We start from the raw sequence: 57,671 nt of genomic DNA on the forward strand, positions 1-57,671 counted from the left end.
TTTTAAGGCGGTATGGCCAGAAACATTGGCCTAGTTGAAGAAATGAGAAGATATTCGCGCATGTTACTGATATGTTTTATTTAGCGCTCTCTAATCCATATGCACTAACTTGGTTCTTATACGATACTTGTTACGAAATTAGTGCAGTACATAAGCCTTTAAACAAGCTTAATTCGAAAGTTTTCTGGATCAATATTTGCATAAAAACAGTCAGTACATTTCTATTTTCTAGCTATTTGGAGACATAATGCTAAAAAAGCTCCCACCACTTCAAACACTACAGACCTTCTCAGTAGTTGCTAGTTTAGGAAGCTTTACCTCTGCTTCTAAAGAGCTGAACCTTAGCCAGAGTGCAGTGAGTCGCCAAATCCAGCAGCTAGAACAATACTTTGGAAAACCTCTTTTTCAGCGAAATAGCCGTACTCTCGTATTAACGGACCAAGGAACAGCCCTATTACCTGTAGTTGAACAGACAATCTCATCATTCATGGGGTCTCTTGAAGCTTCCATGACGAAAGTCATGAATATTAATATCCGTATGGCCCCAACGATAGCCAGAAGATGGTTTTTTCCTCTGTTAAAGGGCTTAAATGAATACCTACCAGACGTAAATGTAAATGTAGACACTGCGTGGCATTTAGAGCCACAGTTCGCGCTGGGCAACTTGGATATCATGATTGTTTACGGTAATGGTCATTGGCCTGGGATGGAAGTTATACCGATTCTAGAAGAGGTAATTACTCCAGTTTGTGCCCCTGATTTTGACTTATTACAAAACAATAAGTTAACTTTTGAGTCATTGGCTAATGCTGTCTTGCTGCACTCCAACCCGCGTCACTCAGATTGGCAGCTATGGCTTCAATCTCAAAACTTATACGATTTTACACCCTATAAACATCAAACTTTTGATACTCAAGATCTTTCTCTAACTCTTGCAGCCCACGGTCAAGGCGTGGCGATTGGAGACCTGAACTTAATTAAACAAGACCTAAAGAAAAAAACTCTTATTAGACCTTTCGAGCAGTCTATTAAAACAGGGTACGGATACTACGCAATCTACCCTTCAAGGCCTGCAAATATCCTCAAAGTAACTCCATTTATAGAGTGGCTAAAAGAAGCACGAGCTCAACTTCAAGGCACACAAGCCGCCAAATTGAGCTATGCGTAAATAGTCCATAACTGTAATTTTAGTATCTAGTACTGATTACAACCTTGAGTAACACCTGCCCCATCATATTCAGTCATAAAGAACATTCAGATTTGCACTGAGTTCCAACATAAGAGGTATAGCTGCTATCGGCATGCGGGGATGTCGTAGGAATGAAAAGAGGAAAGGATAGTAATATTATGTCGGGGACTGAAACAGGCTCAGTCCCCGACATAAATTTAGAGTAGATTTTTAACCTTTTTCACGGCTTTCATAACCTGTTCAGGCGCGGTACCGTTTGTGTGATTTCTGCTGTTCACAGACCCTTCTAATGTTAAAACCTGATAAACATCTTGCTCGATTAATAAACTAAATGTTTTTAGCTTATCCAGTGGCAACTCTGAGAGGTGCTGCACTTTATTTTCATTTGCATAACGTACCATTGCAGCGACGGCATGATGTGCATCCCTGAAAGGCAGACCCTTTCTCACTAAATAATCCGCAAGATCGGTCGCTGTTGCATACCCAAGAGAAGCCGCTTCATACATACGCTCTTTATTCGCTTTAATCGTCGGTATCATCTGACTTGTGACAGTCACAGCCGCACGAACGTTTTCTAGAGTGTCTGTTAACGGCGGTTTACTTTCTTGTTGGTCTTTGTTGAATGCCATTGGCTGGCTTTTCATTAGGCCAACAGCAAAGGTAAGATTGCCTTGAACTCGAGCCGCTTTACCTCGTAATAATTCCGCTAGATCAGGGTTCTTCTTCTGCGGCATGATAGATGACCCTGTACAAAATTGGTCACCCAGCTCAACAAAGCCCACTAGTGGAGTACACCAGAAAATAATCTCTTCTGATAACCTTGATAGGTGTGCCATGATTAATGCGCCAGCATGGCAGACATCAGCGACATAGTCTCGATCAGAAACTGCGTCCAACGAGTTACGACAAACACCATCAAAACCTAATAGTTCTGCTGTAAGTTCAGGTTGAATCGGAAAGCCCGTTCCGGCTAATGCCGCCGCACCTAACGGAGAATAATTGAGTCGACTACGAGCTTGGCCTACCCTCTCCAAATCACGTAAGAACATCTCAGCGTAGGCAAGCATGTGATGCCCAAAAGTGATAGGTTGAGCAATTTGTAAGTGAGTGAAGCCTGGCATAATGGTATCAGCATGATCCGATGCCAAATCGGCAATAACACCAATTAACACTTTCAGCTCTGCTTGCAAGGCATCAAGTTCATTTCTGGTATATAACCGAATATCTGTGGCAACTTGGTCATTACGAGAACGTGCCGTATGCAGCTTTTTACCCGCATCACCAATAAGTTGAACTAATCGTTGCTCAACGTTCATATGAACGTCTTCAAATTCCTCTTTCCATTCAAAAGTGCCATTTTGCATTTCTTGTGCGATGGCGTTTAAACCTTCCTGAATCAAAGTGTTTTCTTCAATACTTAAAACACCTGATGCTGTCAGCATTTTAGCGTGAGCTTGTGACCCCGCTACATCATAAAGAGCAATGCGTTTATCTTGATCAATGCAAGAATGAAATGCTTGAAAGTCTTGTGCAGTAGCTTGCGTGAAAAGTGGAGACCAAGTTTCTTTTTTCTGAGTTGTCATATTTATCTCTCTAGATTTTTCAGTGACTCATTGCCATGTCATTTGTTGAGGCCAATAAATTGGCTAAGTGCCTAACATCTGCCTGCAACTCAAGTGATAGAACGGTTTGGGTTAGGGCGTTGGTTTGTTCTTCAGAAATACAAACGGCAGACATTTTTTCATATTTATCCATGATGTCTTTTTGACTAAGGGGGTGTTGCGGGCTTCCTAACGGGTAATGGACCGTTTTCACCATAATCGCTCCATTTATGGTGGTTACACTGACTTCTGGCTCTGCATCATCAGCCATATCACCGTCGACGCTAAAAGATATTTTTGAAAACCAATCACCAAACCAGTCGCCACTCCATCTCTCTTCGTCTAACTCATCCAACCCCACTGAATGAAATTCAAGCCAAGCAGATAATGCATAGGCAATACTCATTTGAGCTTCAGCTCTCGATGAAATCTGCTTTTTCCCGCACATACCAAATTGAAATTGGCTAATTTTAACGGTGATATTTTTTACATCTGACGAAGTTAAAGCCTGCTCATCAAGAATACCTCGCAAAGCGTCTATCGATGAATGCGTGCCACGGCAGGTAGCATAAGGTTTGATAGAGCAACGGTTAATTCGCCACGCTTTACCAAACTCATTAGTAAGAAGAGCCGAATCGGAATCATCGGGATTAAAGCAGCTCAAGAAGCTTCCCCAAGTGTTTGTTTCAAAAACCGCACTAGGCCCAGAAAAGCCATTTGCAGCAAGTTTTGCAGCAATAACACCGCCTTCTGCAGCACGGCCAGCATGAAGCTTTTTAGTTTGACTGCCGTCATGAATAAAAGCCCATGTTCCTCCAGCAAATGAAGAAGCAATAGAAAGTGCAGAACTGAACTCATCAATATCAAGGTTCATCAAAACCGCAGCGGTTGTTGCAGCTCCAAACACGCCACATGTGCCAGTTGAGTGCCAACCTTGATTATTATGGGACTCATAACTACCCGTTGCCTCTAAAACACGACGACCTACTTCATATCCAAGTATGATAGCGGTCAGTAATTGCTGGCCGGTCACAGGGGAAGGCAGGTCAGCTAACACAGCCAGTGCCGTGGGTATGACAACAGCCCCCGAATGATCACATCCTCCCGAATCATCAAGCTCTAAAGCATGTGCAGAGATCGCATTCACTAAAGCGGCCGTTTTGGCATCCGTTAAATACTTGCTTCCCCAGATACTCGACCCACCACTGTTCATTGGATACATGCTTTTTAAAACAGCACTAGTCTCGCTCGAAACGGAACCTGCCAAAGCAACGCCCAGCGTATCCAAGATATGAGACTTGGTTTTTTGCAATGTATCTAAGTCGAACGAATGGAAGTCAACCTGCGCAATTTTCTCAGCAAGTGTTTTTACAACAAATTGGGTATCAGACATCCTTCCCTTCCGACAAATACTGTTCAAATACGTTAATCGGATGATCTTGGGCTGCAACACCATTATTCTGCTGATGCCATGAAGCAATATCAGACCCCGTTGCAAACCATACATCGTCGAATTGCGACATGTATGACAGCATTTCACGTACTAGGAAAATTCGTCCTGCCGTTCCTGTGATCTCCGGCCTTAACTGCAAGACAAAACAAAGTCCGTATTGTCGATACGCATCAAACTCCCTCTTCCAGTTATCTAATACCGCTTCATAGCCAGCAATTCGGCTATGACCTGTGGGGAAAGCAGGAGTGAAGTTAAATTGAAAATATGGTCTATCTTCCAATTCAATATGTACTGGGATTTGCACTAAACCAGACAAGTGGGTGTATGGGCAATCATCCCCATTTAAAGATGAAGTCCAACTAAATCCAAATTCGGTTAATGTGTGATCAAACCCATATGGCCATAAGCCAGAAGGCAAACGAAAACCTTTTAACTGAGTATCTAAGGTGTCTTCAAAAATCTCTTGGGTCTGTTTCAGTTTGGATATCTGTTCAGCTAATGAGAGGTCAAAATAGTTCTCAAAGTTGACTCCCCGAGCGGCAACTTCAGTGTTAGCCTGAGCAATTTCCTTGATCAAGCTTTGTTGAGTAGAAAGCACCATCCCAGGAACGAACCATGTTGATGGCACCTTATATTCTTCTATCGTGCTTAACAGCCGTTCTAGGCCTCGTTGACTACCATATTCCCATACAGAACGACTTTTACTACGGTAAGCAAGGTCCGGAGCTTTTGCCATCGCATCTAAGCCATCATCGTATAAAACGGATAGCATGACCGCACAACGTTTACCTTCAGGCCATTTATATAAATCATCCATTTTGTGTTGCTCTCCACCATTGCTCTATATCTTTACAACGAGCAACCCAAACATTGTCGTGCGAACGTATAGCTTGAAAAAGCGATTCTAAAATACTTAACCTACCCGGTTTACAGCAGACCTTCGGATGTAAAATGGTTGTCCAACACAACCCTTCCCGATGGTAACCTTCAAATTCATGAATCCAGTTGGACTCAACCTGTTGATAGGGCGATATACGGTCAAGTCCAACAGGGAAGTCAGGCTCTTCAAATAACGCAAGAGAAGTATAATCGTCCAGATCCCAACGCCCCGGAATTTCAACCAAGCCAACCTCACCTTGCTCATTGCGATGGAAATAGGGTCTGTCATCGCCACGCATTGAACTGGAGTATCGAACGCCAAATTCATTAAGAAGTGTTGCTGTATCTTGATTCCAATCACCTGACGGAGTTCTAAAACCCACAGGCGTGATACCTAAAACCCTTTGAAAAACCTCTCTTGAGGTCGCCATAATTTCTAGTTGTTTATCCCTATCACAATCGATAAAGACTTCATGTAAATGGCCGTGGTAAGCAACTTCATGCCCATGCTTTAGGACCTCAGCACATTGTTCAGGCCAATGCTCTACAACCCAAGTTGGAATGAAGAACGTGGCAACTAAATCATATTTTTTCAGTAACGCTAGAAGTCTAGGTAACCCTCGCCACGGCCCATAAGCCCCTTCAGAAAAGTAACGCTGGTTATATTTTAAGGAGCCATCTAACATGGCGTCGCCCGTAGGGCCATCAAGGTCAAATGCTAAAGCAACGGCACTTTTCTGGTTTTCAGGCCAAAGCAACCCCTTCCCACTCGTTGAGTCGGAATCCCTGTTTGAATTCAACATATATTTACCTTAGAAAGCCCTCTTCAATTAGAAGAGGGCAAAGAGAATTTATTTCACGCCATTAATCTGAACAGTTTTAACGGCGTTATGCACAAGCCCCCATTTCTTGAGCAATTCAGCATATGTACCGTTCTCAATCAACTCACTTAAAGAGTCTGCAATGGCATCACGCAAAGCTGGATTATCTTTTTTCACACCAATGCCGAACACATCCGTATCCAAGATAGGTTTATCTACAATGTGATATACCCCAGGCTCTGATTGAATTTGGTACGCGATAGTCTCTATACCCTGCACAACCACATCATAACGACCTTGCTTCAAGCCCAAACGAGCAGCGTTGGAATCTTGAACGCCATTAAAGGTAATCGCACCTAAACCTTTAGCTTCACAGTATTCAGAGCTCCATTTAACAACATCGGCTCCAAAACTTGATGAACGGCTTCCTGCGACTTTTTTACCACAAACATCCGCATTAGATTTGAAGGATGAGGATTGCCCCTCAGCAACAATAAATACTGGGCCACTTTTCACATAATCTACAAAGTCCATACTTTCCTGACGTTTTGGGTTATCACTCATGCCAGAAATAATGACGTCACCACGCCCAGTCGCTAAACTACTTTGTAGCTGTGCAAACGATGTAGTAACCCACAAAGCTTCTTTACCCATTTTTTCTGCAATCGCAGTTCCTAGATCAACATCAAACCCTGTAATCACACCAGTTTTTGGGTCAATAAATTCCATTGGTGGATAGATAGGGTTAGTCAAAAAACGCACTTCACCGTCATTAATTAGTTTCATCTCGTCAGCTGCGGTAGCCATCAATGGCGTCATTAACGATAGGGCTGTTGTTAGAGCAATAGTTACTTTTTTCATTACACACCTCGGTTATTTACAGGAAACGCTTACTAAAATATTTACAGGACTGCAGAAACAAATTCTTTAAGTCGTGCATGTGTTGGGTTGGTCAACATATTCTCAGGGGACTCTACGGCGACAATTTCACCAGACTCCATAAAGACGACTTTGTCAGCGACTTCACGACAAAATCCAATTTCATGGGTGACTACAATCATGGTCATTCCTGAATTAGCCAGCTCTTTCATAACAGCGAGCACTTCACCTACTAATTCTGGGTCGAGCGCAGAAGTCGGCTCATCAAATAGAATGGCATCTGGTTTCATGGCAAGAGTTCTAGCAATTGCAACTCGCTGTTGCTGCCCTCCAGAAAGTGAGTTGGGGTAGCTGTTAGCCTTATTAGACAGCCCCACTTTTTTGAGTATTTCTAAAGCTTCCTTCTTAACTTGTTCTTTATTTCGCTTCTGAACAAATACAGGACCCTCAAGAATATTTTCAAGGACAGTTTTATGAGGAAATAAATTGAATCGTTGAAACACCATGCCTACACGTGAACGTTGGGCTGCTATTTTTCGGTCACTTAATCTGTGTAGTTTGTCACCGTCTTCGCGGTATCCAACAATCTCACCCATTACTCGGATGATGCCGTCAGTCGTTACCTCTAGCTGATTGATACAGCGTAGAAAAGTACTCTTTCCAGAACCGGAAGGGCCAATAATACAAATCACTTCACCTTCGTGAACATCCAAGGAAACATCTTTAAGAACATGTAAATCATCGAAATGTTTGTTTATTTGCTCCGCAGAAATAATAACTGACATAATTATTCTCCTTCAGCTACAGCATTGGTCAATTTACTTTGCTTTTGAGGTGCTGTATCAGCCCCCCAGCCACGTGAGAAGTATTTTTCAACGTAATATTGGCCAATACTTAGAATTGTCACTACAACCATGTACCAAGCTGCAGCAACGAGGAGCAGTTCAATAACTCGAGAATTAACGTAATAGACATCTTCTACGCTTCTCAAAAGTTCTGAATATTGAATAACACTTGCTAGAGAGGTGAGCTTAACCATACCAATGGTTTCATTCCCAATTGGTGGAATAATGACGCGCATGGCTTGTGGCAAAATAATACGTACCATCGCTTCAAACTTCGTCATACCAATAGACTGCGCTGCTTCAAGTTGCCCTTTATCTATGGATAAAATACCAGCACGAACAACCTCAGATGTATAAGCACCTTGTTGAACACCCAAGCCTAATAACGCCGCCACAAATGGTGTCATAACATCAACGGTTCTGACTTCCACAAGGCCAAAAAGACTTAAATGAGGGAAAATTAACGCGAGATTAAACCAAAGAAGAAGCTGTAATAATGCCGGTGTTCCACGGAACAGCCACACATAAAAAATTGAAACAGACTGTAGAACTCTATTATCTGACATTCGAGCCACTGCAGCCATTACACCTAAGATAATACCAAGTGCCATCGCTAGGAAAGTCATAATAATCATACTCCAGACACCACTTAATACTGTCGGAGTAAACAAGTTTTCACTTACATATTGCCATTCGATTTGCCCTTTCCAAAAAGACATACAAATGTATATCAGCACCATGATCAGCAAGACTGCTGTAATTTTCTGACCATAATTAGAAGGTTCAACGCGGGTGTACTGTATCTTTGGTTTTATCATGAGATTCATATTCCTTAATAAATATATGGAAGATTCTAGCCTGCTGATCAATTCATCTTAAGTAATGGTTTTTTTATAAACAAACGATTTATGGACATGGAATCTATGCAAAAAATGAATAGATAGAGAAGTGTGAAGCACACATTTATGCATACTTCGAAGAACAATTTTGGGAGTATTATCGAGATAAGGGCGCTCTCTCCACCCTTAAAAAAACAATAAAACAGCACTATTAGACTGCCTCATTGCGCTTTTCTAGAATCACCATAAGGTGTGATATTTGAAGGAGATTTTATCGATACTTTTAGTTAACTGTCTCATCAAAAACAGCAACTAAGATAATTCAAGATGTCAGTTTGCTCAGCAGTATTTTCATCCCTGCGAAAGCAAAGAAAACAGTAAAGAAAGCCTCAAATGTACGCCGCATTTTAAAATAGCCTTGTCGCAAGGTGTCATTAGAGAACAAGATAGCATAGCCAAGGTTCACACAAGCACTTTGAATAAACAACACCGCCACCACAGACAATAAACCTTGTGTTGTTACATCACTTGGCAGACCCAAAGCAAATAAAGAACCAAGAAATAAAATGGCCTTAGGGTTGGTCAAATGTATGGCTAAACCTTTGAGGTAAGAAGAGCGTATTAATGGTTCCATGCTTGCTCTTTGTTGAGCCCTATCTTGTTGGCTATCACCTTGATGATCTGCTGTTTTTTTAAGCGCTTCACGACCTGATTTATAAGCTAAAAAGAGTAAATACACTGCCCCTACATAACCTATCGCTTCGAACAACCAAACATTCGCATACAACAAAGCCCCCAAACCAAAGGCCGCTGACAAAGACCAAAACAAGGAGCCCGTTAATATGCCAGAAGCTAGGGCAAGCCCTTGTTTCCTTCCACGATTCATTGAAGTGCTGGCTATCGCTAAAGTGGCTGGCCCCGGACTTGCCATTGCGATAAAGGCTCCCATTAAAATCAAACCGTATTGAATATCCTGCATAATCGTCCCTTACTAAATGAACCTAAACCGTATCTGCTCCAAGCTTATTTCGAAACAATCGAGGTAATTGCATTTGCCCGATAAGCAAACCTGCCAGTATCAAAATCGCTGCTGTGATTTCGATTAGCCCTACCGCTTCATCATAAAACCAGAATCCACCTAAAATACCAAACACAGGTACTAATAGCGTCATGGGAGCAACGCTGGAAACTGAGTATTTCATGATCATCTTATTCCAGAACCAATAACCCAATAGTGTCGTCGGGTAAGCCTGAAAGAGCACAGAGAACACCACAAAACCATTTAACTGACTTGGTATATTGGTCACTACTTCGCTCCCATGGACCACAACTGCCAGTAACAAAAGAGGGATGGGAGCAAACAACATTCCCCAAACATTAAAGGCAAAGATAGACTTGGTATTAGCGCGTTTCACAATTAAGCCATTCACACTCCAAAAAACAGAAGCAGCCAAGACCAAAATCAGCCCCTTGGTAGTAATCGCACCACCATCGTCATACATAATGAGCACCAAGCCTAATAACGCCAAGGCGCAACCTAATAGCTTGTTACGGGTGATCTCTTCATTTAGGAAGTACCAACCCACGAGCAAGCCACTCACTACACTCATATCTAATAAAAGTGACGCCATACCTATAGATAGACCTGCATCTATCGATAACGTCGTCATGCCCCAAACACCCACGCCAAAAGACACCCCGTAGGCAATGAGATAACGCCACTCAACATCAGGCTTGCGAATAAAAAATATCAAAGGAAATACAGCACAAGTAAAACGCATGGCTGTTAACACCAAAGGGTCGATGCGGTTCACCCCCAACTTAATCACACTAAAGTTCAGCCCCCAAAGCGCCATTAAGGCAAACAATAATCCAAAGTCTCGTAATTTCATGTTTTCTCACTCTTTTGCATTTATCTTCAACTGGCCTATTTCCCACATCACCAGTATCAAACAAAAACAACAAAGAGTGCAGATTCAATTTTTTATAAAAATTAGAGTACAATTTAACAATCGGTTGCCATTCATACCCAAACGAGACAGTTATGACCCTATATGAACGCCTTGCCCAACAGTTTATTGATGACATCAAAACGCAAAAGCTGCCCATTGGGAGCCGCTTGCCAGCTCTGCGGGTTATGTCTAAGCAACACAAGGTGAGTATGACGACGGCGACAAAAACCTACGACTACCTCCAGCAAACAGGGTGGATTTACGCCCAACCTCAATCTGGGTACTTTGTCTCAAACCAAGCCAGTGCCTACCAAGCCAATAATGCGACCTTCCCCACCATTGCGGTTAACAAGGTTGAGCAAAGGGACCCTAAGGATTTTGCACCGCAAAATGGCTACAACCCTACGTCAGCCTTATTCACTCCCCTTGGCACCTCTATGATTGCCCCCGAGCTGCAACCGATTGATGAGCTACAACGCTGTATTAAACGTGTAACTCGACGCTCGTCTAGCCAGCTTTTTGAGTACCCAGAACCACAGGGGGACAAGGCATTACAAATCGCCCTCGCTAACCATTTTCATTATGATCACTTCTCTTTCCACCCTGATAGTCTCGTCATCACCAATGGCTGTATTGATTCAGTGCGCATCGCCATTGAAACCTTAACCAACGAAGGAGATACCATTGCCATTGGCTCCCCTTGCTTTAGCGGGCTACTGGATTTGTTGGTGGGCTTATCTCGTAAAGTGATAGAGATCCCTGTGCAAGAAAGTGGTATAGACCTCGCTTATTTTGAATCCATACTACAACAGGGTGTGGTCGGCGCCTCCTTGTTCAGCACCTCCAACATCAATCCGACAGGGCTAACCCTACCCATAGAACAAAAGCAGGCCTTGGCTCAACTTGCGGCTAAGTACCAAACTCCCATGATAGAAGACGACATCTATTTTGAACTTTGCCATGAAAAGCAAAATACCTTACCCAGCAAACATTGGGATAAAGAGGGCTATGTAATTTGGTGTGGTTCCGTGTCGAAGAGCTTAGCCGCAGGGTTAAGGCTAGGCTGGTGCTTACCCGGCAAATACCTAGCGCCTTATATCAAAAAACAAATTGCCACAGGATTCGGGGTGAATGGTCTGATGCAATCGGCCATGGCAGAGTTTATTAATACAGGCGAGTACCGCCGCCACGTCAATAAAATGCGTACTCAGCTAAACCAGCAAATCCACGACTACCGGCATTTTCTAATCAAACACTTACCAAGTAACGCTAAAGTTAGCCTGCCCTACGGCGGTATTGTCCTTTGGATACAAATACCAAACCTAGACTCAACCCAACTTGCTAACGAGGCACTTCTTCATAATATTGATTTTCGCAGTGGTGCTTGTTTTAGTACTCACGATTACTACCACGACTGCTTCCGTATCAACTGTGGCTGGCCATTAGTTGAATCCCAAGATAAAAACAGCGTTTATCAACAGCTCAAGAAATTGTGCCAATTAGTCCAGTCTACTAACTCATTATCTTAAGCTAGTTTCTTTCTGAGAGTTTATTTTGGCTAACTTCACACGCCTTAAATGTGTTATGTTATAACGTATCTATATTTATTAAATTCAGCTATCCAGCTCAGTTACGAATTAAGAGAGAAAATCATGTCGAGCAAGATCCCAGTTACTGTCCTTACCGGTTTCCTTGGTAGCGGTAAAACTACCTTACTAAACCGTATTTTGTCTGAAGAGCATGGCTTGCGTATTGCCGTTATTGAAAATGAATTTGGTGAAATTGGCATAGACCAAGACTTGGTAATTAACGCGGATGAAGAAATCTTCGAGATGAACAACGGCTGTATTTGCTGCACGGTTCGTGGAGATTTAATTCGAATATTAAATGAATTAGCAGAACGAAAAGACAAATTCGATCGCGTTATTTTAGAAACCACAGGCATGGCAGACCCAGGCCCTGTTGCGCAAACTTTCTTTGTAGACCCTTCTATCCAAAAGCAATATGAATTAGACGGCATCATCACCTTAGTCGATTCTAAGCATGTCCACGCTCACCTTGATGACAAGACAGACGAAGTCATGGCGCAGGCCGCCTTTGCTGATCGCATTATTCTGAACAAAGCAGACTTGGTCTCCAACGAAGAGATGCGTAGCCTCAAAACACGCTTACAAGGCATAAACCAACTTGCTGGCTTCTATTCTGCCACCATGGCAGATGCCCCCATAAAAGAGTTGCTAGATATTGGCGGCTTTAACCTAGAACGTGCGGTGGACATTAAGCCAAACTTTTTGGAACCAGAATACCCTTTCGAATGGGCAGGTATTTGGCAATTGGAAGCAGGGCAATATCGATTCAAACTAGCCAACGGCCCAGATCCTGACATGACCTTCTTGATATCTAAAGCCGATACCTCTTCCGAAGCTGAAATCAAACGTTTGGCAGAAGAAGTCTTTATTGCCTTCTCGAAAGACGGTGAGCCAGTATCTCATCAAGAAGAGTTAACTGACTTGAATAAAGCCTACCAATTACAACTGGCTGGTCTCGATCACTATGAGTTTACTTTCAATGTGTCAGACGATGATGCGAATACCAAGATCGCCGTTTACTCTCAACACACGCCAGAAGAGTTTGACATGGTACTGGTCAATCAAGACGACCAAGCCCAAGCTCCAAGCGATCAATATTATTTTGATGCGGGTCATGAACATAATGATGAGGTAGGCTCAGTGTCTATTGAGTTACCCGGCGTATTTAATGTTTCCTTCATCAACGCTTGGCTCGAAATGTTCCTGCAAGAGAAAGGACCTGACATTTACCGTATGAAAGGTATTCTAGGTGCCCATGGGGAAGAGAATAGATTGATTTTCCAAGGTGTTCATATGCTATTTGGTTGTCAGTTAGGTAAACCTTGGGGCGATGAAAAACCAGTTAACCGTATGATTTTTATTGGCAAGAACCTAGATGAAGACTATATTCGCGGTTCATTAGAACGCTGTTTATACAAAGCGTCCTAAACTAAAGATTAATACCCTAAGTATCAAAACCTTAAGTATTTAAAGAAAGTGGCCTCAGTAAATGAAAGACATAAAAAATGTTTTCCGCAATCTCGAAAAGAAGCTGGAACAAGCAAGCTGGTTTGATGACGGCTGGGAAATATATAACCGTGGCCCTTATCTGCAACTCTATAAGGACACTTGGTATAACCACAATCAAGGTGGTGTGCATTTTGAAACCTTCATTGAAGCCCCCCAGATGAAGCAAAAGGCCTTCCCTATTTGCCTACATGCTGAGGAAGATTGCCCCTCACAGCCAGAATTTATCGAACGCTTTCTGGCTCTAGAGAGCGACCGTATAAAAAGCTGGAAGGGCTATCAAACCATAGGTAAGGGATACCATATCTGCCAACGCTCCATGCCCCTTAACTTTAAAAACCTAGAACAAAAGATTTTTGAAGAACTAAACCGACTACGTCAACTTGAAGCGAGTATCGACCAAGCTTTTCGTCAGACCGGTAACTAGCAACAGCCATCAAGGAAGCCTTTATGAAACGTCAAAAATCTCCTTGTACCAATGTGTGTGACTTTTCTCACTACAAAGGCTGGTGTGCTGGCTGTGGCTGCACACGCCAAGAACTTAAAGATTGGAAACACATGGAGCCCGACAACATCAACGAGCTTCAAGAAAAACTGCAAAAAAGAATGGATCAAATGGCTAAGTTCCGTACAGAAAACAAATGGAAGGGCTAATGGCTTTAAGCCCTTTAATAGCCTACGCAAACTTTCTAGGTATGCAACAAATTCAACCCACCCCGAGTTTAGAAACAACCTTGAAAGTGACCGCTATGGCATCTCAATCATTACTGCCAATAAAAGCGGATTAAACGACCTCAATACGGAGTCAGGATCATGAAACGTCAAAAAAGCCCATGTATCGACGCATGCGATTTTTCTCACCAAAAAGGTTGGTGTGCTGGCTGTGGCCGTACCCGACCAGAATGTAACCAGTGGAAAAATATGAAGCCCTACGACATCAACAAGCTGCAAAAAGAGTTACAGAAAAGACTGGGGAAGATGGCAGAATTTCGCGCAAAGAATAAATTGAAGGGATAGCTCTCATGATTTTCACTTTCCGTTTTTAACTTCAGATTGCCAATTTATATACTTACAAACACCCTCTAAGTCAGGAAATATTGTCTGGTAACTCACTCCAAGAGTATCTAGATCTTTCAATATTTTATCTTTATTAGCGGGGTTCACCGATATTTTAATCATACCTTCTGCATGGTGTTCAAGCTCCCCCAAAGGTATAAACCGTCCATACTTCCTTGATGGGGAATGCACTGTAAACCAACCATCTTGCGCAATTACCCTAGTATCTTCTAGCCTAGTTCTTAGGATAGACGTCCCATTATGCTGGCTTGTTTCCGACATTTTATCCCGATTTAAATAATCAATATCCCAGTGAGGCAAAAGTATATAAACATGTGGATTATCATTAGATGCTCTATCACTACATGCAAACCACATAGCCACCAAAGGATTTGTTGTCCAATCCAAAAGCCTAGTCGCAAGCCCGTAGTGCTGAGCTAAGGTCAATACGCCCCAAACATCGAGTTGAGATAATTCTCTGTGTAACCGCCCCCTAATTTTAAATTCAGAAAGTAAATATGATTCCTTCAGTAATGGGTCTTGACCGTCTATATCCCTAGCAATTTTCGGCAATAAAGGGAAATCTTGCCCTTGACCACGGTATAAAAGATGTCCTTCTTGTTTAACATTATGTTTTTGCATTTCATCAAAATGAGCGACGTTTTTTTCTTCCACCAGACTTAAATATTCAGTCACAGAGTCAACTCTCTCAATTTGCATTTTCATCTTCCTCGAAATATCTCTCTTCTCTAATGTACTTATCTACACATCTTTTAGGCATATCAATTAGCGCCACATTATCGCTGGGTATATAAAAGTCAAACTTTTCATTACTCAGATTTAACATCATTACTGATTCCCCTATGTCAGCACTAAACATAAGTTCAGATAGCCTAGATCCTTCAACGATATGAGAAAAAGTCCTACCCTCCACATTATATATTTGTGTTTCTAAAACAAGCTCTGCTATTTTCTCAAAGTCTAAATCATGAACATCTGTAAACGTCTCAACTGCCTTTATGACCGTATTGGACACACTCCTCTCACCTTCCCCGCCATCTTCCCAGTCACCTTCTAACCAGCAATATTCTTCTAAACCTTTATAGAATTCACTAGGGTTACCTGAGTAGCCATCCCAAGGAGGACTCCAATCCTCCTCGGGAGGATCCGCATAATCATCCAGAACCCACATACGGCTTACCCTAGTTGGCCTAAATACTAGAATTCTATTATTCAATGTCTCTACAATTAGCCACTCATCTCTAGAGCTTATATTATCTAAAACATTCGATATCTTATTAGCTTGCCCTAATGTTATTGGAAACCACTTAGAATCTTTTTTCCCGTTTAGACATAACCCAAAATGCCCCCACCAGCCATCTGCTTCACCTTTACCGAGAATATAATATGGATGCGTCGTAAGATAAGGTTCATTACCTTCAATCATATCCTGAAGTTCTTCCGAACTTGAGCCTAAATAATATGCAAGACTACTAAGACTATCTTTAGAAATACTACTAGCATCTTCTTCCCAGCGTTTTACCTCTTCAGAAGACACTCCTATTTGATCAGCTAATCCAGAGTAACTTAGGTTTCTTGACTCTCTCAATTTCTTAAGCACTGACATTTCCTGTCCTGTATAAAATTAAATGACCTTATTAATAAAAATAATACGCCCTATTTTATAGCGAATTCAAAACTTGTTTTTATATCCCTTTTAACTGCGGCATGAAAGACAACAGCTCTTGGGTATAGGCGTGTTGAGGGTTCGTAAATAACGCCTCCGTTTCCCTTTGTTCTACCATGATGCCACCTTGCATGACGCCAACTCGATCACACATTTGTCGAATTACAGGCAAGTCGTGACTGATGAACAGCATAGTGAGGTTTAGGTGCTCTTGCAGGTCTTTTAGGATATTCAAAATTTGCGCTTGAATAGACACATCCAAGGCAGAAGTGGGCTCATCACAAATTAAAAAGCGTGGCTGCGTAGCTAACGCACGGGCAATGGAAATACGCTGGCGTTGACCGCCTGAAAACTCATGGGGGTATTTTTTACCTGCCGCTGCGGTTAATCCTACTTGTTCAAGTAATTCATCCACTCGCTTTTGTAAGGCCTTACCGCTCAATAACTTATGGTGCTTTGCGGGTTCACCAATAATGGCATCTATACGCATGCGAGGGTTAAGAGACGAATACGGGTCTTGGAAGATCATTTGAATCTGGCGGCGGTAATCACTTAAATCTTTTACACCTGTCACTGGCTTGCCATCAAATAGGATGCTACCACCGTCTACGCCATATAAACCTGCAATCATGCGAGCAATGGTCGACTTGCCTGAACCACTTTCCCCTACGATGCCGAACACTTCCCCTTGTTGAATATTGAAGCTCACCTCATCCACCGCCGTGGAATATTCTTGACTAGATGGCAACAAAGCAGACTTTTTTAAGAAGCGCTTGGTCAGCTTAGACACTTCAAATAAAGGCTGGTTGGCATCAATCTCGGTTTTATTCCAGTTGCGCGCTAGGTCGTCAATCTGAAAGTCTTGAGTACGACCACCATAAGATACCAAGGGAAAGCGGTGCATTCTTTCATTGGGTCGAGGCACGGCGGCAATCAAGCTCTGTGTATAAGCATGTTTGGGTTGGCCTAATACTTGTGAAGTCAGGCCATTTTCCACCACCTTGCCTTGATACATTACCGTCATTACGTCGGTAGTATCGGCGATAACGCCCATGTCATGGGTAATCAGGATAACCCCAACCTGTTTTTCACGGGCGAGCTCCTTAATCAAAGCCAAGACTTGCGCTTGAACAGACACATCCAAGGCTGTGGTTGGCTCATCGGCAATAATCACATCAGGCTCAGAACACAAAGCTAAGGCAATCACAATACGCTGACGCATGCCCCCCGAAAACTGATGTGGGTACTGGGTAATGCGTGTTTTAGGATCAGGAATACGTACCAGTTCAAGCAGTTCGATGGCTCTTTGATTCGCTTCGTCTTGAGTTAAATTTAAATGAGCGCGGATGGTTTCCGTTAACTGATCACCAATCGTTAGCAAAGGGTTCAAGGAGGTGAGCGGGTCTTGGAATATCATGCTAATTTGCTTACCACGCAAGGCCTGCATAGCAGCTGTATTCAACCCACTTATGTGTTCACCTTTCAGGGAAATAGTGCCGCCTGTAATGTGGCCCGGCTTTTCCAAGAGCCCCATAATAGCGACTCCAATGGTAGATTTTCCTGCTCCCGATTCGCCAACCAAACCATGGATCTGACCCGCTTCCACTGACAAGCTTGCCCCATCAACCGCCACAAAGGCACCCTGACGAGTAGGAAATTCAACAGTTAATTCATCTATCTCAAGTAATGACATTTTACTTCTCGAATTCTTTTTAATGGATGTTTTCGGGAGGACATTTCACGATGTTTCGAGCAAAGCTAAGACGAGGCAAAAATAAACGAAAAAGCGGAGTTTATAATTATAAATGAGCATTTTGAGTTTATTTTTAACAACGTATTAGCAAGCGCAGTAATCGTGAGAAACTCTCCTATCGCAACTTCGGGTTTAAGGTATCCCGTAGCCAATCCCCTAGAAGATTGACCGAGAGCGCTAATGCCAACAAAGTCAGCGCAGGGAAAAGCAAAATCCACCACTCACCTGAGAACATGAAACCCTGCCCAATACGAATTAAAGTACCTAGACTAGGTTGTGTGGGTGGCGCACCCACGCCTAAGAAACTCAAGGTCGCTTCGGCAATAATGGCTAAGGCTAGGGAGATGGTTGCGATGACCAACACAGGGCTCAATACGTTTGGCAAAATATGTCGCCACATAATAATCGGTGTCGGCTGACCAATGAGCTGAGCCGCCATGACATATTCTCGATTCTTCTCAACTAAAGTCGCACCACGCACCACACGGGCAAACTGCACCCAGTCAGATAGACCTATGGCAATAATCAGCACCCAGATTGCCATCTGATCACGGTATTCCGCGGGCATCACCCCTTTCGCGATACCAAAAATAAGCATTGCTACCAAAATTGAAGGGAAGGTTAATTGCACATCGGCAATACGCATAATAATGGTATCTACCCAGCCACCAAGGTAGCCGGCAATCAGGCCTAGAGAGATGCCTAACACCATGGCAAATAACACAGAAGCAAAACCCACAAACAGCGAGATACGCATGCCATATAAAATGGTGGAAAGCACATCTCGGCCTTGGTCGTCTGTGCCTAATAAAAACTGCTGACCGGTAAAATCGTTCTCAGTGAGTGGCGCAGTAAAACCATTCATCAAATCTAGGCTGGCCGAATCATAAGGATCAAAAGGCGCAATCCAAGGTGCAAATACCGCCCCTAGAACCAGCAGAGTCACCACTAGCAAAGATAAAATCGCAACAGGCGAGCGGGATAACCGCCACAGGAAATCACTTTTCAAAATTCTGTCTAGGCGCTCTGGAAGAGTCAGATTAAACATATTACAGCCCTCCTTCACGCAAGCGTGGATCAATAAAAACGTACAATAAATCAACCACTAAATTAATGGTCACAAACATCACAGAGATCAGCATGAGGTAAGCCGCCATCACGGGAATATCGACAAATTGAATGGCGTTAATGAACAAGAGCCCAAGCCCCGGCCATTGGAAAACTGACTCCGTAATAATGGCAAATGCAATAATGGAACCTAATTGCAAGCCAGTGACGGTAATGACAGGCACAAGGGTATTTTTTAGTGCATGACGAAAATGCACTACTCGCTCGCTCAAACCACGGGCTCTGGCGAAGCGAACATAATCTTGGCGCAGCACTTCCAACATTTCAGAACGCACTAGGCGCATGATCAAGGTCATCTGATAAAGACCTAAGGTGATGGCAGGTAGAATAAGCGCTAACCAGCCGCTTTTGGTTAAGAAACCTGTACTCCAGAAGCCCACTTGCACAACTTCCCCACGCCCAAAGCTGGGTAACCAACCTAGGTCCACACTGAAGATATAAATCAGCACAATACCGATCAAAAAGGTCGGTAAACTCACGCCAATAAGGGAGGTGGTCATAATCACGCTAGCCAGCCAACCGTCCCGTCGAATCGCTGTGAAAACGCCTAAAATAATGCCAATGGAGATCGCCAAAAACGCACTCACCACAGCTAATTCTAAAGTCGCTGGTGCTCGCTCAATAATAATGTCAGAAACAGGGCGCCCTTGACGATAACTCACGCCAAAGTTGCCTTGTACAGCATCACCGAGAAAGCGCCCATACTGCACAATAAATGGCAGGTCCAAACCAAGCTCTGTGCGTAAACGCTCCACATCTTCTACCGTGCGCTCTTGACCGAGCATATTATCAATGGGGTCGCCCACAAAGCGGAACATGGAAAAAGCAACTAGGCCAACCACCAGCAAAACTAAGCCAGATTGCGCCACACGTTTGAGTATGTAGTTAAACACCGTCAATCCTCGTACGGTTAAATAACAAAAAGGAAGTAGCCTAAACCTGCCATTTTATTGGCTGGTTTAGGCTAAAACAGACTTGGAAGATTCGTAGATCTAGTTAACCGATGCCCAACGCAGAATAAAGAAGTTATCTGGACGCTGAACCAAGGTCACATTCTTCCCTGTGCCCCATACCAATGGCTGGATATAAAGCGGCACATAAGCATGCTCTGACTGATAGATACCAGTAACTTCATCCAACATAGCTTGGCGCTTGGTATCGTCAATTTCAGACTGGATCATAGGCAATAACTCATCAATGCGAGCATTGGAGTAATCACCAAAGTTCCATGAACCGAGCTTCTTCTCAGAGTTTGGTGTAGAAGCTAAGAAACGAACTGGATGCTCGTGGTCAAAGGTACCTGGCGACCAACCTAACAAGTACATATCAAAGTTGTCTTTACGCAGTTCAGGCCAGTAGGTACGAACAGGCATGGCATCTAGCTCAGCTTTAATACCCACTTTTGCCAACATGGAGGTTACGGCCTGACACACAGCTTCGTCGTTTAAGTAACGGTCATTAGGACATTTCAGACCAAAGGAAAAACCATTCGGGTAACCCGCTTCTGCTAACAAGGATTTTGCACCTTTTACATCAAAGCTTGGGCGTTCTGCATAAGCTTCAGAGAAGCCACGCATAGCAGGGCTAACCAATTGGCTTGCAGGCTCGGCGTTGCCTCGCATAATGGTACGCAAGATAGCAGGAACGCTAATGGCTTTGGCAACCGCTTCGCGTACTTTTACATTTAGGAAAGGGTTTGCTTTGCCCTTATCAGCACCGTATTTCAGTACTTCCGCTTGTTGCGCAAAGCCCAACATAATCACACGGGCTTCAATGCCCTTATGTACTTTAACTTGGCTGTTTTGCTCTAAACGTGCCGCATCTTGAATCGGCACTGGATTGATCATATCCACATTACCTGCCAATAAGGCCGCTACCGCAGTGGCAGGGTTTTTGATTGGAGTAAAAGTCGCTTCGGTGATGTTACCTACATCTTCTCCCCACCAATCATTATGGCGAGTTAAAGTAGTTTCTAGCCCCGGCTGACGTTTTTTAAGCGCGTAAACCCCTGTGCCGTTGGTTTGCAATGTCGCTGCGTTACCTTCTTCTTTACTTGGTACGGTTGCACCAACAGACTTACTCCATTCCTCATCCATAATCATCCAGTTAGCAATACTGTCTGGAAAAATAGGGTTCGGGGCTTTAGTAAAAAAGTCGACCGTATAGTCATCTACTTTCTTCACTTCTGAGATAGGAGCGAACCAGCCTTTAGTATCCGCTGCTTCTGAAGAGGCTCGTAAGTAAGAGAACACCACATCATCGGCATTGAAAGTCGCGCCATCATGAAAAGTCACACCTTTACGCAAATTGAAACGCCAGCCTTCCCCATTACCAATCGGCTCCCAAGAACTGGCTAATGCAGGTTCAATCGCCATGTCTTTACCGCGACGCACTAGACCTTCGTACACGTTATTCAAAAAACCTAAAACAGGTGCAGAAATAACCGCGTGAGGATCCATAGTTTGCGGGTCTGTGGTGCCTGCCCATTTCAATGTGGTTGCGTGAGTAGATGTCGCTAGAGCAAGCGCCAATGCAGTAAGTGTGATGCCTTTCATATAACCTCCTTGAAGAGTAAAAACGCCAGATGGCCAACCTAATGGATAGATAGTAGCAATATGTACAGAAAAGTCAGTGTCTACTTGTTTACAAATATGAAAAAAATACGAATCGTGACCATTTAGTCAGAAATAACACTCTTTTGCGCTTCCATTAATCAGAAACGTCCCAAATTAATAGAGCATTACTTAGGTTTGAAAGCTCAAGTTTAAAAACTCAGATTCATACGTCTTTACCCATAGTGACATAAGATTCGACATCCATAAGGAAACAAGCATGTCTTACCGTTCGATCAAGTTGATCAAATACCCTACCCAAGAATTCACACCCGATGTTTTTGACATCACAACACAAGCTATTCCGACACCCAAAGAAGGTGAGTTTTTAGCAAAACTCTCACATCTTTCACTAGACCCTGCGATGCGTGGCTGGATGAGCCCAGACACAGAAAGCTATATTCCGCCTGTTACTTTGGGCGATGTCATGCGTGCCAGCGGCATTGGTGAAGTTGTCGAGTCAAAGAATGAAAACTTCCCGGTCGGCACACGAGTAATGGGGTTAATGGGCTTAACCGAATACGCCATCAGCAGCGGCCAAGGCATTAACCCAATTCCAAAAGAGTTACCCGCTGAAGCCATTTTATCTGTGGTGGCTTTACCCGGTGTGACGGCTTACCAAGGCTTATTTGAAGTCCTAAAACCAGAAGCAGGACAAACCATTGCTATTACCGCTGCCGCGGGCTCTGTTGGCTCATTGGTTGGGCAGATGGCGAAAAACCTAGGATTGACAGTGGTCGGTGTTGCAGGATCTCAGGAAAAGTGCCAATGGCTAACCGAAGAACTGGGCTTTGATCAGGCATTAAATTACAAAGACGCTGACTTTGCAGAACAACTAAAGAGTGTCACGCCGAATGGCATAGACCTCTTTTTTGAGAACACAGGCGGTGCCGCCCAAGCACCTATTTTTGAGCGTATGAATGCCCATGGGCGCATTGCCGTATGCGGTTTAATTGCTGACTACCAAACAGACTCACCTGCACCGGGCCCAAGTTGGTTAAACATCATAAAAAAGCGCTTAACCATTCAAGGCTTTACTATGCCAGATCATATACACCGATTCCCTGAATACGCCCAAGCGCTGGGTGGCATGCTCGCTAAAGGCAAACTGAAATACCGCTCACACGTTATTAAAGGGCTAGAAAGCGCAACTACAGGACTAGATTTATTATTTGAAGGAAAGAACACAGGAAAATTAATCGTCGAGTTATAAACAAGGCTAGTTCAACAACAGTTTTTTCACGCCACACCCGCTAGATGTGCTTGCGCCTTCTAGCGGGTGTTTTTATTAAACCTTAAAAACACTGTTGATAAGTACAGTAGTTATTCACAGTTTATATTAAACTCCCCACTACTTTTTATTCTCCATCTGCTTCATCTATTACTTTGGTATACTTTTGCTCTTTTAAGCTAGGACACTTAAGAAGCCCGTATTAAGGACGATACAAAGTGGGTAACAGTCTGTTGTAACTAAGGAACCCTATGCCTGTTTTTCGTATGTTTGCTCTATTGCCTTTATTGATGATGTGTTTAGTACTGAGTGGTTGTCAGCAGTATTTGTCATTTGAGTCTGCTGAATCGGTGAAGGTATTAACTGAGCAGATCAAAAATGCAGACAGTTCAAAAGACCTAAAAGCGATTGCTAAACAGGCAAAGGTAAGTCGCGATTTGATTCGTGCCGATATAAAAGCCATTAAAGCCCTTTATGCTGAGCTGGATGAAAAAGTAAAAGCAAAATGGGGAAGCAGGAACAGCGCCCTACCTACAAAAACTCAATATGTGAAATACACCAATAACTATCAAGCAAGAACCTTAGTCGATTTCGAGCAAGGCTGGGTACGAGTAGAAACATTGGATGCCAGTTCACCAAAGGCTGCGTTAATAGATGCGGTAACAACCACACTATTAACAACATCAGACCCTAGCAAAACAGATATTTTCTCAAGTTCAGCTCCCAATACTGAGGGTGTACCTTTCCTCTACCCACAAGTGCTAGATCATGATGGCACCTTAGTACGCTATCGCTGGCGAGCAGAGCGTTATGCAACATATTTGGTAGAAAACCAGTTAAAAACATTGCGAGAAAATGGCAAAGATGTTTATTCTGTTCAGTTCAATTTGGTTGAGCAGCACCAACATTTACGTCAAGAAAAATACAGTGATTTCGTGATTGCAGCGGCCAATAAATACAACCTAGACCCTGCACTAATTTACGGCATTATCCAAACCGAAAGCTCCTTTAACCCTTATGCCGTCAGCCCAGCCAATGCTTATGGTTTGATGCAAGTGGTGCCTGCCACGGCGGGTAAAGACGTATATAATTTAGTCAAAAAGCGCTCCGATGAGCCAACGAAACAGACTCTATTTGTTCCTGAGCAAAATATTGATATTGGCAGTGCTTATTTACACATATTAAAAACCCGCTATTTGGTGAAGGTAACTAATAAGACCAGCCGAGAATACGCGATGATTTCCGCTTATAACGGTGGTACGGGTAATGTACTAAAAGCCTTTGATTCAGATCGTACGAAAGCGATGTCAGAGATAAACCAGAGCTCATCTAGCACGGTTTATCAGAAATTACGTTACGATCACCCTCTGTCTGAGTCACGCAAGTATTTAGAGAAAGTGACTACGGCAAAGAAAAGTTATCAGTAGCTTATTTAGGTTCTTCTGCCAAACAGCAACAATAAGGCTCTAGGCCTTATTGCTGATGTCGCATGACACTCTTTGCTTTTCACTTCTGAACATAGAAAACCACGACCACTCACCGGGGTTAAGTACAAAACCATCTGTGGATTCTAGGCCAGACTCGATTCTTATATCACCTAGTTGGTCATCAAATAGATTCGTTATCTGATAATCCTCACTAACGATTTCGTCGCCCTTTTTTAACTTTCGAATCACATCATCTGAATAGATGGCTAACCGAATCTCGTTGTTTTCTGACGTACGAATTTGCAAAGAGCTAGTATCACCTATACCACCAGCGGCCAAACGAACGGGCAGGCTAGTACACCAATTTGTGTTTTCCATGCTTTGGTTTGCTAATTGATCACCTCCTTTGAAAATTAAGTGGCCTTTGCCAACCACACCCCGTAACTGCAATAAATTGGCAGACTTAGGGGACTCGATATGCACCACGGCTTTTATTTGATCCATTTGACTCATGTCACCTAAAGCAAGCGACTCTGCCGTGTTCGCCTTGTCGCCACAAGCTGACAGAACCACCAGAGGCACGCCTAAAAAAATCATCCGTCTAAACAGGCTCATGCTATTTCTCCTATTGCGATGGAGTCATTATTTGCATCATGAGTACTAGGCAGAGCAAGAAGAATAAGTAGCCAGATCATGCCTATTGCTGGAATCAACAGGAGAGCTAACCACCATGCGGAACGGTTTGTGTCGTGCAAACGACGTATTGTGATAGCTAACGCTGGTAGAAAAACAGCAAGGCTATAAATAGCATCAATTTTCCAAGACAAACCCACTTGTATTTCTAGGAAAACAAAGACAGCAGAAATAAGGCAATGTACAAAAAAGAAGATCCAAAATGCTTCCCTTGTTGCCCTCCCCGTGAAATTCAAACATTGACGCCATGCTTCCATATAGTGGTTCATAACCTTCTCCTCATCATCATTGGTTTAAGTGCTCACTCCATTAAGTACTCACACCATTTAAGTACTGACACCTGGCACTGGAATGAAGCTTTACTTTAGATTTTGAGGAGAATATTTCGTCCTAAATCAGGTTCTAGGACGTCCTAAATGGTTTTTTAGGACATAATAGGCCACATATACTGACACCTAGGCTGATTTAGCCTCTCAAATGGAGCTGAGATGATCGCGATTCCTTTACCTTTTGTGGTTGCTATGCTGCTGGCGATATTAGCCGCTGTGCTGTTTATACAAAGAGAAGAAAACACGAAGCAGGCGTTTCTCTTTGTCGCCCTATGCGCTGTGACCACCACCATTGTCGGCCTACGCTGGACATTTGATTTACCAATATTTCGTTTATTACAGCCCGTTTTAGCTGCCTGTATTCCTGCCACTGCTTGGTACTGTTTTGCCAAAGCCCATAAGCAACAAGGTTTTCCAAAGTGGCATTTTTTACCGCCCATTTTGGTGCTGCTAGCGTCATTAACTTACCCATTCTGGCGGCCGCCATTAGACCCAGCCTTAACACTTTTGTATGTTGCCTATGGCGCTGCTTTAATTCGCATTTCTTTATCGGCAGATCATTTGCCAGAAAAAGTTCGATTATCGGATATGGAGAAAGCCCTAAAGGCGGAAAGAATTGCTGGCGCTATGCTCTTGATGTCCGCCGCTATTGATGGCGCATTAGCCATAGACTTCGCATTATTCTCAGGCCAACACACACTTATCATTCTTGCCATCGGCCATGCTGTTTTATTACCTGTATTGGCAGCGGCGGTGGTCATGCTGGGGTTAAGTGTGGCACCTGTGGAAACTTTAGAAGGTCCTTCTGAGCCCATAGAAGAAAAGCTATCAGGAAAAGAGAAAGAAGCCGTCATAGAAGAAGCTGACTTGAAAGTAAAAGAGGCCTCAAAAGAAACAGGACTTTCTGAAAATGATGCTTTGCAAATCATGGCTGCCGTCGACACCCTTTTCAAAGAAAAAGAAGCTTTCCTTGACCCTGATTTAACCCTAGATAGACTCGCGCGAAAAGTCTGTATTCCTGCCCGTCAAATATCGGCTGCTATCAACCAAGTCCACGGCCGTAATGTCTCTCAAGTGGTCAATGAATACCGTATTGAAAGGGCCAAAGAGTTATTAGTATCTAGTGACAAAAACATCACTCAGATCTACATGGATTCTGGTTTTCAGACCAAGTCTAATTTTCATCGGGAATTTTCAAGAGTAACAGGACAAACGCCAAGCGCCTTCCGACGCTCTGCATCTGCTGAGTAAAGAGTTATAAATCAAACTGTGAAGGCATTATGACCACATCGCGAATAGTCACATGGCGGGGGCGAGTAGCCATAAAGAGCAAGGTCTCTGCTACCTCTTTAGCTTCCATCAGACTGCCCGATGCTTTGGCTTCTTCGAGTTTCTCTTCTGGCCAGTCCGATAATAAAGAAGTAATAACAGGCCCCGGTGATACAGAGCCGACACGAACTCCAAAAGAGCAAACCTGTCGACGAATTGTTTGCACGAAACACTGCATGGCCCATTTCGATGAGGCATACACTGGCTCCCATGGAGTTGGAAAATGCCCCGCAAGGGAGCTGGTAATAAAGATGTCTCCTGTACCCCTTTCTTTCATATGGGGCAGCACATCGTGGACGTTTTTCATCACCACATTGATGTTCAAATTCAGCATTCTATCAATCGCTTCATGACTGGCATCGGTTAAATCTCCACCCACATACAAGCCTGCGTTAGCGTGAAAAATATCGATTACTTGAATTGTTTCTAAAATACGAGGAATGAGAGCCGCACATTGTTCGCTGTCTAATAAATCTGCTGTAACGGTATGAAGTTCATCACCGTATTGCTCTTTTAAGTTGGCTAACGCGATATCGTCTCTATCGACAATCACCACAGTGGCACCTTCCGCCAGCATGATTTCGGCACTAGCCAAGCCAATACCAGAGGCACCGCCAGTCACCACAGCCACCTTACCTGTTAGTGCTTTTTCTCTTGTTAGATCTGACATGGTTTCTCCTTATTATTATTTTGATGATCCATGATTAATTAGTGGTTTAATGTATTCGAGTTAACTCTCTCCATTACTTTTGACTACTGGTTGGCCATCAAGAAAAAAGGGTGAAGGGGAATGTTTTTTAGTAAGAAAGCCTCGCATCATGAAATGAGCAATTTTAGGTAGGAAAGATAAGGGGAATCGAGGGTGTGTGTCTGCAGGCATGTCACCAATGGCGTATTTACCAAACGCTTTCATAATAACTGGGCCTAATGCTTCTTGCTTTTCTTCCTCACTAGCAAACTTCATAAAGGTCACAGGGATACCAACAAAGGGCACGTTGGCTGAAGTCATAGTGTTACCTATTGGTGTATTACAACAGCGGGTATGCCAACGGAATAAACCTTTTTCGCTTAGTTGCATACAAGTAATCTGCTCTTTACCTTCCGTTATCGTGAGATACTGAGGGTAAGTTTGAAACAATTCTGTACCACCATGTTCATCCAGTATGGTGCCTGCCTGCCCCAAATTGGTGGCAAAACTCTGGCAATCACAACAAAGACAAGACACATGAAAGTAATGACTTGCCTCTACTTTTAGTGAGCCTTTTACTTCCCCACATGAGCAGGCTAAAGAAACGGTTGTTGGCATCATTCACTCCTTTCATATTTGACTCTTAATGTAGCTATTAAATTAGGCTATCAATTTAGATCCTAAATTTAAATAATGAGTTTTATGCAATGCTTCATTCTAGCCGATTATGAACCTAAAGCAGGCGTACCTACTAAGGTGAGAGAAAATATTCCTCACTCATTGAAGAAAGAGAAGGTATCTCCGCTCTATTCTAGGATAGGAAGGGCCTCATTCATTTGTCAGACAAATGTTAAAAAATAAACAGGAATCAGGTAGAATGTGCGGATATATGCCGATTTTAATAAAAACATAGAGCAAGCCTGAGCATTACGGCACTTATATTTAAGGTGTTTTCTTTTCTAAAAAGCAAAACATCAAGGTTTGCTAAATCTGCCCTTTTGAAAGAGGTTTGTAATGTCTGATAAGAAATCTTTTGACGCGATTAAAGCGATCAAACTAGAAAACGATAAGTCCGCCGGTAACCTTGTGGATATTATGCCAATCCAAGTCCAAGAAGCCGATATTGACCTTTCTTTTCTGGATAACCTAAGCGTCGATCACCCTCGCTTATTAGTGCAAAGCAAAGACCTTGCTGCCTTCCGCGAAAACCTTAAAAACGATTCAAGCTACTGCAAGTTTGATGCGTTCATGAGCAACTCGACCAATAAGTTTCTTGACACTGAACCTTATGCTGAGCCTCAGCCTTATCCAGAAGAAACGGTTGGCAAAGCTTCTTTATGGCGCCCTTTCTGGCGTCAGATGTACGTTAGCTGCCAAGAAGCATTCAACGCAACACGTAACCTATCTATCGCAGGTATCGTTTTAGAAGACGAAGACATCATTGCCAAAGCAAAAGCATGGACATTGCAACTCGCTACTTACGATCCAGAGGGTGTGACATCTCGTGGTTACAACGATGAAGCGGCTTTCCGTGTTATCGCGGCTATGGCTTGGGGTTATGACTGGTTACACGCTTACTTATCTGACGAAGAACGTGAAACTATCAAGCAAGCTTTGATCACTCGCTTAGAAGAGATCATGCACCACTTGCAAGTTACTGTGGACCTATTAGCGAACCCTCTAAATAGCCATGGTGTTCGTAGTATCAGTTCTGCAGTGATTCCAACTTGTATTGCACTTTACAACGAATACCCGAAAGCCCGTGATTACATTGAATACGGTATAGAGTACTACGCCAAGCATTACCCACCATGGGGCGGTCAAGATGGCGCATGGGCAGAAGGTCCTGACTACTGGAATACGCAAATGGCCTTCCTTGGTGAGTCTTTTGACCTGCTGAAAAGCTACACTTCTATCAACATGTTCAACAAAGAGTTCTATAAAAACACGGGCGACTTCCCACTTTACTGTATGCCTGTTCACTCTAAGCGCGCGAGCTTCTGTGACCAATCTAGTATCGGTGACTTCCCGGGGCTAAAACTGGCTTACAACATCAAGCACTTTGCTGGTGTAAACAACAAGCCTGAATACATCTGGTACTACAACCAGCTGAAAGCGCGTGATACCGAAGCACACACCAAGTTCTACAACTTCGGTTGGTGGGACTTTGGTTATGACGATTTGCGTTTTGACTACCTATGGAATGACATGCCAGAAGTAGCGCCTTCTAACGAGCCGCTATTGAAAGTCTTCCCAATCACAGGTTGGGCAGCCTTCCACAGCAATATGACAAACCGTGAAGAACACATCCACATGGTTTACAAATGTAGTCCGTTTGGTTCTATCAGCCATTCACACGGTGACCAGAACGCCTACACATTGCACGCTTTTGGTGACACATTAGCGGCTATCACTGGCTACTACGGTGGTTTCGGTGTGGACATGCACATCAAATGGCGTCGTCGTACTTTCTCGAAAAACCTACCATTGTTTGATGGCAAAGGTCAGTACGCTGAAAACACCACGACTAAGTTCGAAGGTGAGCACCAAGACCGTTACTGTATTGAAGCTGGCGGTAAAATCAGCGACTACGATACAGAGTCTGAAGTCTTGTTTGTTGAAGGTGATGCATCAACCTCTTACCAATTCCACAATCCAGAGCTAGAAAGCTACAAGCGTAAAATCTGGTTTGCCAAAGGTAAGGTCTTTGTTATGCGCGACACGGCAACAATGAAGGTTGAGCAAGACCTAACGTGGAACCTGCACACAACTTTTGGCACAGAAACAGCGAAAGACGCTTTCCAGATCATTGGTGATAATGCGGTATTAGACGTTTCTTTCATTAACGATTGCACAGACGACCTTGTGTCTATCGACAATGTGGAAGGCTTTGGTGAAGTTGACCCAGCTGAATACGCTGACTTAGAAGTTCACAGCCATGTTGAAGCCAAGTTCAAAGCGAAGAAAGAACACAACATTCTTACGCTACTTGTACCAAGTAAAGCTGAAGGTGCTAAAACTCAGGTGTCTCATAAGCTAGTTGGTAACTCTTTAGAATTAACGATTGATGGCGAAACGGTAACGATTGAACTTTAATCACGCAAAAATGTACGCATAAGTACATTTTAAGCCAGTCATAAAAAAGCCACTTCACATTGTGAAGTGGCTTTTTATTTGATCGTCATTTAGCTTTGAAGGGGGCTATCGTGACGTCTAGCTTCTTACATTTAGGAGCTACTTTTCATAACCGCTTTTAAGAGCCTTTATTTCCGAGAAAAGCACAGACTGAATACGCCCACTTTTAAGCTTTTCATTCTGGTGCCACTCCCCATCTTTCAACTCAACCCCTTTAATGCCAAGCTTCTTCATTTCATTTTCATCATAATAAAAACCTAATATAGGTTCTTCCACGATCAATCCACTATCGGCATGTCTTAGCCTCAAACCTGTTAAAACTTCTTTATCCATAAAACTAGGGTCAAGATCTATTGCTTCAAAAAAAAGGCGATCCTTTGAAAGCAACAGTTTCCTTTCAAAAAGAGCCTGATCTATAAATACACCAAGCTCATTCTCTGCAGTCACATTCTTTTCTTTCGCGTACTTATACATAATATCAAGATATGTATCTTTGTCTTTCAGAAAACTTCCCAAATATCGACCAGTCCAAAAAAGCCTACTCTTCGAATTTAATATTTTCTTACTTCCAGCTAAAAAAACATAGTCAGCACAAGGGCCAACACAATATTGGTCAACCTCCACTTCGATTTGATGGTCATGTATCCATTTAGCTAATAGCAAACTAGAATAACTATCCCCACCGAGGCTATTTATTACTATTCGTGTGGGCTTTATCTCTGCTTGTTGATAAGCGTCATTTATTTTTTTAAGTTGTACTTTATCAATTTTCCCATTAATAAAGAGTTGTGAATTCACAGATTTTTTTTCTGAATCATTCGCAAACACACTCCCCGAAAAAAGAATAATGAATACATATAGATAAAACATTTCTTCCCCTTAAACCTTATGAAATAAGATAAGCTCTCATAGCATTATTTAAATGCTCTTTACACCACACTGATATAGAGCACTAAAGTCATCATTGTTAATTTTACTTTAGCAACAAACACTTACAGAGTAAAAAAACGAAATTAGCCATGTATAAACTATATTATAATACTAATCGGCGCTACCCTTGTAACTAATATAAGTCAGAATTTTTGACAACCTTAAGATCGAATATTTCAAGAGCCAAACAATACGAATCTATTAAATTTAACAATACTTGTCTAAAAGGGCTAAAACAAAGCATGTCGAGAAAAGTCAATTTCTTAGACAATGCGGTTTCGAGAACTTTTTTCGGAATATTAAAGACAGAGATGTTGCACAATGAAGAATTTGAAAATGTTGAGGATCTGATTGAAAAATCAAAAAATATTACAATCACGAACGAATTGAGCAGAAACTAAAAGGCCTGAGTCCACTAGCGTATCGAAATCAGGCCTTGGTATCCGCTAAGAAATGAGTCCAACTTTATGGGAGTACTTCACATTGTGAAGTGGCTTTTTATTTGCTCGTCATTTAGCTTTGAAGGGGGCTATCGTGACGTCTAGCTGCTTTGAACAACTACTTTTCGCAACAGCTTTTAATAGCTACTTTCTTTTTCCACCTTTACCCTGTACCGCTTTAAAGCGAGGGTTTGTTTTACAAATCACAAAAACACGACCACGGCGCTTTACCACTTGGCAATCTTTATGGCGAGTTTTAGCACTTTTTAGTGATGAAAGAACATTCATTTGCTACTCCTTTTTGCACTACGAGAACCAAAGCGACGTTTGAAGTTTTGTACGCGACCTTCAAGCTCTGTAGAACGCTGTTTACCTGTGTAATATGGATGTGACGCCGAAGAAATATCGATCGTTTGATAAGGGTATTCCTCACCATCTGTCCACTTCATCGTTTGCGTTGTCTTTAATGTTGACCCAATAAGAAAATACGTGTCTTCACTGGTATCATGAAACAGTACTTTACGATATTCGGGATGTATATTTGCTTTCATACTGAACCCTTAATGATATGTTATAACATTTCATATGATATCGATTTTCAAATTTATTACAAGCCCCAATACTCTAGGAAAAACTCTCCCCCGCTTTCACCTAACAAGAAAAAATGAAAATCAAAGCCTCTCTACTAGCTCTAAAATAGCCTGTTTAGCCTTCTCCACTGACATTTCATGTCGATCATCTGAAAACTCTTGATACTCAGAACCAATTTCATAAAAACAGCTCGCTCCCAAGTACTTAGAAAGCTCTTTAATATGTGGTCCTAAATGGTTCATCTGCTCCCGCACACCACCAGCTCCAAAGCCAAACTCACCACAGGATGTCAGCAAGACAACGCTCTTGCCAGACAATACAGGCTCAATAGGAAAGTCACCTCTTGCAAGATCAAAGCTAAAGGTTTTATTCACACGCATAATTTGATCAAACCATGCTTTTAATATCGCAGGCATGCCGTAGTTATACATTGGGGATGTAATAACAACGAGATCCGCTTTTGTTACCTCTTCAAAATAACTATCTGACTGAGCCAATATTGATTTCTGTGATGAGGTTCTCTCTGCTTCGGAAGTAAATGCAGCGGCAATCCAGTCTTGGCAAATAAAGTTCGGAGGATTAAGGCATAAATCTCTATAAGTAAGTACATCTTGATGATTTTTATTCATCCATAGATCAACAAAATAGCGTCCAAGCCCTTTTGAAATAGAGTTATAACTTGCTGTTTCGTTGTCAGTGCGACGTACACTAGAATCAATATGTAATATATTTTTCATGATTTTATACCTAGATTATGAATAATTTGTAGGTATATTCTGTCTGGTGTAAAACACCGCGACAAATGATAGTATTTTTCTTATAAAGTAGTATTTCTCATGCATAGGTTGTTTAATGTTTCAAAATCTACCTAACTTAAATGCCATTCGAGTGTTTGAAGCCGCAGCAAGACTGAACAGCTTCAAAGACGCCGCTGATGAGTTAAATGTGACGCCTACAGCCATTTCTCATCAAATAAGATCTCTCGAAGATAAGTTACAAACACGCTTGTTTGAACGAAAAACACGATCTGTTTCTTTAACCAACGAAGGCAAGTTACTCGCCTCCAGCGCCAACGAATCACTACGCTCTCTTCTAAGTACAATCAACCAACTGACCGTTACACCCAATACGCTTACTATCAGTACGACCAATTCTTTTGCCGCCATGTGGTTGGTTCCTAACCTCGAAGGTTTCCAGCAGCAACACCCAAATATTAAGATTCTGATTAGAGCAGAAGAGTCATTGATTGATATAGAACACGATAGCCGTGTCGATATGGTTATTCGTTATGGAAAACCACCAACTGGTAATCTCGGAGTTATCCCTCTTATTGAGGATAAGATTGGTTTTTTTGCTACGCCTGAGTACTGGAAAAAGCATACTAAGACCCCTTCTGGCTCTGTGTTTTTCAGCACAAAGTGGAAAAACACTAACTTGCCTAACTTAGGAATAGAGGGGCACTTGAAAAACACGATAAACACCCAGGAACTACCTGAACTTCGTTATTTTGACGATGAAAATCAAACCGTTCAGGCAACACTTTCTGGGCAAGGCATTGGTATTTTAAGTAAATTATCTGTGGGTATGCCATTAGACAACGCTTGGCTTACACAAGGCAGCAATGAAATGTCTAAGGTGTTTTCAGGCTTGTATTACTATCTGGTTATTCCAACAAGGCAACAGGCTAATTCAACAGCGCTTCTCTTTAAAGCATGGCTATGTAACACATTACCTAAAGACCAACTTTAACTTTTCCACCGCAGATAACTCACGTGGTTCATCAATAAATACCTGCACTCTGAAGTGAGTCTATTGCCTTTAGCAATAAAGAAAATGTAGACACTACTAATTAGTTAGCAAAACTAACCTGATTTTTACCATTTGCTTTCGATTGGTAAAGAGCCTTATCTGCTCTGGAAACCAGTAATTCAGGGTTTTCACCATGCTGGTAACAAGCTGTACCAAAGCTAGCGCTAAAAGACACTATTTCAGGAGAGTCATAGTCACTGATTGCTGCCCGCAGCCTTTCAGCAACCATTAGAAGCTCTTCTTTCTCCGTCATGGGGCAAATGACCAAGAACTCCTCACCTCCCCATCGACCAACAATGTCTTTTTCTCGGCAATTTGCCATTAAGAGGCTAGCAACTTTTTGGAGTACTTCGTCGCCCTCATGGTGTCCAAAGCAGTCATTAATGTTTTTGAAGTTATCTAAGTCTAATAACATCACACCCAATGGTTTTTTATAGCGCTTGGCATGCATGACATTAGACAACAGAACATTATCTAACTTACGGCGGTTAAAGAGGTTGGTCAGCTTGTCTGTTATTGAGAGTCGCTCTAACTCTGCATTTTTTGTTCGTAATTCTTTGGTTCTTTGCTCAACCATCGAGTGTAATTTCTCGGTCTGAGCTTTCTGCTCTATCAACAATTGCTCCTGAGCAGTATAAGCTTCTTTTTGGAAAATTCTAACACGATAAGCTAATGCTAACGACAACAATACGGCCTCTATCACCATACCAACATCATTCGCAAAGCTCGTGTACAAGTTGTAAGGAAGAAGCCCATGGAAAGTAAAAGCAAAGACTAAAAATAAAGCACAATTAGGTAGCCAAGCAATAATATAAAATTTTGCTAAAGCCACCCCTTTTCGATAACAATAAATGCCAACGCCAATTAAGATGAACGGAATTAAAGTCACAATATTGGCACTTAACGGCATGGCGACTCGGTAAGAGAATATAAAATAACTTAATGATGCGGCTACTAGTAATACAATCAAAAAGTTAAGAACATAATTCAGCTTTGGAAACTGAGCCTTGATATTTAAGAACTTTCCTGTAAACAATATGATAAAAAGGAAATATAAATTGAGGGGACCCAAGTGCAGAAACTCTGACCAGCCATCTTGGCTATTTTTAATAGAAGGGAAAAATAAATTCTGAGTAATTAAAAAGTTCACGCCATAAAAAAGCACATAAAAGCTATACCACAGATATACCTTGTCCCGTATGACGTTATAAATAAATAAATTATAAACAGACATCACCAAGATGACACCGAGCAGAGCACCGATAAAATAATTCACTAAAGTGTCTTTTTTATAAAACTCATTTTCCGTTGTTAAGAATAAGGGCAATATCAAAGCATCGACAGACTCGACTCTTAGGTAGTATGTGCTCTCTTGATCTGGCTCTAGGTCAAACGAAAAAACTAGGCTTCGATGTTCAAGGGGCCTTTTTTCTATGGTGATATCACTGCCGGTTTTGGAGGCTAAATATCCTCCATTTATATTTGGCTGATAAAAAGTGAGTGAATCTATCCAGGTGACTTTGTTTTGTAAGTAAAGTGTTTGTTTGGTATGCGTGCTATTGAGAATAGAGAATCGTAACCAATAGGCAGAGTCAGAAAAAGTATAATTAATGGTCGTTTTTATATTGGGTTGAAACTCGTCGGATAGCTGCCCTGTTAGCTGATCAAGGGTAAATGCTTTATCTTGGTCTTCTAATTCATCAATATAACCAGATAGAGCGATATCTTGTTGCGATCCATCAAAGTTTAGAATCGGCGCCCCGAAAACATTAAGGGACAATAGCATCAAAAAAGAAATAAATGTTTTCGATATAATTGTTTCAGACATAAAAAACCTTTATTTCAGTATGCTTTAGATTCAGTTTAAAACAAAAACACACACAACTTCAAAACTAATTAACAAATAGAATTTAAGTCATTTCCAACCATACCTCCACTTATCTAGATTTTTAAGTTCGCGCCAATCAATCTCATACTGTCGCTTTGACAAAATAGCTTCCAGCTGACAAAGGGTCACTACCCCCTCTTCATCAAATTCTACCTTTGTTACTAAGAAGTGTTTTTCTTTTTCAATAGGCTTCACTGCCGTCCATTTACTATGGTGTAGCTTTTTGGGATTAATTTGATTCATATTTTTTGCAGCTCTAATAATAAATATACGATCACCAAAGATAACCCAAGGGAGACGCCTTGCCAAAACTTCACAGGGCTACGCTGAATTAACGGTGGTTTGGAACGATTTAAAAAGCTTTTATTCGGGTGATGTAAATCGTAAATAAATTCAGACAAGGCCTCATAGCGCTTAATTGGATTAATTTGTACGGCTTTCTGTAGTGCATCATCAACCCATACTGGCAACTCGGATTCGTCATTAATTAAACTGGTGTATTGGATTCTGCGTTGCGCAGACACACTCTTAGCTTGAGCAATGTTAGGGCCGTAAGGAAACTTATCTCCTGATAACATTTGATATGCGATCACACCAAGTGCATAAATATCGGAGCGTTGAGTTCCAGCCTGCCCCAAAAAATACTCAGGAGCAGAGTAACGCATGGTGCCTTTTAGCACTTCTTCATCCCCCAACTCAGTGACCCCAGCAATATAGGTGGAGCCAAAGTCGATGATTTTCACCGTATTGGTTTCATCTATCATGATATTAGCGGGGCGAATATCTTGGTGGATCATTTCTTGCCGGTGGAAGGCCTGTAGACCTTTGGCTATTTGAGAAATGATATTTCGTGTTTGCTCTAAACTGGGCTTAGGGTTATCTATCATCCATTGCGCCAAGGACTTCCCTTCTAAATATTCTGTGACTATGTATAAGTAGTTACGTTTTCTAGTAGGTTCAATAGCTTTTACAACATGGGGGTTGGTTACCCGCTTAGCAATCCAGTCTTCCATCATGAAACTTTCTAAGTAAGCCTGATCTGTTGCTAATTCAGTTGAGGGCACTTTTATCGCAACCGTTTGACCCGTATCCATATCTTGAGCGAGAAACACATGGCTACGGCTACTCACATAAATAGGGCGAATAATTTCATAGCCATCCAGCTCCATTCTTGCGCCTAACTTAGGCGGCAGGGGTAAACCTGTAATCTGCTGTTGAACCTCATCAAGCTGGTAACTGGGTAATTGATCCACACGGGCTAATTGAATACTGAGGTTATCATCGCTGCCCGCCTCAAGCGCCAATTCGATAATACGCTGGGCAGCTTCATCTAAGGTGCCTGACTCATTAATGCTGTCAATAATCTGCCCAGCGTTAACAAACTCGTATACCCCATCTGTCGCTAGAATAAAAAGATCGTCTTGGCTAATGGAGACTTTGTGGTAGTCGCTCTCCAAGGTTTGTTCAATCCCCAAGGCGCGAGTCAAATAACTCACATCCTCTGAAACAACCCGTCTGTGGTCTTGAGTAATTTGCTCCAGCGACGTGCCAACAATACGATACACTCGGCTATCGCCAGAATGAAAAATATGGGCGCTATTTGACTTAAATACCAAAGCGCTGAAGGTGCAGATGTAGCCTTTATCTCTTTCAAATCGATAAGGGCTATTTTGCGTTTGAGCGTGAAGCCAAGCATTGATGGAATGGACCACTTTCTGCCCAGAGGTCTTCACCGACCAAGCATCAGAAGTACAGTAATAATCTTCTAAGAAACTGTTGATTGCTGTTTGGCTCGCCACTTGGCTGACCTTGCTAGAGCTAATACCGTCGGCAATCGCAACAACTACCCCTTTCGAGCTAAGCTGAGGCTCTTTGGGTATATGGCTGCCCAGATAATCTTGATTGATTTCTTTTCGCCCTTTATCTGTCGCACTACCAATACTAATACTCAACGGCTTACTCATATCGTCCCCTAGATTGATCTTCTTTCAAGATAAATAGCTACCCATCAAACTCAATTATGCTTCTGTCTCTCAACATAAAATAAAAGCCCCGCTACAAAGGTAACGGAGCTTTTAATATTTCGCACTTATCATTCACTGTAATGAAACAACATTACTATGTGTCGATTAAATTGTACGAGCTTTAGACGTTTTAACGTGTGTGTAGTAAAGAGGAAGACCCACTAAACATAGACCACCAAGGAGGTTACCCAATACAGTTGGTAGCTCATTCCAGATGATGTAATCCATAAATGTAAACTCACCACCCATGATCATAGAGAATGGGAATAGGAACATGTTTACGATAGAGTGCTCGAAGCCCATGTAGAAGAACAACATAACCGGCATCCACATAGCAGCCATTTTCGCGCCAGCTGAAGTAGAGATCATCGCGCCCACTACACCCATAGATACCATCCAGTTACACAGCATGCCACGGATCAAAATTGTAAACCAACCTGAAACGCCTTGCTCTTGGTAACCCAGTGTACGAGACTCACCAATGGTACTTACTTTAGCGGCAATCGCGCCACCATCTGTGTTGTAACCGTAGGTCAAGATGAATGACATGAAGAATGCCGTAGTAATGGCACCTGCAAAGTTACCGATGAAAACCAAACCCCAGTTACGCAGAATTTGACTTGGAGTAACGCCAGGACGCTTGTCTAACCATGCTAAAGGCACAAGTGTGAACACACCTGTTAACAGGTCAAATTTCATCAAGTAAAGCATGATGAAACCAACAGGGAACAACATAGAACCCAATACTGGGTTACCTGTTTTGGTGATAACAGTAATAGCGAAACAAGCCGCTAGACCTAGGATTGCACCGGCCATGAAAGCACGGATAATGGTATCTTTTGTCGACATGTAAACTTTCTGTTCACCTGAGTCGACCATTTTTGTTACGAATTCACTTGGTTCTATATAAGCCATAAAGCCCTCTCTATATTAAAACGAATTACTTAACTGGAAGTTCATTACTGAAGTTTTTACCAAGATTTGTAAGGTAGGAACTTACCGTTCAACGTCAACACAACGCGATCCCCTTTCGGGTTCTCTTCTTTCTCTACTGACATAGAGAAATCAATCGCACTCATGATGCCGTCACCAAACTTTTCTTGGATCACTTCTTTTAAAGTTGGGCCATAAACACCGACTACTTCATAAAGTCGATAAATTAATGGATCTTGAGGTATAGCTTGATCCCAAGTTTTCGTAGGGTATTCCATTAAAGCGGCTTTCGCTGCGTCAGGAAGTCCTAAAAAAGACACCAATTTATCGGCAACCTCTTCCGTGCAGCTGTTCATTCCTAAACAAGCTGAAGTAACCCAAACATCGGTCATACCCACTGCTTCAGCAATGGCTTCCCATGTTAGGTCTTTTTCCTTTTTAATCGCGAAAATAGCTTCTGTAACATCAAGTTTATTCATCTGTTTTTTCTCCACACACACGTAAAGTTAAGCCCAGAGTCACCCATCCTTGAAATGCATTTGCTTAGATAACAAATACCAGTGCTATTACGCACTTTCACTGAGGTTTATGCCCATTAATCACAACGACAAACACATAAGTAACAAGAGAAGATATATTTAAAAGAAGAATTTGGGAGGAACAAGCCGCCCCATTAGATTCTCCTTTTAAAGAAATCTAATTTGATTACCACTGAAAAATTCAGTAGTGGGCGACGTTGCCATTAATTTCGATTTGACCAAAAATGATCAATTGTTATTAACCAGTACAAACTAGCGTCTTTGCATAATGCTTGCACTATTTCACTTTTAGCAATTTAAGTGCCAATTAAAAATAAAATAAAATAAAAAACCTGAGGACTGTGATCTATATAGGAATAGGTAACGTTCTAATCTTTTAATTTAGATATTTAGAAAGGATAAAGGCAAAAGTGTCGCACCCTTAATGTGCAAAAAAAAATTAATAGGAGTAAAAAAAGTGCAGTAAATTCTAGAGGAAAAAATAATTTATGTGGAGGCTATCATTAAAAAAGCCCGACATTTACACCTCTAGGAAAGTGAAATATCGAGCTTTTTTGTGAAAAACTATTTATGAATAGCTTTTAAACTTTAAATTTGCCAATGATATTGCCAAGGTTTTTATTAATCTCAGCAATATGATGAACTTCTTCATATTGGCCTTTGGCAATATTGGATAGTTTCTCCACCATGCCATGCAACTCAGTAATATTTTCACTTACTGTTTGAATTACTCGGCTTTGTTCATCTGCAGAGCCTGAAATTTCCGCGTTCATATCATTGATACCAACAATCTGCTCGCTCAAAGCTTGCAACGTCTGAGACACGGACTCAGCCCCCTCGACGGTAGCGTCACAAGTACTTTGCGTACCAGTAATAGCAGACACGACACTGGTTGCCTCAACTTGAAGATTACTTATGGCATTACCGATTTCTGTCGTACTGTCTTGAGTACGGTTAGCCAAAGCACGTACCTCATCTGCAACCACCGCAAAACCACGTCCCTGCTCCCCAGCTCTTGCTGCTTCAATAGAGGCATTCAAGGCAAGTAAGTTAGTTTGTTCTGCTATGCCGCCGATGACTTCAACGATAGATTGAATATCACCCGTTTTCTGGTCCATCTGTTTTACATTATCAGCCGCTTTCAATACTTCAGACGCCAAAAGAGCAATCTGATCTTGCGCTTTTCGCAGCATATCATTCGCTGTAGTACTACGACCTTTTGCTTCCATTGCAGAACTAGCAGCAGAATTAGAATGCTCAGCAACCATAACTGCCGAACTGGAAAGCTCTTCGACAGCCGCCACAATGTGTTCCGTCTCTACCGCGTGCTGTTCAAGTACAGTCGAATTTTCTTCGCTTTGCTGGTAAATACTCTCCACTCGACCAGTAAATTGTTCCGTCGAGTTTTTTACTTCTTTCATTAAAGATTGCAGTTGTTCAATAAACTTGTTGATACCTAAGGCAATCTGTCCGATGTCATCATCTGAGTGAATTTTTAGACGTTGTGTTAAATCACCATCACCTTGAGACAAACCAGATATCAAGTCACGTAAAGATAGGATAGGTGCATAAATAACTTTTAATACATACAACAAAACAAGAACAGAAATGATCGCCATGATACTTAATGTACCCAGCAATTTAGCCACAGAATCAGCAACAGGTGACAATGCTTCGTCTCTGTCCACCGCTGCAAAGAAATACCATTTTCCATCATTAATTAGAGGAATTTCTTCCGCTAAAAAGAGTAAGTTTTGATTTTGCTGGTTTTCGTCTTGAAGCGCCGTTTCTGCTACACGAGTTTCTGAAGACAAGAGTTTTTGAATGAAGGCATTAATACTTGAGTTAGTAATGTTTTCTTGGGGTACAACTTCAGCGATAGTTGAAGCGATAATCAAGCCACTTTTATCCATAACAAAAGTCGCCATGCCACTTTTTTCCAAAACCCCTTCTAGGTGCGTTTGTAAATTGCTAAAACGCACATCCGCAGCTAACACACCATTTTTTACAGTATGAGATACAGCCAATATTGGGTGACCGCTTTTAGTAAAGAAAGGCTTACTATGGGACAAACCGGGAGATGCTTTACCTTCTTTATACCAAGGGCGAATTCTCGGATCGTACTTTGATGTGATTCCAACGCCACCCGGAAAGGTTTTTGATGAAGGTTTAGATACGTAGGAAGTACCATCTTCAAAACCAAGAGTTAATTTAGACACACCTCCTGACTTTGCAGACAACATGAGTACTAAAGGGTAATCGCTTGGCCCATACCCTTTTTCTTCAAATAAGTTGGATGTCGTTGTAACAACCTCTTCAGCCCGTTTAAAAACAGCTAAAAGGCTATCCACTTCTTCATCTATTATAAAACGCAGATCACTCGTTACATTTTCAGTAACCTGCTCTTTTGTCGTTTTATAGGACAACCATCCTGACACGGAAAGGGTAAGTAGCAATACCACCAGAACAGTGGCAATCAAACTCCCTTTAAAACCTAATCGATTCATCATTCATGACCTTTATTGATATAGTTTAAGTTCAGATGCTTTCATTATTCTTCTATGAACAAATCATTCCTATTTGTAATGAGAGGAATTATAACAAATTAATATAAGACATAAACATTTCCATATAACTTTCTATTTTATCAAGCATAAAATAAGAAGCTTATTAATTACATTAAAGCCAAGCTCCAAAAGGCTTCTACCATGGGGTTTTTAAGGTTCTTTTGCAGGGCGAACAAACCAATATTGTAGGATTCAAGTTCAGGTTGCACATCTAGCACTCGAATTCGATTCACCAGCGGACTATTGTCCAATACTATTTTTGGCACTACTCCCACACCGAAACCCAAACTCACCATACTTACGATGGCTTCATTACCGGTAACCTGAGCATATATCTTCGGCGTTACACCTACTTTTCTAAACCAGTCGTCCACATACACTCTAGAGACACCGCTTTCCGAAAGAATCATGGGGATTTTTTCCCAATCACTACGCTTTTGAGGAGCACTGGTAGGAACATTAGGTAATTGCTGTTCAAGTGGAGCGATAAAAAGTAATGGTGAAACTCCAATTGGTTTAAAGGCTAAATGCCTAGGTAAGTTATCTGGCCGTGCCGCTAAGCTGATGTCTTCTTTGCCATCTAATACATGGGCAATGGCATTCTCTGGATCACCAGTTCTCAACTTAATTTCAATACCCGGATGAGCAAGACGAAAGCGGCTTAACATGTCGTATAAAAAGCTATAACTGGCTGTAACCGAACCATATAAGCTGATTTCCCCGTTTAGCTGGTCGGAATTATCCGTTAACTCATGACGAATTAAGCTCCATTGGGTACTGGTTTCTCGGGCGTATTCCACAAACTTTTGCCCTTCACGCGTCAAGGTCACCGTACGGTTATCTCGATGAAACAGGCTGACACCCAACTCATCTTCAAGTTGACGAATATTACGGGACAAGGCTGAGACACTGATATGGCATTCATCACTGGCACGGCCAAAATGCAAAGAATCGGACAAAGCTAAAAAGTGTTTTAGGACACGGATATTCATAATTTTGTACAACCACTTAATGTTTCATATATTGGGACAGTATATTGCAAATATATCAATTTACGAAACGTATTTTTTTCTATAAAGTGGCTTCCACTAACATGAGTCATACCGTTTAGGCGCAAAGCTCATGTGACCTTTTTTTAATGTCTAATGGGTTACTTCCCCTTAGATACCTTATTCATAACATATGGGATATGTATAACATGGCTAATTATTTCAATACATTGCCGCTACGTGAGCAACTTGCTCAACTAGCAAAATGTCGTTTCATGGACAGCTCTGAATTTGCTGATGGCGTAGAAGCTCTTAAAGGCAAAAAAATTGTTGTTATCGGTTGTGGTGCTCAAGGTCTTAACCAAGGCTTGAACCTACGCGATTCTGGTCTAGACGTTTCTTACACACTACGTGAAGCAGCAATCGCTGAAAAACGCCAGTCTTGGAAAAACGCAACAGAAAACGGCTTCACAGTTGGTACTTACCAAGAACTTATCCCAACAGCTGACGTTGTATTGAACCTAACTCCAGATAAGCAACACACTCCTGTTGTTAAAGAAGTTATGCCTCTTATGAAAGAAGGCGCTTGCCTATCTTACTCTCACGGTTTCAACATCGTAGAAGAAGGCATGCAAATCCGCGAAGACTTAACAGTAATCATGGTTGCTCCTAAGTGCCCAGGTTCTGAAGTACGTGCTGAATACGTTCGTGGCTTTGGTGTTCCAACACTTATCGCTGTTCACGAAGACAACGATCCTAAAGGCGAAGGTCTTGCACTAGCAAAAGCTTACGCAGTAGGTACTGGCGGTCACAAAGCAGGCGTTCTAATGTCTTCTTTCATCGCAGAAGTTAAATCTGACCTTATGGGTGAGCAAACTATCCTTTGTGGTATGTTGCAAACTGGCTCTATCCTTTGCTTCGACAAAATGGTTGAAGAAGGTATTGATGCAGGTTACGCGTCAAAACTTATCCAATACGGTTGGGAAACTATCACTGAAGCATTGAAATACGGCGGCGTGACTAACATGCTAGATCGTCTTTCTAACCCAGCTAAGATCAAAGCTTTTGACCTTGCTGAAGAGCTTAAAGTTATCATGCGTCCGCTTTACAACAAGCACCAAGACGACATCATCAACGGCACTTTCTCTCGCGTAATGATGGAAGACTGGGCGAACGATGACAAAAACCTTCTTGGCTGGCGTGCAGAAACAGCAGAAACAAACTTCGAAAAAACTCCTGCTGGCGATGTTGAAATCTCTGAGCAAGAATTCTTCGATAACGGTATCTTGATGGTTGCTATGGTTAAAGCGGGTGTTGAGCTTGCTTTTGAAACGATGACAGCAGCGGGTATCATTGCAGAGTCTGCTTACTACGAGTCTCTACACGAAACTCCACTTATCGCGAACACTATCGCTCGTAAGAAACTTTACGAAATGAACGCGACTATCTCTGATACTGCAGAGTACGGTTGTTACCTATACAACCACGCTTGCCTACCTCTACTAGGCGACTTCATGAAAGACATCAAAACTGACGTAATCGGTAAAGGTCTTTCAACTGAAGACAACGGCGTAGACAACGCTCGTCTAATCGAAGTAAACGCAGCACTTCGCTCTCACCCAGTAGAAGCTATTGGTGCGGTTCTTCGTGGTCACATGGCTGACATGAAAAAAATCGTTTAATCCTTTCTAAAAGAATTAAACATTAAAAAAGCCAAGGCATTTTGCCTTGGCTTTTTTGTTTCGTATCTTACTTATGAGTAACTTTCTCTACATATACACAACTAACTTTCTCTACATATACACAACTAACTTTCTTACGCACAAGTTCCAAGAATCAACTTAGTCCTGAATGCAATGTCTGATAATAACTCCGTAGGAGATACACCTGACCGAGCTCGAAAAACATATCCCTGACGAAGGTCTAACATCAATTTCGCACGTTCCACCGAGGGAAAATCTGCAGGTAGACAGCCTTTACTTTTCTCAAACTCAAAGCGCTCACTAAGTCTTTTATCCGTGTCTTGAATAGCCTCGTACAATAGCTCCCGCACACCTTCCACTTCGCCAGCACTGGTTGCAACACATGAGCCAAGAAAACATCCAAGGGCACCTCTGCCATTTTCTGTACTGTACTCAATGACTGCAACTAAAAAGGCACGTACAGCTAACTTGATATCAGATTCACCTTCAAAAGCATTTAAAGGTGCACAGCCATTATGAGAGCCGTAACACTCTATAGCCGCTAAATAAAGCTCTCGCTTATCGCCGAACTCCGCATAAAGACTAGGGCCGTTAATTCCCATCGCCTTAGTCAAATCCTTCATCGAAGCACCATCATACCCTTTTGCCCAGAAGACACGCATGGCAGCAATCAGCACCTTATTTCGGTCAAAAGAAATAGGCCTACCCACTTTTTTTTTCACAACATCATTTTTTGTCATTCTTTACCTTACAAGACTACTTTGGAGCTCTAAACGCTCTCCAAGATACATTAATTCCACTCGCTGTGCTGCTCAATTGTGTAGGAACCAAGAAAAACAACACATTCTGTATCAATCAATACAAAATATATTTACATCATTATACAAAAGCAATTAAATAACGATCGATACAAAACAATTCACTCTCTAATGGGAATTATTATGAACTTAAGTAACGATCAACAAGAAGTTAAAGACTTCACTCTAAAACTGGTAAATGCTGGGTCAAATTACCGAGTCTCTGAACTAAAAGATATTTACGCAAAAGATTTCTCAATCTCCATGCTACTCCCTGATAGCTCAATTCAAAGCATGAATTATGATGAGACGATAGACATGTTTACGCAACGATCTGAAGCAGGTGTTGCGCCACTTTCAGAAGCCGCAACTATTAATCACATTGATGTCGTAGGCGATAAAGCCTATGTCATTATTACTCGAGTTATGGATTTTGTAGGTGTGGGTAAAGAACAGACTATTATATTTCACTTAATGTTAAACCGATCTGCAAGCGACCAATGGCAAGTTTATCGAGAACATGCCACTCTATCTTTTTAAATAGTACATCAGTAATAAACCGTTAAAGCCAAGGCATTTTCCCTTGGCTTTTTGCTATAATGCCTACTCAAAATATCGACTCTTAATTATTCATTTTTTACCACATCCGATTTACAAGAAGCTTATTTATGCTAGATACACTCAACATTCAAAACACCTTTGAACGCTACCATGCCCACGTCTATTTTAATGAAGAAACAAAACTGATAGCTAAACAACTATGTGAAAGGTCTGAGCAAGAATTTGGCTTAAAGATAGGCCGTTTTCACGAGAAACTTGTTGGGCCACACCCTATGTGGAGCTGCCAAATCAGCGTAGACGCAAAAGACTTTGACACCTTCATCCCGTGGATAGAGGAAAACAGACAAGGCTTAACCATCTTCATTCACGCCATATCTGGCGACAATATGCGAGACCATACCGAACTTACCACTTGGCTGGGTAAAGAGGTTGAACTTGATTTAGATTTCTTTGTAAGGCTGGCAAAAGAGCGCGCTGCGGAGAAGCTATAGTTTTCACCAAAGCAATATCAGTGATGAAAAGCGAAGCACTTTCCGTCACTTTCTATGATATTAACCTCTGCATCGTACAGTTCAGACAAGGACTCTGAAGTGGCTACGTCAGATGTTTCGCCAGCAAAGGCTACCTTACCTTCTTTCACTGCAATGAAGTAATCGGCATTAGCCAGTGCGTAGTTCAAGTCATGTATAACAATCACAATGCTTTTGTTTTTCTCTTCAGCCATATTGCGAAGTTTGGCCATTAAGGATTTTGCATAGCGAATATCAAGGTTGTTCAGAGGCTCGTCCAGTAATAGCCAGTCAGTGTCCTGAACATAGGCCATAGCAACGAAGGCTCGTTGTCGCTGCCCTCCTGAAATTTCATCTAAGAAGCGATCACTTAAGTCTAATAGATGAAACTCTTCCAAGGCTTTTTCTACTGCGGCTTTATCCACTTCCGTTGGGCGGCCTTGATGCTGTGGCCAGCGACCAAAGCCCACTAGGTCTCGAACTCGAAGACGACTTGCTACTCCTAACTCCTGAGCCACTACCGCCATGCGCAAGGCCATATCAGTCGAAGCAGTTTTAGCGATGTCTTCACCGTCTAGGCTAATCACACCCGTTTGCACTGGGTTTTGGCGCGCTATTAGGTGCAATAATGTCGATTTACCTGCGCCATTTGGGCCAATTAAAGCAGTGATTTTTCCTTTGGGTATTTCCACAGAAATATCATCCAAAATCAGTCTATGACCCAAGCTATGGGTGAGTGTAGAAACCGAAATCATTTAATTTTCCCTTTTGACAAAAGTACTAGGAAGAAAAGCCCACCAACAAACTCGATCACCACCGTCAGTGTGGATTGTCTTTCTAAGAGGTTTTCAAAAAGCGCCTGCCCTAATAACAAAATAAGTGCCGATATCATCGCGGCAGCAGGCAATAAAAGCGCATGTCGATGGGTTTTCATTAAGCTATGGGCTAAAGCGGATACCAACAAACCTAAAAAGATGATTGGGCCTACTAGCGCGGTTGAAACAGACACTAAAATAGATATCGCACACAGCACCATAAACTGTAAGCGATCGTAATCTACCCCTAGAGATTTAGCCGTTCTTCTGCCGAGTAGCATCACATCTAATACCTGACATTTCCTCGCTACCCAACAGCAAACAAGAACTAAAAGCATTAAAGCAGACAACAACTCTTTTTCATTAATTCCACCAAACTGAGCGAACATCACGCTTTGCAAAACGGCAAATTCAGAGGGATCGATCAAACGCTGAATAAAGGTAGAAAAAGAACGGAATACCAAGCCGAAGATCACACCAACCAGTATCATCAATTGAATATCATGACGCGTGGCTTTGAGTACAAAGGTAAACAAAACCACAGAGGCAATCAGCATGGTAAGGGTGTTCAAGAGAAAGAGCAGATTACCCGGCATGTGGGCATACGTTAAGCCACTTAAGAAGAAAATCAGACAGGTCTGCATCAGTAGATATAAGGAATCAAAGCCCATGATAGAGGGCGTTAAAATCCTGTTATTACTGATAGTTTGAAACAGCACGGTCGACACGCCAATAGCGGCACCAACAACCAATAGGCCGCCAATTTTTATTGCTCGCAACTCTAGAATAAAGGCGATGTGTGTTGTCAGATTCCAGAAAAACAAAACAGCGACAACCAGCACTAAAGAAATAAAGAGTGCCCATAAACGTTTATCAGACATGGTTCTTTCTTCCTAATATCATCCATAAGAAGATAACCGCCCCAACCACACCAAACACTGTGCCTGCAGGAATCTCATAAGGGTAACGAATAGTACGGCCGACAATGTCTGAAAAGAGAGTAAAAATAGCACCATAGCCAGCAACGAGAGGTAAGCTTTCTCTTAGGTTATCCCCCATAAAGCGTGACACTAAATTCGGTACAACCAAACCAATGAAAGGTAACACACCCACTGTCACTACCACCAAACTAGAGGTAATAGCGACGGTTGCAACGCCAATCAAAACGATGGATTGGTAATTTAATCCTAATGATTTACTGGCACGTTCACCGAGACCAACAATCGTAAATCGATCAGCAATCAAATAGCAGAACAAGGTCAAAGCTCCCGCAATCCACAGGAGTTCATAACGACCAGCTATCACACCGGAAAACTCACCTGTTAACCATACTCCTAGGTACTGAAGCAAATCGGTTTGGAAAGCAAAGTAAGTGGCAACAGCCCCCAAGATACCGCCGTAGATTAAGCCAACGAGTGGAATAAGTAAGGGCTGTTCTCGTGGCAGGTTTTGAGCAAGTTTAAGAAAAACCAGCAGGCCGATAAGAGAACAGGTAGCGGCAATGGACATCTTGCCGAAAAGTGACCAATCAGGAAACCAAACGGCGACGATAAGCAGGCCAATCATTGTCGCTTCCGTTGTCCCCGTTGTACTAGGTTCAACAAAGCGATTACGAAGTAACAGCTGCATGATGACGCCACAAATCGTAATACTTGCACCCGTTAAGATGATCGCAGCGGTTCGTGGCCAACGACTAATAAAAAATAGCTCCCAAGCTTCTTCATTATCAAAAGAAAGCTGGCTCGCTGATAAGTCGCCCACCCCAATGAAAATGCTCACCCCCGAGAGGATGAGCAAGAGTGGAATCATTATAAAATAAGGCATTGAAATTATGATTTATAACCTTGAATGATTTCTTCAAGCATAATCATCATACCTTGGTAAGCACCACCAGTAGTGTAGGCAGGACCAGGTGAAAGGAAGATCATGTTCCCTTCTTTCGCCGCTTTCGTACCTTTCACTAAAGCGTTATCTAAAGTCACTGCGGCCGCTTCACTCTTACGACCAATGGCTGCAGAACGATCCACTACAAGAATGTAATCTGGGTTCGCTTTAGCGATAAACTCGTAAGAGATACTTTCACCGTGAGTTTTATCATCCACACCTTTTACTGACTCTTCTAAGCCAACATCGGTAAACAACCAACCAAAGCGAGAATGCGCACCGTAAGTAGATAATTTACCGCCATTCGTCATAACGATAAGGGTTTTACCTTTACCTGCTACCGCTTTTTTCGCTTCTTCTAATCTTGCGAAAAAGTCTGCTTTTAGCTGAGCGGCTTTCTCTTCTTTATTGGTTAGTTTTGCAAGATCTTCAAGACGAGCAATCATCTGATCAACATGGTCGTGACCACGAACAAACATATCAATAGTCGGTGCAATTTTTGATAAAGGCTCCATCAATTTGGAAGAACCGCCACCAATAACAAAAAGATCAGGGTTCATTTTCACAACCGCTTCATAGTTTGGCTGAGAAGAAGCACCAATTGGCACTGGGTTAGCAACAAAGTTGTCGATGTAATCAACATAAGTCTTCACTGGTTTACCTTTAAGCTGAACGCCTAACGCATCCAAGGTATCCAATGATAAAAGATCATAAACCACAATCGTTTCTGGTGAAGCAGGTACAACTGCATCCCCTTTTGCTGTACGAACAGAAATATCCGCAGCAGAAACACTCAGTGAAGAGCATACAACACTTGCCGCCAACGCGACTTTTAAAACCTTTAACATAAAACATCCCTTATTAAACACAATATAAACCAAAGCTGGCCAATACAAACTCACCATTAAAAATGACCAAAAACAAAAATACGCAAAAAAGTATTAAAACCAGTCAAATAAACATGTTTCTGACGAAATCTTTACTTTATAATTACCGAAATAATAATCGTTTGCATTATTGTTTTTAAAGTTGATCTGTTTTTTTACTTCTTTATTGCTATTTTTGGCAGGCATTATAGAAGTAAACAAGGAAGAAACAACTGTTTTTTTAACGATTCATCATCTTCGATTTTTGAATCATTTTATAAAGGAAGTACAACGTGCATACCCCCCCTTCACTTTCCAAAAATTTAACTAGCATAGCGGTTGGCTCTGCTCTGTTAACAGCCCTTTCTCCTGTAGCTTTCGCAGAAGATGCGAGCTCATCAGTCGAGTCTACGGAAGCAGAAGTCACACAATTAGATACTCTAGAAATTACCGCAACATCTGAAGAAGGTGTGAACGTAATCGATTCAACAGCAGGTAAAATGGGCGTTTCTATCAAAGACACTGCTCGCTCCGTTGTTAAAGTTTCCGAAGAAGAGATCAATGACCTAGCCGCTACAGATATCCGTGAAGCTTCCGCTTACCAAGCAGGCTTTCATACGGAAGCATCTGCAGCACGCTTCAGTATTACTCGTGGTATACAAACAAACATAGAGAACTTCCTAGTAAATGGCATGAAGTCATTACAAGGTGGTGAGGCTGGAACAGGGTCAGCGCTACCTAGCACTTACAACTTAGAGTCAGTGACTTTTTTAAGTGGTGCAGATAGTATTTTATATGGATCAGGTATGGCCGGCGGTACAATTAGTGCTGTTACTAAAAAGCCTCAGGAAGAATCTGAAACTACTTTAGGTGTTAGCACTCGTTCATACCTTGCTACAGACGTAGGATATTTTGACCGTAACCAACTAAATATAGACATTGACTCAACAGGTAAATTGGTTGGCGACGATGTGTTATATCGCGTCATTACCAGAGTTACGCCAGATAATGAAGAAGCTCAGGATGTTCGTGAAAGTGACGATAGATTTATCGATGCATCTTTAACCTTCAAGATAAATGACCGAACTAAAATCACACCTCGCTTTGAGTATAAAAATGAAAAGGGTATTGGCACAAGTAGTTGGACCGATGGTTATTTTTCAACAAATTATATAAATGGCACGCTAAACAGTACGAGCAACACATATGGCGAAGTCGCCAACCGTAGTTATTACTACGGCAGCGCATCCGCTAGTGGTTATAATAGAGTAGCTACAGGTGAGGTAACTCTAGAGCATATACTGCAAAATAACTGGTTATTAAACGCACGGGCAGCAGCAGTACATACAGATTCTGAAACTAAAGATATGTATGCAACCACTTCTTCTTCTGTAAACTCAATCGGCAATACACAAGTAGGCCTTAAATGGGCTTATGCGAGGAGTGAAATACGCCACAGACTGTTCGATATGAACCTAGAAGGTAAGTTTAACTTCGCTAACTTGGATCATCACCTTATCGCTGGAGTAAATGTGCATGACCAAGAGACTGGCTTTGTAAGAGCATTTCAAGCCGATAGTGGAGCCGTATATGTTGATTACACTAACCCAAACAATAACATCAACAACCCTTTTGAAGACGCAGTAACAAGTTCTGGAGCAAGCCTAGACTCTGGAGACCTGACTTACACTACTGATAGAGAAGTGAACCTTTATCTAAAGGACCGTATTACCATTAATGACCTTACCGTTGCTTTAGGGTTAGGCTACATGGACTACACTGGTGAAGAGAGCAATGGCACAATAAAATCAGATTTCGATAATCTAGCTTATGATATCGCTGCAATTTACAAGCTAAACCAAAACATGAATGCGTTCGCTTCTTATAGCCAATCTTATGAGCCACTTGATGTTTCTGACTTAGCTCAATACGCTAAAGATGGTGTGGACTATAAAGCAGAAGAAAGCGACAACTATGAAATAGGCATAAAAGGTGAGTTCCTTAATAAGAAGCTTAACGCTAGTGTGGCTTTCTTCTACATTGACCAGCAGAATCCAACATCAACGGAAACTGACAGCACTACGGGTGATACCGTGCTTGTTCAAAGTTTAGGCGATGTATTCCGCTCGCATGGTGTAGAAGTGAATGCGTTGTATCACTTTAACAACCGTTTCTCATCTCAATTAAACTATGCTTACACTGATGCTCACGCAACAACTGGAGAGGATGCAGGAAAGCAAGCAAAATTAACACCATTTCATGCACTTACTGTTTGGAACAGCTACTCAATGGAGAGCCAACCAATTCGTTTAGCTCTAGGTGTACGCTCTGAATCTAGCCGTGCTGACGATCTGGCTACAACTGGTGATACTTTTGTATCTGGTTATGCTGAGTTTGACTTCGGTACTTACTATGAAACGGAAAAATGGGATTTATCTCTTGTAGTGAAAAACTTACTTGATGAAAATCGCATTTACGGTACTACAAACGGTGATGCTGTCGTTGTGAGCGATCCTCGTTCAATCAATATGAATTTAAAATACCGTCTATAAATAGAATGCGAGCGAGCATACAATATGCTCGCTCTTTCTTTCATGTAGATTAATAAAATGATTAAAATTCTAAAAAATGTCCTTTCCCTTGAACAAATGAGTTATATCAACTGTTGTTTAGAGAAAGGGCAATTCGTATCAGGGAAAGATACTGCAGGCTGGGCTGCGCAATCTGTAAAGAATAACCAACAATGGTCTTCTTCGGCTGAAGGTGAGGCTGAGTTATCTGCCATATTAACCCAGCTTCTTGCTTCGCATCCAGAATTCGCCTCTTGCACTTACGCTAAGCGTGTAGCGCCATTTCTATTTAGTGAAAGCAAAGACTCAGGAGGCTATGGAAATCATGTTGATGATGCATTGATGGGCGCGGAATCTATTATGCGTTCAGATCTGTCATGCACTGTTTTTCTAAACGATCCGAATGACTATGTGGGTGGTGAACTCATAATGAACTTAGGCGGGACAAGCTTAAGTTACAAACTTCAGAAAGGAAGTGTTGTAATTTACCCTTCAACCACTCTCCATAGAGTTGAACCCGTTACTAAAGGCACTAGACGTGTCGCCGTAACTTGGATTGAAAGCTACATACGTAGTACTGAACATAGAGAGATACTGAGTGATTTAGACTCAGCAAGACGAAACATTATGAAAGCCCAAGGTAAAAATGCAGCGTTCGACCAAATCAGTAAGGCTCATGCAAACCTTTTGCGCCTTTGGTCAGAAACTTAGCACCTCAATGAAAGGTATCCCCTTAAAATAGCTTTCATTCTTTGTATAGCCAAGGTATTTTGCCTTGGCTTTTTTTTGCTCAAATTGGCAGAATAAAACCCATAAGATCTAAAATGATAATGGTCTCGTATTCTATGTAAACTTGTGCCACACATTCTATTAAGGCGACGAAGATGAAAAGCATAAATAAGACTCTTAAAAGTGTATCTCTTTTAGGTACGCTACTTTTTAGTGGTTCCTTCTTACAATCTGTCCATGCTGAGGCTCTTCCATCGGCTGGGCTGATGCCACTCATTGATACCCATATTCACTACAGCCATGATGCGGTTTATTCCACACCGCCAAAAAAGGCAATCGAGATATTACGCGAGGCAGGTTTACAAAAAGCTTTTGTTTCTAGCTCCAGCGATAAAGGTACGCAACTTTTGTATGCAGAAGCGCCAGATTTAATCGTGCCTGTACTTCGTCCTTATCGAAAACGTGGCGAAACAAGTACTTGGCTACACGATGAAACTGTTCCAGCTATGCTTGAAGAGTTACTTGCTAACAACACTTATGCTGGTATTGGTGAGTTTCACGTATATGGTAAAGATGCCAACCTTCCTGTTATTCGTCGTACGGTAGAATTAGCCTCAGAATACGGTATTTTCCTTCATCTGCATGGCGATTCTGATGCAGTTGAATATGTCTTCGAGCAAGACAAAGACGCACGTATTCTCTGGGCGCATTCGGGATTTGATAACCCAGAAGACGTAGCAGTTATGTTAGAAAAATACCCTAACCTAACCGCTGACCTTGCCTTCAGAACTAGCCATGCTTATCGCGGTAAAGTCGATGAAGATTGGCGAAAGCTCTTCCTAGCTTACCCAGATCGCATCATGATAGGTACAGACACTTATACTCCAGAGCGCTGGTACTATGTTGTCGATCATGCAGAATGGAGCCGTACATGGCTAGCTGACTTACCTACGGACGTCGCAGAACAGATCGGCTATAAAAATGCACAGAATCTGGCGGCATGGGCTTTGAAATAATGCCTTGGACTCAACTTTCAAGAGCAGTTTTTTTAAGAGCAGTACTTTGGCTGCTTTCCTTAGTAGTAACCAATACAGTAATGGCTTGCACCTTGCCTGCTGGTAGCGATATTAACAGGCAAGAAGGCGAGTTCCTTATTAGTGTTCAGTTCGATAAACAGCCATTAGAGCTAGGCGCTCTGCATTCTATACAAGCAATAATATGTTATGCATCAGGTCAAGCTTATACAGGGGAGATAAAAGCCGATGCCATCATGCCTGCCCATAACCATGGCATGAACTATCAACCCAGCTTCACCATGACATCGCCGGGGCATTACACAGGCACTGGGTTTGTCTTTCATATGCCAGGGCTATGGCGATTACGCTTAACCCTCCAGTCAGATAACGGCAAGCAGCTTATAGAACACGACTTTGTTTTATGAGAAACGCCATTAAGCTCTGTATAACCTTGTGTTTAGTTTTTCTGCCTGCTGTTTGGGCAACACCAGATAACGAAACACTGGATTATGATACCCATGAACTGGCTTTTATTCGTTCCCTAGGGCCTTGGCCGCCTGTTAGTAAAAAGGATGAAAGCAATCGCTTCTCCCAACAAGAAGACGCTATAGAGCTAGGTCGTCAATTATTTTTTGATCGTCGACTATCACTGAATAACACCTCCTCCTGTGCCGATTGCCACCAGCCAGACTTAGCTTTTCAAGATGGTGTCGCCCTCAATACCGCCTTGGCTCCCCTTCATCGTAATACCACCAGCTTACTCAACCTTGCCAATCGACCTTGGTATGGCTGGGGTGGCGAGCACGATAGTTTATGGTCGCAGAGTATCCGCCCCATGTTGGCAACAGCCGAAATGCATACGGATCTCAGCGCTCTTCAAAAAGTGCTAAGCCAAGACAGTTTTTTCCAATGTGCATTCCAGCAAACCACAGGGCTAAATCTTGCTGATTTAACCCAGCAAGATTTATTGGTGACCATAGGTAAGCTGCTCGCCAGTTACCAAGAAACCATCCAATCTGGAAAAAGCCGATTTGATCTATTTCGTGATCAATTGGTTGACGCTGAAAACACTTCACCTTCCCAAAAAAACGCCATATTAACAGCAGAAGAACAGGTAGGCCTGAAAATATTTATTGGTGAAGGCCGCTGCACTTTTTGCCATTCCGGTGCACATTTTTCTAATGGGGAATTTGGCGATATTGGGGTGTCTTTCTTTACCGCTAACGGCATAGACAAAGGCCGTTACGATGGTATTAAAGCGCTGCGCACAGACCCTTACTCATTATTAGGGCGCTATAATGACGCGACAAAAAATAGCAATGACGCCAAAGAGCAAGGTAATACGGAAACTATTCCACACAATGCCTTACGCACCAGCCACTTACAATTACTGCATAGGAACTGGGGTGAGTTCAAAGTGCCCTCTTTAAGAAATGTCGGTCAAACGGCGCCTTATATGCACAATGGCAGCATTAGTACTCTAATGGATACCGTTGATTTCTATTCAGAATTAGATGAAGAAAGGCTACATGCCGATGGTGAGAAAATACTCCGTCCATTGCATTTAACGCCAATAGAAAAAGACAGCTTGCAGGCTTTTTTGTTATCTTTATCTGGTCCTATTCATGCAGCGCAGGAAAAACCGAGCCTCTTCTCCCAATGCCGCTAAAATAGTCCCTTATCATTCTGTATCTAAGAGACCCAAACATGTCCTCTGCTCCAATTTCTATAACAAACGCCACTATCCAATTTGATGAAAAATTCACCTTAAACAATATCAGTTGGACGATAGAACCTAATCAGCATTGGGTTATTACAGGGACAAATGGTTCGGGTAAATCCGCTTTAGCGGCAGTATTAGCAGGCATTGGCGACATAACGGCAGGCAACATTGAAAGCTTACCAAACAAAATTGGCTTAGTGTCCTTTGAGGCACAGGCCGAATTAATAGCCCAAGAATTAAAGAAAGACGATGCCGATATCATGGATGTCATTTCTTTAGGCACACCTGTCCATGAAATGATTTTTGATGAGTGCGCAGACCCAGAACTCGCCCAAGAGCTGGTCACCAAATTTGGCCTAGAGTCACTACTTGATAGAGCTTTCCGTAAGCTCTCAACAGGGGAAACTCGCAAGGTCATGTTGATTCGTGCTCTATCAAGCAAACCTGACTTGCTCATATTGGATGAACCCTTTGACGGCCTCGATGCAGACACCCTAGCCATGTTGCAAGCACACCTAGCTTCTATTTTAGACACCACTCCTATGGTCATGGTGCTCAACCGCTTCGATGAAATGCCCGACTTTATTACGCACATCGCTTTGCTCGATAAAGGGCCTGCAAATACAGGGAGCTTAACGCTCACGGTCGACCGCCAAGACACAGCAGCCTATAACGAGCTGTACCAACTGCTGCATTTAAAAACAACCGACCTTGAGGTACCAGCCGCTGATTCGACCAATAGATTACCCACCCTTGATCCAAGCCAACCCTTGGTGCGATTGAACAATGTGAGTATTAAGTACGACGAAATCATCATCATCGATAAATTAGACTGGACCATAAACCAAGGCCAGCATTGGCAATTAAGCGGTCCAAACGGCAGCGGTAAAACTGGTGTGCTATCACTGATTACAGGTGACCACCCACAGTGCTATGTGAATGACATTTTTGTGTTTGGTTTTCAGCGAGGTAATGGCGAAAGCATCTGGCAGATCAAACAATTTATTGGCTATGTTTCCACTGCTTTACAGTGGGAATATCGCGTCAGTACCAGCTGCCGCAATGTGATTATTTCTGGTTTCTACGACAGCATCGGAATGTATTCAAAAGCGACCGATGTGCAAAAGAAAATCGCTGATTCGTGGTTATCTCTCATGGGAATGCAAG

General features: G+C 42.2%; 56 protein-coding genes and 1 pseudogene (1 of these 57 running past the window's edge). 22 read left to right on the forward strand and 35 right to left on the reverse strand.

Going from position 1 to position 57,671, the window contains the following annotated elements:
* The first annotated feature begins 247 nt into the window (after window positions 1-247).
* Window positions 248-1,168 (forward strand): LysR substrate-binding domain-containing protein, encoded by a 921-nt coding sequence (locus OFY17_RS11885; protein WP_263530950.1) that lies wholly within the window; start codon window positions 248-250, stop codon window positions 1,166-1,168.
* Between the two features lie 218 nt (window positions 1,169-1,386).
* On the opposite strand, the gene argH is transcribed toward OFY17_RS11885, so the two are convergent.
* The 9 genes from argH to OFY17_RS11930 form a co-directional block, all read right to left on the reverse strand.
* Window positions 1,387-2,772 (reverse strand): argininosuccinate lyase, encoded by a 1,386-nt coding sequence (argH, locus tag OFY17_RS11890; RefSeq protein ID WP_263530951.1) that lies wholly within the window; start codon window positions 2,770-2,772, stop codon window positions 1,387-1,389.
* 19 nt (window positions 2,773-2,791) lie between these two features.
* Entirely contained in the window at window positions 2,792-4,183 is a 1,392-nt protein-coding gene (locus OFY17_RS11895) for an MmgE/PrpD family protein (protein ID WP_263530952.1), read from the reverse strand.
* Complete coding sequence (locus tag OFY17_RS11900) at window positions 4,176-5,060, reverse strand: polysaccharide deacetylase family protein (protein ID WP_263530953.1); 885 nt, start codon at window positions 5,058-5,060, stop codon at window positions 4,176-4,178. Before OFY17_RS11900 ends, OFY17_RS11895 begins: the two co-directional genes overlap by 8 nt.
* Window positions 5,053-5,925 carry a polysaccharide deacetylase family protein gene (locus tag OFY17_RS11905; protein ID WP_263530954.1) on the reverse strand — a complete coding sequence of 291 codons (873 nt, stop codon included), beginning with the start codon at window positions 5,923-5,925 and terminating at the stop codon, window positions 5,053-5,055. The genes OFY17_RS11900 and OFY17_RS11905 overlap by 8 nt, the downstream gene beginning before the upstream one ends.
* A gap of 48 nt (window positions 5,926-5,973) precedes the next feature.
* On the reverse strand, window positions 5,974-6,804 hold the full coding sequence (locus OFY17_RS11910) for an ABC transporter substrate-binding protein (RefSeq protein WP_263530955.1): 831 nt from the start codon (window positions 6,802-6,804) through the stop codon (window positions 5,974-5,976).
* Window positions 6,805-6,845: 41 nt separating this feature from the next.
* Window positions 6,846-7,607, reverse strand: a complete 762-nt coding sequence (locus OFY17_RS11915) for an amino acid ABC transporter ATP-binding protein (RefSeq protein ID WP_263530956.1) — start codon at window positions 7,605-7,607, stop codon at window positions 6,846-6,848.
* 2 nt (window positions 7,608-7,609) lie between these two features.
* Complete coding sequence (locus tag OFY17_RS11920) at window positions 7,610-8,485, reverse strand: amino acid ABC transporter permease (RefSeq protein WP_263530957.1); 876 nt, start codon at window positions 8,483-8,485, stop codon at window positions 7,610-7,612.
* Between the two features lie 343 nt (window positions 8,486-8,828).
* Complete coding sequence (locus tag OFY17_RS11925) at window positions 8,829-9,485, reverse strand: LysE family translocator (RefSeq protein ID WP_263530958.1); 657 nt, start codon at window positions 9,483-9,485, stop codon at window positions 8,829-8,831.
* A gap of 22 nt (window positions 9,486-9,507) precedes the next feature.
* Window positions 9,508-10,398, reverse strand: a complete 891-nt coding sequence (locus OFY17_RS11930; RefSeq protein ID WP_263530959.1) for an EamA family transporter — start codon at window positions 10,396-10,398, stop codon at window positions 9,508-9,510.
* 152 nt (window positions 10,399-10,550) lie between these two features.
* Here OFY17_RS11930 and OFY17_RS11935 point away from each other — a divergent pair, with 152 nt between their 5' ends.
* The 6 genes from OFY17_RS11935 to OFY17_RS11960 all read left to right on the forward strand — a co-directional run bounded on the left by OFY17_RS11935 (window position 10,551) and on the right by OFY17_RS11960 (window position 14,570).
* Window positions 10,551-11,987 carry an aminotransferase-like domain-containing protein gene (locus OFY17_RS11935; RefSeq protein ID WP_263530960.1) on the forward strand — a complete coding sequence of 479 codons (1,437 nt, stop codon included), beginning with the start codon at window positions 10,551-10,553 and terminating at the stop codon, window positions 11,985-11,987.
* 123 nt (window positions 11,988-12,110) lie between these two features.
* Window positions 12,111-13,475, forward strand: a complete 1,365-nt coding sequence (locus tag OFY17_RS11940) for a CobW family GTP-binding protein (protein ID WP_263530961.1) — start codon at window positions 12,111-12,113, stop codon at window positions 13,473-13,475.
* A gap of 61 nt (window positions 13,476-13,536) precedes the next feature.
* Window positions 13,537-13,980: a hypothetical protein gene (locus tag OFY17_RS11945; protein ID WP_263530962.1), complete on the forward strand. Its 444-nt coding sequence runs from the start codon at window positions 13,537-13,539 to the stop codon at window positions 13,978-13,980.
* Window positions 13,981-14,003: 23 nt separating this feature from the next.
* Entirely contained in the window at window positions 14,004-14,207 is a 204-nt protein-coding gene (locus OFY17_RS11950) for a DUF1289 domain-containing protein (RefSeq protein ID WP_263530963.1), read from the forward strand.
* Window positions 14,207-14,341, forward strand: a complete 135-nt coding sequence (locus OFY17_RS11955) for a hypothetical protein (RefSeq protein WP_263530964.1) — start codon at window positions 14,207-14,209, stop codon at window positions 14,339-14,341. The genes OFY17_RS11950 and OFY17_RS11955 overlap by 1 nt, the downstream gene beginning before the upstream one ends.
* Before the next feature lie 25 nt (window positions 14,342-14,366).
* A complete protein-coding gene (locus tag OFY17_RS11960; RefSeq protein WP_263530965.1) occupies window positions 14,367-14,570 on the forward strand; it encodes a DUF1289 domain-containing protein in 204 nt (67 codons plus the stop codon).
* 12 nt (window positions 14,571-14,582) lie between these two features.
* Here the strand turns inward: OFY17_RS11960 and OFY17_RS11965 are convergent, their stop codons facing one another.
* The 6 genes from OFY17_RS11965 to OFY17_RS11990 form a co-directional block, all read right to left on the reverse strand.
* A complete protein-coding gene (locus OFY17_RS11965; RefSeq protein WP_263530966.1) occupies window positions 14,583-15,329 on the reverse strand; it encodes an FRG domain-containing protein in 747 nt (248 codons plus the stop codon).
* Window positions 15,319-16,236 carry a helix-turn-helix domain-containing protein gene (locus OFY17_RS11970; protein WP_263530967.1) on the reverse strand — a complete coding sequence of 306 codons (918 nt, stop codon included), beginning with the start codon at window positions 16,234-16,236 and terminating at the stop codon, window positions 15,319-15,321. The genes OFY17_RS11965 and OFY17_RS11970 overlap by 11 nt, the downstream gene beginning before the upstream one ends.
* 79 nt (window positions 16,237-16,315) lie before the next feature.
* Window positions 16,316-18,013, reverse strand: coding sequence for a dipeptide ABC transporter ATP-binding protein (locus OFY17_RS11975; RefSeq protein ID WP_263531080.1), 1,698 nt, complete (start codon window positions 18,011-18,013; stop codon window positions 16,316-16,318).
* 151 nt (window positions 18,014-18,164) lie between these two features.
* Window positions 18,165-19,097, reverse strand: a complete 933-nt coding sequence (locus OFY17_RS11980) for an ABC transporter permease (RefSeq protein ID WP_263530968.1) — start codon at window positions 19,095-19,097, stop codon at window positions 18,165-18,167.
* Between the two features lies 1 nt (window position 19,098).
* Entirely contained in the window at window positions 19,099-20,070 is a 972-nt protein-coding gene (locus tag OFY17_RS11985; RefSeq protein ID WP_263530969.1) for an ABC transporter permease, read from the reverse strand.
* A gap of 99 nt (window positions 20,071-20,169) precedes the next feature.
* Entirely contained in the window at window positions 20,170-21,732 is a 1,563-nt protein-coding gene (locus OFY17_RS11990) for an ABC transporter substrate-binding protein (RefSeq protein WP_263530970.1), read from the reverse strand.
* Window positions 21,733-22,009: 277 nt separating this feature from the next.
* Here OFY17_RS11990 and OFY17_RS11995 point away from each other — a divergent pair, with 277 nt between their 5' ends.
* Both OFY17_RS11995 and OFY17_RS12000 read left to right on the forward strand, forming a co-directional pair.
* Window positions 22,010-23,002, forward strand: coding sequence for an NADP-dependent oxidoreductase (locus OFY17_RS11995; protein ID WP_263530971.1), 993 nt, complete (start codon window positions 22,010-22,012; stop codon window positions 23,000-23,002).
* Between the two features lie 269 nt (window positions 23,003-23,271).
* Window positions 23,272-24,447: a murein transglycosylase domain-containing protein gene (locus OFY17_RS12000; RefSeq protein WP_263530972.1), complete on the forward strand. Its 1,176-nt coding sequence runs from the start codon at window positions 23,272-23,274 to the stop codon at window positions 24,445-24,447.
* 39 nt (window positions 24,448-24,486) lie between these two features.
* Here the strand turns inward: OFY17_RS12000 and OFY17_RS12005 are convergent, their stop codons facing one another.
* Together OFY17_RS12005 and OFY17_RS12010 are read right to left on the reverse strand one after the other, a co-directional pair.
* Window positions 24,487-25,062 carry a hypothetical protein gene (locus OFY17_RS12005; RefSeq protein ID WP_263530973.1) on the reverse strand — a complete coding sequence of 192 codons (576 nt, stop codon included), beginning with the start codon at window positions 25,060-25,062 and terminating at the stop codon, window positions 24,487-24,489.
* Window positions 25,059-25,409, reverse strand: a complete 351-nt coding sequence (locus OFY17_RS12010; RefSeq protein WP_263530974.1) for a DUF805 domain-containing protein — start codon at window positions 25,407-25,409, stop codon at window positions 25,059-25,061. The genes OFY17_RS12005 and OFY17_RS12010 overlap by 4 nt, the downstream gene beginning before the upstream one ends.
* A gap of 219 nt (window positions 25,410-25,628) precedes the next feature.
* Between OFY17_RS12010 and OFY17_RS12015 the strand changes: the two genes are divergently transcribed.
* The gene (locus OFY17_RS12015) at window positions 25,629-26,720 is read left to right on the forward strand and encodes a helix-turn-helix domain-containing protein (protein ID WP_263530975.1); all 1,092 of its coding nucleotides are present in this window, start codon (window positions 25,629-25,631) and stop codon (window positions 26,718-26,720) included.
* A 4-nt stretch (window positions 26,721-26,724) separates the two neighbouring features.
* On the opposite strand, the gene OFY17_RS12020 is transcribed toward OFY17_RS12015, so the two are convergent.
* Together OFY17_RS12020 and OFY17_RS12025 are read right to left on the reverse strand one after the other, a co-directional pair.
* On the reverse strand, window positions 26,725-27,468 hold the full coding sequence (locus OFY17_RS12020; RefSeq protein WP_263530976.1) for an SDR family oxidoreductase: 744 nt from the start codon (window positions 27,466-27,468) through the stop codon (window positions 26,725-26,727).
* 60 nt (window positions 27,469-27,528) lie between these two features.
* Entirely contained in the window at window positions 27,529-28,107 is a 579-nt protein-coding gene (locus tag OFY17_RS12025; RefSeq protein WP_263530977.1) for a DUF6151 family protein, read from the reverse strand.
* Window positions 28,108-28,500: 393 nt separating this feature from the next.
* Between OFY17_RS12025 and OFY17_RS12030 the strand changes: the two genes are divergently transcribed.
* Window positions 28,501-30,582 (forward strand): DUF4962 domain-containing protein, encoded by a 2,082-nt coding sequence (locus OFY17_RS12030; protein ID WP_263530978.1) that lies wholly within the window; start codon window positions 28,501-28,503, stop codon window positions 30,580-30,582.
* Window positions 30,583-30,720: 138 nt separating this feature from the next.
* On the opposite strand, the gene OFY17_RS12035 is transcribed toward OFY17_RS12030, so the two are convergent.
* Window positions 30,721-31,491 carry a hypothetical protein gene (locus OFY17_RS12035; protein ID WP_263530979.1) on the reverse strand — a complete coding sequence of 257 codons (771 nt, stop codon included), beginning with the start codon at window positions 31,489-31,491 and terminating at the stop codon, window positions 30,721-30,723.
* Window positions 31,492-31,778: 287 nt separating this feature from the next.
* On the opposite strand from OFY17_RS12035, the pseudogene OFY17_RS12040 reads away from it, so the two are divergent.
* Window positions 31,779-32,008, forward strand: a pseudogene (locus tag OFY17_RS12040) (IS3 family transposase); the annotation flags it as partial.
* A gap of 127 nt (window positions 32,009-32,135) precedes the next feature.
* On the opposite strand, the gene ykgO reads toward OFY17_RS12040, so the two are convergent.
* From ykgO to OFY17_RS12055, 3 genes are all read right to left on the reverse strand, one after another.
* Window positions 32,136-32,279 carry a type B 50S ribosomal protein L36 gene (gene ykgO, locus OFY17_RS12045; protein ID WP_263530980.1) on the reverse strand — a complete coding sequence of 48 codons (144 nt, stop codon included), beginning with the start codon at window positions 32,277-32,279 and terminating at the stop codon, window positions 32,136-32,138.
* A complete protein-coding gene (locus tag OFY17_RS12050; protein WP_263530981.1) occupies window positions 32,276-32,542 on the reverse strand; it encodes a type B 50S ribosomal protein L31 in 267 nt (88 codons plus the stop codon). Before OFY17_RS12050 ends, ykgO begins: the two co-directional genes overlap by 4 nt.
* 120 nt (window positions 32,543-32,662) lie before the next feature.
* Window positions 32,663-33,319 (reverse strand): FMN-dependent NADH-azoreductase, encoded by a 657-nt coding sequence (locus OFY17_RS12055; protein ID WP_263530982.1) that lies wholly within the window; start codon window positions 33,317-33,319, stop codon window positions 32,663-32,665.
* A gap of 115 nt (window positions 33,320-33,434) precedes the next feature.
* Between OFY17_RS12055 and OFY17_RS12060 the strand changes: the two genes are divergently transcribed.
* Window positions 33,435-34,331, forward strand: coding sequence for a LysR family transcriptional regulator (locus OFY17_RS12060; RefSeq protein ID WP_263530983.1), 897 nt, complete (start codon window positions 33,435-33,437; stop codon window positions 34,329-34,331).
* A gap of 100 nt (window positions 34,332-34,431) precedes the next feature.
* Here the strand turns inward: OFY17_RS12060 and OFY17_RS12065 are convergent, their stop codons facing one another.
* The 7 genes from OFY17_RS12065 to ilvY form a co-directional block, all read right to left on the reverse strand.
* Entirely contained in the window at window positions 34,432-36,219 is a 1,788-nt protein-coding gene (locus OFY17_RS12065; protein ID WP_263530984.1) for a sensor domain-containing diguanylate cyclase, read from the reverse strand.
* 87 nt (window positions 36,220-36,306) lie between these two features.
* On the reverse strand, window positions 36,307-36,522 hold the full coding sequence (locus OFY17_RS12070) for a TIGR02450 family Trp-rich protein (protein ID WP_263530985.1): 216 nt from the start codon (window positions 36,520-36,522) through the stop codon (window positions 36,307-36,309).
* Window positions 36,519-38,243: a bifunctional protein-serine/threonine kinase/phosphatase gene (locus OFY17_RS12075; RefSeq protein ID WP_263530986.1), complete on the reverse strand. Its 1,725-nt coding sequence runs from the start codon at window positions 38,241-38,243 to the stop codon at window positions 36,519-36,521. Before OFY17_RS12075 ends, OFY17_RS12070 begins: the two co-directional genes overlap by 4 nt.
* Before the next feature lie 165 nt (window positions 38,244-38,408).
* Window positions 38,409-39,218: a formate/nitrite transporter family protein gene (locus tag OFY17_RS12080; protein WP_263530987.1), complete on the reverse strand. Its 810-nt coding sequence runs from the start codon at window positions 39,216-39,218 to the stop codon at window positions 38,409-38,411.
* Between the two features lie 56 nt (window positions 39,219-39,274).
* Window positions 39,275-39,715, reverse strand: a complete 441-nt coding sequence (gene cynS / locus OFY17_RS12085) for a cyanase (RefSeq protein ID WP_263530988.1) — start codon at window positions 39,713-39,715, stop codon at window positions 39,275-39,277.
* Window positions 39,716-40,356: 641 nt separating this feature from the next.
* The gene (locus OFY17_RS12090; RefSeq protein ID WP_263530989.1) at window positions 40,357-42,285 is read right to left on the reverse strand and encodes a methyl-accepting chemotaxis protein; all 1,929 of its coding nucleotides are present in this window, start codon (window positions 42,283-42,285) and stop codon (window positions 40,357-40,359) included.
* Between the two features lie 164 nt (window positions 42,286-42,449).
* Window positions 42,450-43,334 (reverse strand): HTH-type transcriptional activator IlvY, encoded by an 885-nt coding sequence (ilvY, locus tag OFY17_RS12095; RefSeq protein ID WP_263530990.1) that lies wholly within the window; start codon window positions 43,332-43,334, stop codon window positions 42,450-42,452.
* A 206-nt stretch (window positions 43,335-43,540) separates the two neighbouring features.
* On the opposite strand from ilvY, the gene ilvC reads away from it, so the two are divergent.
* Window positions 43,541-45,013, forward strand: a complete 1,473-nt coding sequence (gene ilvC / locus OFY17_RS12100; protein WP_263530991.1) for a ketol-acid reductoisomerase — start codon at window positions 43,541-43,543, stop codon at window positions 45,011-45,013.
* 134 nt (window positions 45,014-45,147) lie between these two features.
* Here the strand turns inward: ilvC and OFY17_RS12105 are convergent, their stop codons facing one another.
* Entirely contained in the window at window positions 45,148-45,774 is a 627-nt protein-coding gene (locus tag OFY17_RS12105) for a TetR/AcrR family transcriptional regulator (RefSeq protein ID WP_263530992.1), read from the reverse strand.
* A 201-nt stretch (window positions 45,775-45,975) separates the two neighbouring features.
* Between OFY17_RS12105 and OFY17_RS12110 the strand changes: the two genes are divergently transcribed.
* Window positions 45,976-46,371: a hypothetical protein gene (locus OFY17_RS12110; RefSeq protein WP_263530993.1), complete on the forward strand. Its 396-nt coding sequence runs from the start codon at window positions 45,976-45,978 to the stop codon at window positions 46,369-46,371.
* Window positions 46,372-46,499: 128 nt separating this feature from the next.
* Window positions 46,500-46,883, forward strand: a complete 384-nt coding sequence (locus tag OFY17_RS12115) for a DOPA 4,5-dioxygenase family protein (RefSeq protein ID WP_263530994.1) — start codon at window positions 46,500-46,502, stop codon at window positions 46,881-46,883.
* 17 nt (window positions 46,884-46,900) lie between these two features.
* Here the strand turns inward: OFY17_RS12115 and OFY17_RS12120 are convergent, their stop codons facing one another.
* Genes OFY17_RS12120 through OFY17_RS12135 form a run of 4 tightly spaced genes read right to left on the reverse strand, consistent with a single transcriptional unit; the run spans window position 46,901 to window position 50,448 of the window.
* Window positions 46,901-47,656: an iron ABC transporter ATP-binding protein gene (locus tag OFY17_RS12120; RefSeq protein ID WP_263530995.1), complete on the reverse strand. Its 756-nt coding sequence runs from the start codon at window positions 47,654-47,656 to the stop codon at window positions 46,901-46,903.
* Window positions 47,653-48,597: an iron chelate uptake ABC transporter family permease subunit gene (locus tag OFY17_RS12125; protein WP_263530996.1), complete on the reverse strand. Its 945-nt coding sequence runs from the start codon at window positions 48,595-48,597 to the stop codon at window positions 47,653-47,655. The genes OFY17_RS12120 and OFY17_RS12125 overlap by 4 nt, the downstream gene beginning before the upstream one ends.
* Window positions 48,590-49,525: an ABC transporter permease gene (locus OFY17_RS12130; RefSeq protein WP_263530997.1), complete on the reverse strand. Its 936-nt coding sequence runs from the start codon at window positions 49,523-49,525 to the stop codon at window positions 48,590-48,592. Before OFY17_RS12130 ends, OFY17_RS12125 begins: the two co-directional genes overlap by 8 nt.
* 20 nt (window positions 49,526-49,545) lie before the next feature.
* On the reverse strand, window positions 49,546-50,448 hold the full coding sequence (locus OFY17_RS12135; protein ID WP_263530998.1) for a siderophore ABC transporter substrate-binding protein: 903 nt from the start codon (window positions 50,446-50,448) through the stop codon (window positions 49,546-49,548).
* A gap of 311 nt (window positions 50,449-50,759) precedes the next feature.
* Between OFY17_RS12135 and OFY17_RS12140 the strand changes: the two genes are divergently transcribed.
* The 6 genes from OFY17_RS12140 to modF form a co-directional block, all read left to right on the forward strand.
* Entirely contained in the window at window positions 50,760-53,018 is a 2,259-nt protein-coding gene (locus tag OFY17_RS12140) for a TonB-dependent siderophore receptor (protein ID WP_263530999.1), read from the forward strand.
* Window positions 53,019-53,075: 57 nt separating this feature from the next.
* A complete protein-coding gene (locus OFY17_RS12145; protein ID WP_263531000.1) occupies window positions 53,076-53,747 on the forward strand; it encodes a Fe2+-dependent dioxygenase in 672 nt (223 codons plus the stop codon).
* Between the two features lie 173 nt (window positions 53,748-53,920).
* Window positions 53,921-54,781, forward strand: a complete 861-nt coding sequence (locus OFY17_RS12150; RefSeq protein ID WP_263531001.1) for an amidohydrolase family protein — start codon at window positions 53,921-53,923, stop codon at window positions 54,779-54,781.
* Entirely contained in the window at window positions 54,781-55,206 is a 426-nt protein-coding gene (locus OFY17_RS12155; protein ID WP_263531002.1) for a hypothetical protein, read from the forward strand. The genes OFY17_RS12150 and OFY17_RS12155 overlap by 1 nt, the downstream gene beginning before the upstream one ends.
* A complete protein-coding gene (locus OFY17_RS12160) occupies window positions 55,203-56,450 on the forward strand; it encodes a cytochrome-c peroxidase (protein ID WP_263531003.1) in 1,248 nt (415 codons plus the stop codon). Before OFY17_RS12155 ends, OFY17_RS12160 begins: the two co-directional genes overlap by 4 nt.
* Before the next feature lie 38 nt (window positions 56,451-56,488).
* Window positions 56,489-57,671: the 5' portion of a molybdate ABC transporter ATP-binding protein ModF gene (gene modF, locus OFY17_RS12165; RefSeq protein WP_263531004.1), read on the forward strand. Its footprint extends 257 nt past the window's final position; 1,183 of the gene's 1,440 nt are visible here — the first part of the coding sequence; the start codon lies at window positions 56,489-56,491; the stop codon falls past the right edge of the window.

It is taken from the genome of Marinomonas sargassi, from assembly GCF_025716875.1.
In the GTDB taxonomy this organism is placed as follows: domain Bacteria; phylum Pseudomonadota; class Gammaproteobacteria; order Pseudomonadales; family Marinomonadaceae; genus Marinomonas; species Marinomonas sargassi.

What these genes read in the sequence shown, in the direction of transcription:
- OFY17_RS12035 (WP_263530979.1), bottom strand. Translation starts at nt 31,491, where the DNA reads ATGTTTTATCTATATGTATTCATTATTCTTTTTTCGGGGAGTGTGTTT.
- OFY17_RS12065 (WP_263530984.1), bottom strand. Translation starts at nt 36,219, where the DNA reads ATGTCTGAAACAATTATATCGAAAACATTTATTTCTTTTTTGATGCTA.
- OFY17_RS11950 (WP_263530963.1), top strand. Translation starts at nt 14,004, where the DNA reads ATGAAACGTCAAAAATCTCCTTGTACCAATGTGTGTGACTTTTCTCAC.
- OFY17_RS12110 (WP_263530993.1), top strand. Translation starts at nt 45,976, where the DNA reads ATGAACTTAAGTAACGATCAACAAGAAGTTAAAGACTTCACTCTAAAA.
- OFY17_RS12120 (WP_263530995.1), bottom strand. Translation starts at nt 47,656, where the DNA reads ATGATTTCGGTTTCTACACTCACCCATAGCTTGGGTCATAGACTGATT.
- ilvY (WP_263530990.1), bottom strand. Translation starts at nt 43,334, where the DNA reads ATGAATATCCGTGTCCTAAAACACTTTTTAGCTTTGTCCGATTCTTTG.
- OFY17_RS11965 (WP_263530966.1), bottom strand. Translation starts at nt 15,329, where the DNA reads ATGCAAATTGAGAGAGTTGACTCTGTGACTGAATATTTAAGTCTGGTG.
- OFY17_RS11930 (WP_263530959.1), bottom strand. Translation starts at nt 10,398, where the DNA reads ATGAAATTACGAGACTTTGGATTATTGTTTGCCTTAATGGCGCTTTGG.
- OFY17_RS11915 (WP_263530956.1), bottom strand. Translation starts at nt 7,607, where the DNA reads ATGTCAGTTATTATTTCTGCGGAGCAAATAAACAAACATTTCGATGAT.
- OFY17_RS11910 (WP_263530955.1), bottom strand. Translation starts at nt 6,804, where the DNA reads ATGAAAAAAGTAACTATTGCTCTAACAACAGCCCTATCGTTAATGACG.
- OFY17_RS11920 (WP_263530957.1), bottom strand. Translation starts at nt 8,485, where the DNA reads ATGATAAAACCAAAGATACAGTACACCCGCGTTGAACCTTCTAATTAT.
- OFY17_RS12145 (WP_263531000.1), top strand. Translation starts at nt 53,076, where the DNA reads ATGATTAAAATTCTAAAAAATGTCCTTTCCCTTGAACAAATGAGTTAT.
- OFY17_RS12150 (WP_263531001.1), top strand. Translation starts at nt 53,921, where the DNA reads ATGAAAAGCATAAATAAGACTCTTAAAAGTGTATCTCTTTTAGGTACG.
- OFY17_RS11895 (WP_263530952.1), bottom strand. Translation starts at nt 4,183, where the DNA reads ATGTCTGATACCCAATTTGTTGTAAAAACACTTGCTGAGAAAATTGCG.
- OFY17_RS11955 (WP_263530964.1), top strand. Translation starts at nt 14,207, where the DNA reads ATGGCTTTAAGCCCTTTAATAGCCTACGCAAACTTTCTAGGTATGCAA.
- OFY17_RS12025 (WP_263530977.1), bottom strand. Translation starts at nt 28,107, where the DNA reads ATGATGCCAACAACCGTTTCTTTAGCCTGCTCATGTGGGGAAGTAAAA.
- OFY17_RS11925 (WP_263530958.1), bottom strand. Translation starts at nt 9,485, where the DNA reads ATGCAGGATATTCAATACGGTTTGATTTTAATGGGAGCCTTTATCGCA.
- OFY17_RS11935 (WP_263530960.1), top strand. Translation starts at nt 10,551, where the DNA reads ATGACCCTATATGAACGCCTTGCCCAACAGTTTATTGATGACATCAAA.
- ykgO (WP_263530980.1), bottom strand. Translation starts at nt 32,279, where the DNA reads ATGAATGTTCTTTCATCACTAAAAAGTGCTAAAACTCGCCATAAAGAT.
- OFY17_RS11995 (WP_263530971.1), top strand. Translation starts at nt 22,010, where the DNA reads ATGTCTTACCGTTCGATCAAGTTGATCAAATACCCTACCCAAGAATTC.
- OFY17_RS12130 (WP_263530997.1), bottom strand. Translation starts at nt 49,525, where the DNA reads ATGATTCCACTCTTGCTCATCCTCTCGGGGGTGAGCATTTTCATTGGG.
- OFY17_RS12070 (WP_263530985.1), bottom strand. Translation starts at nt 36,522, where the DNA reads ATGAATCAAATTAATCCCAAAAAGCTACACCATAGTAAATGGACGGCA.
- OFY17_RS11940 (WP_263530961.1), top strand. Translation starts at nt 12,111, where the DNA reads ATGTCGAGCAAGATCCCAGTTACTGTCCTTACCGGTTTCCTTGGTAGC.
- OFY17_RS11905 (WP_263530954.1), bottom strand. Translation starts at nt 5,925, where the DNA reads ATGTTGAATTCAAACAGGGATTCCGACTCAACGAGTGGGAAGGGGTTG.
- OFY17_RS12115 (WP_263530994.1), top strand. Translation starts at nt 46,500, where the DNA reads ATGCTAGATACACTCAACATTCAAAACACCTTTGAACGCTACCATGCC.
- OFY17_RS11990 (WP_263530970.1), bottom strand. Translation starts at nt 21,732, where the DNA reads ATGAAAGGCATCACACTTACTGCATTGGCGCTTGCTCTAGCGACATCT.
- OFY17_RS11970 (WP_263530967.1), bottom strand. Translation starts at nt 16,236, where the DNA reads ATGTCAGTGCTTAAGAAATTGAGAGAGTCAAGAAACCTAAGTTACTCT.
- OFY17_RS12020 (WP_263530976.1), bottom strand. Translation starts at nt 27,468, where the DNA reads ATGTCAGATCTAACAAGAGAAAAAGCACTAACAGGTAAGGTGGCTGTG.
- OFY17_RS12055 (WP_263530982.1), bottom strand. Translation starts at nt 33,319, where the DNA reads ATGAAAAATATATTACATATTGATTCTAGTGTACGTCGCACTGACAAC.
- OFY17_RS12160 (WP_263531003.1), top strand. Translation starts at nt 55,203, where the DNA reads ATGAGAAACGCCATTAAGCTCTGTATAACCTTGTGTTTAGTTTTTCTG.
- OFY17_RS12090 (WP_263530989.1), bottom strand. Translation starts at nt 42,285, where the DNA reads ATGATGAATCGATTAGGTTTTAAAGGGAGTTTGATTGCCACTGTTCTG.
- OFY17_RS12135 (WP_263530998.1), bottom strand. Translation starts at nt 50,448, where the DNA reads ATGTTAAAGGTTTTAAAAGTCGCGTTGGCGGCAAGTGTTGTATGCTCT.
- OFY17_RS12125 (WP_263530996.1), bottom strand. Translation starts at nt 48,597, where the DNA reads ATGTCTGATAAACGTTTATGGGCACTCTTTATTTCTTTAGTGCTGGTT.
- OFY17_RS12105 (WP_263530992.1), bottom strand. Translation starts at nt 45,774, where the DNA reads ATGACAAAAAATGATGTTGTGAAAAAAAAAGTGGGTAGGCCTATTTCT.
- OFY17_RS11960 (WP_263530965.1), top strand. Translation starts at nt 14,367, where the DNA reads ATGAAACGTCAAAAAAGCCCATGTATCGACGCATGCGATTTTTCTCAC.
- OFY17_RS12000 (WP_263530972.1), top strand. Translation starts at nt 23,272, where the DNA reads ATGCCTGTTTTTCGTATGTTTGCTCTATTGCCTTTATTGATGATGTGT.
- OFY17_RS12060 (WP_263530983.1), top strand. Translation starts at nt 33,435, where the DNA reads ATGTTTCAAAATCTACCTAACTTAAATGCCATTCGAGTGTTTGAAGCC.
- cynS (WP_263530988.1), bottom strand. Translation starts at nt 39,715, where the DNA reads ATGAATAAACTTGATGTTACAGAAGCTATTTTCGCGATTAAAAAGGAA.
- OFY17_RS11900 (WP_263530953.1), bottom strand. Translation starts at nt 5,060, where the DNA reads ATGGATGATTTATATAAATGGCCTGAAGGTAAACGTTGTGCGGTCATG.
- OFY17_RS12080 (WP_263530987.1), bottom strand. Translation starts at nt 39,218, where the DNA reads ATGGCTTATATAGAACCAAGTGAATTCGTAACAAAAATGGTCGACTCA.
- OFY17_RS12005 (WP_263530973.1), bottom strand. Translation starts at nt 25,062, where the DNA reads ATGAGCCTGTTTAGACGGATGATTTTTTTAGGCGTGCCTCTGGTGGTT.
- OFY17_RS12155 (WP_263531002.1), top strand. Translation starts at nt 54,781, where the DNA reads ATGCCTTGGACTCAACTTTCAAGAGCAGTTTTTTTAAGAGCAGTACTT.
- OFY17_RS12075 (WP_263530986.1), bottom strand. Translation starts at nt 38,243, where the DNA reads ATGAGTAAGCCGTTGAGTATTAGTATTGGTAGTGCGACAGATAAAGGG.
- ilvC (WP_263530991.1), top strand. Translation starts at nt 43,541, where the DNA reads ATGGCTAATTATTTCAATACATTGCCGCTACGTGAGCAACTTGCTCAA.
- OFY17_RS12050 (WP_263530981.1), bottom strand. Translation starts at nt 32,542, where the DNA reads ATGAAAGCAAATATACATCCCGAATATCGTAAAGTACTGTTTCATGAT.
- argH (WP_263530951.1), bottom strand. Translation starts at nt 2,772, where the DNA reads ATGACAACTCAGAAAAAAGAAACTTGGTCTCCACTTTTCACGCAAGCT.
- OFY17_RS11945 (WP_263530962.1), top strand. Translation starts at nt 13,537, where the DNA reads ATGAAAGACATAAAAAATGTTTTCCGCAATCTCGAAAAGAAGCTGGAA.
- OFY17_RS12030 (WP_263530978.1), top strand. Translation starts at nt 28,501, where the DNA reads ATGTCTGATAAGAAATCTTTTGACGCGATTAAAGCGATCAAACTAGAA.
- OFY17_RS12015 (WP_263530975.1), top strand. Translation starts at nt 25,629, where the DNA reads ATGATCGCGATTCCTTTACCTTTTGTGGTTGCTATGCTGCTGGCGATA.
- OFY17_RS11980 (WP_263530968.1), bottom strand. Translation starts at nt 19,097, where the DNA reads ATGTTTAATCTGACTCTTCCAGAGCGCCTAGACAGAATTTTGAAAAGT.
- OFY17_RS12010 (WP_263530974.1), bottom strand. Translation starts at nt 25,409, where the DNA reads ATGAACCACTATATGGAAGCATGGCGTCAATGTTTGAATTTCACGGGG.
- OFY17_RS11885 (WP_263530950.1), top strand. Translation starts at nt 248, where the DNA reads ATGCTAAAAAAGCTCCCACCACTTCAAACACTACAGACCTTCTCAGTA.